The organism is Pseudomonas sp. SBB6 (genome assembly GCF_024213215.1).
Classification (GTDB): domain Bacteria; phylum Pseudomonadota; class Gammaproteobacteria; order Pseudomonadales; family Pseudomonadaceae; genus Aquipseudomonas; species Aquipseudomonas donghuensis.
Genome location: NZ_JANAVH010000013.1, coordinates 57,672 through 115,342, shown reverse-complemented (window position 1 = coordinate 115,342; position 57,671 = coordinate 57,672). Strand labels below are relative to the sequence as shown.

General features: G+C 62.0%; 36 protein-coding genes and 1 pseudogene (2 of these 37 cut by a window edge). 27 read left to right on the top strand and 10 right to left on the bottom strand.

Translation table 11 applies throughout. The features are described 5' to 3' along the window. Both NLX68_RS22415 and NLX68_RS22410 read right to left on the bottom strand, forming a co-directional pair. On the bottom strand, positions 1–293 hold the start of the coding sequence (locus NLX68_RS22415; RefSeq protein WP_254285848.1) for a DUF6543 domain-containing protein. It extends 4,894 nt beyond the left edge of the window; the window shows 293 of its 5,187 coding nt (coding positions 1–293); it begins with the start codon at positions 291–293; its stop codon lies off the left edge, out of view. A gap of 879 nt (positions 294–1,172) precedes the next feature. Continuing rightward, positions 1,173–2,882 (bottom strand): sulfatase-like hydrolase/transferase, encoded by a 1,710-nt coding sequence (locus tag NLX68_RS22410; protein WP_254285847.1) that lies wholly within the window; start codon positions 2,880–2,882, stop codon positions 1,173–1,175. A 403-nt stretch (positions 2,883–3,285) separates the two neighbouring features. Between NLX68_RS22410 and NLX68_RS22405 the strand changes: the two genes are divergently transcribed. Genes NLX68_RS22405 through NLX68_RS22330 form a run of 16 tightly spaced genes read left to right on the top strand, consistent with a single transcriptional unit; the run spans position 3,286 to position 21,195 of the window. Then, complete coding sequence (locus NLX68_RS22405; protein ID WP_254285846.1) at positions 3,286–4,638, top strand: UDP-glucose/GDP-mannose dehydrogenase family protein; 1,353 nt, start codon at positions 3,286–3,288, stop codon at positions 4,636–4,638. Then, on the top strand, positions 4,635–5,705 hold the full coding sequence (locus NLX68_RS22400; protein WP_254285845.1) for an NAD-dependent epimerase: 1,071 nt from the start codon (positions 4,635–4,637) through the stop codon (positions 5,703–5,705). Before NLX68_RS22405 ends, NLX68_RS22400 begins: the two co-directional genes overlap by 4 nt. After that, the gene (locus tag NLX68_RS22395) at positions 5,702–6,448 is read left to right on the top strand and encodes a sugar transferase (RefSeq protein WP_254285844.1); all 747 of its coding nucleotides are present in this window, start codon (positions 5,702–5,704) and stop codon (positions 6,446–6,448) included. The genes NLX68_RS22400 and NLX68_RS22395 overlap by 4 nt, the downstream gene beginning before the upstream one ends. Beyond that, a complete protein-coding gene (locus tag NLX68_RS22390; RefSeq protein ID WP_254285843.1) occupies positions 6,449–7,096 on the top strand; it encodes a CpsD/CapB family tyrosine-protein kinase in 648 nt (215 codons plus the stop codon). Between the two features lie 22 nt (positions 7,097–7,118). Next, on the top strand, positions 7,119–8,141 hold the full coding sequence (locus NLX68_RS22385; RefSeq protein WP_254285842.1) for a polysaccharide biosynthesis/export family protein: 1,023 nt from the start codon (positions 7,119–7,121) through the stop codon (positions 8,139–8,141). A gap of 20 nt (positions 8,142–8,161) precedes the next feature. Continuing rightward, complete coding sequence (locus tag NLX68_RS22380) at positions 8,162–9,751, top strand: Wzz/FepE/Etk N-terminal domain-containing protein (protein WP_254285841.1); 1,590 nt, start codon at positions 8,162–8,164, stop codon at positions 9,749–9,751. After that, positions 9,748–10,833, top strand: a complete 1,086-nt coding sequence (locus NLX68_RS22375; RefSeq protein ID WP_254285840.1) for a glycosyltransferase family 4 protein — start codon at positions 9,748–9,750, stop codon at positions 10,831–10,833. Before NLX68_RS22380 ends, NLX68_RS22375 begins: the two co-directional genes overlap by 4 nt. Then, on the top strand, positions 10,830–12,200 hold the full coding sequence (locus NLX68_RS22370; protein WP_254285839.1) for an O-antigen ligase: 1,371 nt from the start codon (positions 10,830–10,832) through the stop codon (positions 12,198–12,200). Before NLX68_RS22375 ends, NLX68_RS22370 begins: the two co-directional genes overlap by 4 nt. Further along, on the top strand, positions 12,197–13,162 hold the full coding sequence (locus NLX68_RS22365; RefSeq protein ID WP_254285838.1) for a glycosyltransferase family 2 protein: 966 nt from the start codon (positions 12,197–12,199) through the stop codon (positions 13,160–13,162). The genes NLX68_RS22370 and NLX68_RS22365 overlap by 4 nt, the downstream gene beginning before the upstream one ends. After that, complete coding sequence (locus tag NLX68_RS22360) at positions 13,155–14,291, top strand: glycosyltransferase family 2 protein (protein ID WP_254285837.1); 1,137 nt, start codon at positions 13,155–13,157, stop codon at positions 14,289–14,291. The genes NLX68_RS22365 and NLX68_RS22360 overlap by 8 nt, the downstream gene beginning before the upstream one ends. Positions 14,292–14,300: 9 nt before the next feature. Then, positions 14,301–15,311, top strand: a complete 1,011-nt coding sequence (locus NLX68_RS22355; RefSeq protein WP_010220530.1) for a polysaccharide deacetylase family protein — start codon at positions 14,301–14,303, stop codon at positions 15,309–15,311. Then, the gene (locus NLX68_RS22350; protein WP_254285836.1) at positions 15,308–16,612 is read left to right on the top strand and encodes an oligosaccharide flippase family protein; all 1,305 of its coding nucleotides are present in this window, start codon (positions 15,308–15,310) and stop codon (positions 16,610–16,612) included. Before NLX68_RS22355 ends, NLX68_RS22350 begins: the two co-directional genes overlap by 4 nt. Continuing rightward, on the top strand, positions 16,609–18,528 hold the full coding sequence (locus NLX68_RS22345; RefSeq protein ID WP_254285835.1) for a hypothetical protein: 1,920 nt from the start codon (positions 16,609–16,611) through the stop codon (positions 18,526–18,528). The genes NLX68_RS22350 and NLX68_RS22345 overlap by 4 nt, the downstream gene beginning before the upstream one ends. 34 nt (positions 18,529–18,562) lie before the next feature. Then, complete coding sequence (locus tag NLX68_RS22340; RefSeq protein WP_254285834.1) at positions 18,563–19,252, top strand: GNAT family N-acetyltransferase; 690 nt, start codon at positions 18,563–18,565, stop codon at positions 19,250–19,252. A 4-nt stretch (positions 19,253–19,256) separates the two neighbouring features. After that, positions 19,257–20,429 (top strand): GNAT family N-acetyltransferase, encoded by a 1,173-nt coding sequence (locus NLX68_RS22335; RefSeq protein ID WP_254285833.1) that lies wholly within the window; start codon positions 19,257–19,259, stop codon positions 20,427–20,429. Further along, positions 20,401–21,195 carry a carbohydrate deacetylase gene (locus NLX68_RS22330; RefSeq protein WP_254285832.1) on the top strand — a complete coding sequence of 265 codons (795 nt, stop codon included), beginning with the start codon at positions 20,401–20,403 and terminating at the stop codon, positions 21,193–21,195. The genes NLX68_RS22335 and NLX68_RS22330 overlap by 29 nt, the downstream gene beginning before the upstream one ends. A gap of 252 nt (positions 21,196–21,447) precedes the next feature. On the opposite strand, the gene NLX68_RS22325 is transcribed toward NLX68_RS22330, so the two are convergent. The 4 genes from NLX68_RS22325 to NLX68_RS22310 all read right to left on the bottom strand — a co-directional run bounded on the left by NLX68_RS22325 (position 21,448) and on the right by NLX68_RS22310 (position 31,991). Further along, on the bottom strand, positions 21,448–29,406 hold the full coding sequence (locus NLX68_RS22325) for an RHS repeat domain-containing protein (RefSeq protein WP_254285831.1): 7,959 nt from the start codon (positions 29,404–29,406) through the stop codon (positions 21,448–21,450). 261 nt (positions 29,407–29,667) lie between these two features. After that, positions 29,668–30,372: a hypothetical protein gene (locus NLX68_RS22320; RefSeq protein WP_254285830.1), complete on the bottom strand. Its 705-nt coding sequence runs from the start codon at positions 30,370–30,372 to the stop codon at positions 29,668–29,670. 434 nt (positions 30,373–30,806) lie between these two features. Next, a complete protein-coding gene (locus tag NLX68_RS22315) occupies positions 30,807–31,595 on the bottom strand; it encodes a hypothetical protein (protein ID WP_254285829.1) in 789 nt (262 codons plus the stop codon). 93 nt (positions 31,596–31,688) lie between these two features. Further along, positions 31,689–31,991 (bottom strand): DUF3077 domain-containing protein, encoded by a 303-nt coding sequence (locus NLX68_RS22310; protein WP_254285828.1) that lies wholly within the window; start codon positions 31,989–31,991, stop codon positions 31,689–31,691. Between the two features lie 403 nt (positions 31,992–32,394). Between NLX68_RS22310 and NLX68_RS22305 the strand changes: the two genes are divergently transcribed. After that, complete coding sequence (locus NLX68_RS22305; protein WP_254285827.1) at positions 32,395–36,645, top strand: DUF6543 domain-containing protein; 4,251 nt, start codon at positions 32,395–32,397, stop codon at positions 36,643–36,645. A gap of 66 nt (positions 36,646–36,711) precedes the next feature. Then, a complete protein-coding gene (locus NLX68_RS22300) occupies positions 36,712–41,052 on the top strand; it encodes a DUF6543 domain-containing protein (protein ID WP_254285826.1) in 4,341 nt (1,446 codons plus the stop codon). Here NLX68_RS22300 and NLX68_RS22295 read toward each other — a convergent pair. Beyond that, entirely contained in the window at positions 41,025–43,283 is a 2,259-nt protein-coding gene (locus NLX68_RS22295) for an EAL domain-containing protein (RefSeq protein WP_254285825.1), read from the bottom strand. The two genes, NLX68_RS22300 and NLX68_RS22295, sit on opposite strands and share 28 nt — an antisense overlap. Before the next feature lie 139 nt (positions 43,284–43,422). Between NLX68_RS22295 and NLX68_RS22290 the strand changes: the two genes are divergently transcribed. From NLX68_RS22290 to NLX68_RS22280, 3 genes are all read left to right on the top strand, one after another. After that, positions 43,423–45,042: an NADP-dependent glyceraldehyde-3-phosphate dehydrogenase gene (locus NLX68_RS22290; protein ID WP_254285824.1), complete on the top strand. Its 1,620-nt coding sequence runs from the start codon at positions 43,423–43,425 to the stop codon at positions 45,040–45,042. A gap of 107 nt (positions 45,043–45,149) precedes the next feature. After that, the gene (locus tag NLX68_RS22285) at positions 45,150–45,617 is read left to right on the top strand and encodes a VOC family protein (RefSeq protein WP_254285823.1); all 468 of its coding nucleotides are present in this window, start codon (positions 45,150–45,152) and stop codon (positions 45,615–45,617) included. An 86-nt stretch (positions 45,618–45,703) separates the two neighbouring features. Beyond that, a complete protein-coding gene (locus NLX68_RS22280) occupies positions 45,704–46,897 on the top strand; it encodes a hypothetical protein (protein ID WP_254285822.1) in 1,194 nt (397 codons plus the stop codon). A gap of 949 nt (positions 46,898–47,846) precedes the next feature. On the opposite strand, the gene NLX68_RS22275 is transcribed toward NLX68_RS22280, so the two are convergent. Further along, a complete protein-coding gene (locus tag NLX68_RS22275) occupies positions 47,847–48,302 on the bottom strand; it encodes a transposase (RefSeq protein WP_010227025.1) in 456 nt (151 codons plus the stop codon). A 425-nt stretch (positions 48,303–48,727) separates the two neighbouring features. On the opposite strand from NLX68_RS22275, the gene NLX68_RS22270 reads away from it, so the two are divergent. From NLX68_RS22270 to NLX68_RS22255, 4 genes are all read left to right on the top strand, one after another. Beyond that, positions 48,728–50,974: a FepA family TonB-dependent siderophore receptor gene (locus NLX68_RS22270; protein ID WP_254285821.1), complete on the top strand. Its 2,247-nt coding sequence runs from the start codon at positions 48,728–48,730 to the stop codon at positions 50,972–50,974. A 343-nt stretch (positions 50,975–51,317) separates the two neighbouring features. Continuing rightward, on the top strand, positions 51,318–51,932 hold the full coding sequence (locus tag NLX68_RS22265; protein ID WP_254285820.1) for a response regulator transcription factor: 615 nt from the start codon (positions 51,318–51,320) through the stop codon (positions 51,930–51,932). Between the two features lie 7 nt (positions 51,933–51,939). Then, on the top strand, positions 51,940–54,642 hold the full coding sequence (locus NLX68_RS22260) for a transporter substrate-binding domain-containing protein (protein ID WP_254285819.1): 2,703 nt from the start codon (positions 51,940–51,942) through the stop codon (positions 54,640–54,642). Positions 54,643–54,645: 3 nt separating this feature from the next. Beyond that, a complete protein-coding gene (locus NLX68_RS22255; RefSeq protein ID WP_254285818.1) occupies positions 54,646–55,251 on the top strand; it encodes an Hpt domain-containing protein in 606 nt (201 codons plus the stop codon). Here NLX68_RS22255 and NLX68_RS22250 read toward each other — a convergent pair. Both NLX68_RS22250 and NLX68_RS22245 read right to left on the bottom strand, forming a co-directional pair. Further along, positions 55,226–55,414 (bottom strand): annotated as a pseudogene (locus NLX68_RS22250) (pili assembly chaperone); the annotation flags it as partial. The gene NLX68_RS22255 and the pseudogene NLX68_RS22250 sit on opposite strands and share 26 nt — an antisense overlap. A gap of 133 nt (positions 55,415–55,547) precedes the next feature. Beyond that, positions 55,548–56,567, bottom strand: a complete 1,020-nt coding sequence (locus NLX68_RS22245; protein ID WP_254285817.1) for a LacI family DNA-binding transcriptional regulator — start codon at positions 56,565–56,567, stop codon at positions 55,548–55,550. 206 nt (positions 56,568–56,773) lie between these two features. Here NLX68_RS22245 and NLX68_RS22240 point away from each other — a divergent pair, with 206 nt between their 5' ends. Beyond that, positions 56,774–57,313, top strand: coding sequence for a gluconokinase (locus tag NLX68_RS22240; RefSeq protein ID WP_254285816.1), 540 nt, complete (start codon positions 56,774–56,776; stop codon positions 57,311–57,313). 99 nt (positions 57,314–57,412) lie between these two features. Then, positions 57,413–57,671, top strand: the 5' end (the start) of a protein-coding gene (locus tag NLX68_RS22235) for a GntP family permease (RefSeq protein ID WP_254285815.1). It continues 1,094 nt past the right edge of the window; 259 of the gene's 1,353 nt are visible here — the first part of the coding sequence; its start codon is at positions 57,413–57,415; the stop codon falls past the right edge of the window.

Genomic DNA, 57,671 nt, shown 5'->3' with positions numbered 1-57,671 from the left:
AGCAAGGGGGTGGCGAACTGGGTGATGCTCTGCAGCCCGGACAATGTCCCGGCCAGGCGCCAGCGCGCGTCTTGTTGCGCCTTCGCTGCATCGAGCAGGGCCTTGCGCTGCTGTGGCTCGCTGTCATCGAACCAGGCATGGGGCTGGCCCTGGCGGTCAGCATGAATCGCCTGCTGACTGTGCAGCAGCGCCTGAAGGTTGTTGCGATTGAAATGCTCGAGCCTGGGGCGCAAGACGTCGGTGAGGCGCTTGTGGTGAAAGATGACGGCGGATGGTTCAGGGGTATCGGACATGGCCAGGTTACCTGCGGATGGAGTGGATCCGCAGGTAACCCGACTTGATGGGTTCCCAGGCGTTACATAACTACTGCCCGCGTTTTAATCGGTTCTTCACGCAATCCCGGGGGTTATGAACCTTGGGTTGGGATGTTGAGGCTGCTAGCTTATCCATTCGATGTGGCGCCGCTGCTGGCCCCTTCCGCCCTTACGGCGGGTCCCTTTTGTCTTGGCAAAAGGAACCAAAACCGCTCGCTCCCGCATACGGCCCTACGCTACGCTCCGGGTTCCTTCGCTACGGTGCCTTCCAGGGGCATCGCGGCCTACGACTTGCTTCGCCAAGTCTACGTCTCGCGACTTCGGCCTAGGCCGAAGGGTGCTGCGCACCAGCCCCCTCCAGACACCTACGCTCAGCCTCCTGAAGTCGCGAAGTTACGGGCGGCGCCTGCACTAGCGTATCTGCGAAAGCAGATTATGGCGGCGCCAAGCTGACGCTGAAGCGAGGAGCGACTTGCTTCATCTTGATGTTGATCTTGATCTTCATGCGCGTAATTCCAGGCGCCGCCAAAAGCGACTTCAGGAGGCCGAGCGGAGGTGCCTGTAGGGGCGGTGCGCAGCACCTTCGGCGTCAGCCGAAGACGCGAGACGTAGACTTGGCGAAGCAAGTCGTAGGCCGCGATGCCCCGGAAGGTGCCGTAGCGAGGGGACCCGAAGCGCAGCGTAGGGCCGTATGCAGGAGCAAGCGGTTTTGGTTCCTTTTGCCAAGACAAAAGGGACCCGCCGTAAAGGCGGAAGGGGCCAGCAGCAGCGCCACATCGAATGGATAAGCCCGCAGCCTCAACATCCCAACCCAACCCAACCCAAGGATCATAGCCCCCGGGTTCCGTGAAGAGCCTTTTAATCAGCCTTGCCCACCGGCATCTGGGGCGACGGCAAGCCCTGGCCCGGCGTCACCACCTCGCTCAGGTCGATATGCTTGAACACCGGCTTGGCCCCCAGGCGGGCATTGAAGCGGGTGTTGAAGCTGAACGGGTCATCGGTCGGCACCGCCAGCGAGCGCCCGTACACCGCGGCGATGCCGGCCGGGTCGTAGCCGAGCAGCTGCAGCAGGGTCGGGAAAATGTTGTAGTGGCTGGAACGATCCTTGTTGCTCGCCAGGTGCGCCTGCCAATCGAGGGTCTGCAAACCCTGGCCCTGGATCACCACCAGCGGCACCAGGCCCTCCTCGTCCACCGGGTTGCTGTCGCAGTGCGTATTCAGCCCGGGGTTGCCGCGTTCGTGCAGGTCCTGACCGTGATCGGAGGTGTAGATGAGCACCGCCTGGCTGAGGTCAGCGTTGGCGAACAAGCGGTTGAAGAACTCGCCAACGTTCCACAACAGGCTGTTCATGTACGAATTGCGGTACAGCACCCAGTCTTGCGGCTGGCCGTTAAAGCCATCGCGCCGGCCGGTATCGGTGATGTCGGTGTACTGCCCGCGCGGCAAGGCCGGACGGTAGGTCATGAAGTCGTCCGGGTACTTGTCGTGCACGGGGAAATGCACGCCAACCTTGTTGATCACGATCAGCTGCGGTTTGCCATCGCCCAGCAGTTCGCTGAGCTTGGCCGCTGCGGCCATGTCGCGGTCGCGCACCGGGGTGCTGTCAAACTGGATGAACTGGTCGATGTCGCGTTTTTCCGCCGCGTTCATCAGGTTCTGCAGGTTGCCGCCGGTGCGCTGGGCATCGATGTACACGGTGCCAAGCCCCGCGGCCTTGGCATATTGCCAGATCGACGGCAGGGTCGAGTTGATGCGCAGGTAGTCGTCGCGGGTGCCGCCATAGCGCAGGGTGACGTTGGTGTCCGAGCTGCAATTGGCAATCGAGGCGGCGTAGCCGTAATTGAAGATGCTCACCCCGGCGTGTGCCTGGTTGAGCTGGCTGCGTACGCCATGGGCGGTGTTCAGGTCCAGGTAATTGCCCGAGACGCTTTCATCGATGATCAGCACGATGTCCCGGGCCAGGGCCGCGCCGCTGCGGGCCAGGGTCACCGGCGCGCGCGGGCCGACGCTGTCGTGCAGCGACTCGTAGAGCATCAGGTTGGCGTAGGCCAGCGGCGTGTACATGATCGGCAGGCCGCGGGCGCCCTCACCCGCGCGCACGAACAGGATCGCGGTAAGCAAGCCAATGCCCAACAGCGGCGCCGCCCAAGGCAATACGTTGTGCCCTGGCACGCGGTGCCGTGGCTTGAGCCCCAGGCCCAGCAGCAACAGCAGCGACCAGCCCAGCACCTGCAGGATCACGCTGTGGTACTGCTCGATGGCTTCCCCGATAAAGCCACCGGAGTAAACCATCGAGATAAAACCGCTGTAGGTCAGGTAGTCGGCGGTAATGCGCGTGTAGGCATCGAAAAACACCGCACTGGCGCTAAACACCACTGCAAAGCCCCAGCGCAACCAGGCCTGGCGAATGTTCGCGGTTAGCAGCAAGGCCAGCACCAGTAGCACGAGTACGCCGACATACAACAACAGTACCGGGCTCAGGCCGATGGCCTCAAAGCGCTCCAGGTAATACGGGTAGTTGCTCAACAGATAGAGCGCGAGCAGCAGTTCCTTGAAATATCTGTGCATCTCGTCCTCACCCGAAAACCGTGCAATCACCCCGGACATTGACACGTTAGCAGTGCTCCACCAAAGCGCAAACCGGAACAACGTCAATTTTCTGACCCATCTTGGCGACGCCAATTCTGACAATTCAAAAACGCGAAAACGTTGCATTCGCGTAACCGTCGCATCGGTAAACGCCTTGTTTATCACGGCCTCCGACCGTTCATCGTTTTGCGATGCGGCAATTGGCCAGTGCTTAGCAATGCTAACCCTCGGATTTAGAACGGCTTGATAGCAAAAAGCCTAAATCGTAGAGACTGTAAATTCGACGAAACATGCCATTTGATTGACACAATTTCCCACGGGTGGGCTATACCGAAATCACACCACTGTTTCATCCTCCTTACTCCATACGAGGCACGCCGACATGGACGTGAGTGTATTTGGCACCGGCTATGTCGGTCTTGTACAAGCTGCAGCCCTTGCAGACGTAGGACACCGGGTTTTATGCGTCGATGTCGATGCCCATAAGATCAGCCAACTGCGCCAAGGCGTACCGCCAATCAGCGAACCCGGCCTCTCGAGCATGCTCGAGGAGAACATCAAGGAAGGCCGCCTGCTGTTCAGCACTCAGGCCAGTGATGCCATCAGCCACGCCGAACTGATCTTCATCGCCGTCGGCACGCCGCCGGATGAAGACGGCTCGGCCGATCTCTCCCATGTGTTGGGGGTGACCCGGCAAATCGCCGGGCTGATGGCGGCCGACCGCACCCTGATCATCAAGTCCACCGTACCGGTCGGCACCGCCGACAAGGTCGCCGCCCTGGCCCGCGAAGAACTGGAGCGCCTGGGCAAGGGCGCGCTCAAGGTGCGTGTGGTGTCCAACCCCGAGTTCCTTAAAGAAGGCAGCGCGCTGGCAGACTGCATGCGCCCGGACCGGATCATCGTCGGCACCTTGGATGCCCAGGCCCACGACCAGCTCGCCGAGCTCTACGCACCCTTCTGCCGCAACCATGAAAAGCTCATGTTCATGGACAACCGCAGCGCCGAGCTGACCAAGTACGCGGCCAACGCCATGCTCGCCACGCGCATCAGCTTCATGAACGAACTGGCCAACCTCACCGAACACCTGGGCGCCGATATCGAAGCCGTGCGCAAGGGCATCGGCTCCGACCCGCGCATCGGCTACCACTTCATCTACCCCGGTTGCGGCTTTGGCGGCTCGTGCTTCCCCAAAGACCTGCGCGCCCTGCTGCACACTGCCGAACGCAGCGGGATGCCCCTGCGCTTGCTGCAGAGTGTCAGCGACGTCAACGACGCCCAACGGCAGATCCTCTTCGCCAAGCTCAAGCAGCGTTTCCCCGGCAGCCTGGCCGGCAAGTCGATCGCCGTCTGGGGCCTGGCCTTCAAGCCCAACACCGACGACATGCGCGAAGCGCCCAGCCGCTACCTGATGGAAGCACTGTGGGCCGAAGGCGCTACCGTGTGCGCCTTCGACCCGGAAGCCATGTCCGAATGCCGGCGCCTCTATGGCTACCGCAAAGACCTGCAACTGTGCGCCACCCGCGACGACACCCTGGAAGACGCCGACGCCCTGGTGATCTGCACCGAATGGAAGAATTTTCGCGTGGTCGACTTCGCCCTGCTGGCCAAGAAGCTGCGCAGCCGCCTGATCATCGACGGACGCAACCTGTACAACCCCGATCAGGTCGCCACCTTCGGCCTGAGCTACAGCGGCATCGGCCTGCGCCAGGTCCAGCCCGAGGTACCCGCGCCATGAAGATCCTGGTCACCGGCGCCGCCGGTTTCATTGGTGCTCATTGCTGCCTGCGGCTGTTGCGCGACGGCCATCAGGTGATCGGCCTGGACAACTTCAACGACTACTACGACCCGGCGCTCAAAGAAGCGCGGGTGCGCTGGGTCGAAGCCGAAGCCGGCGCGTTTACCCTGTACCGCCTTGACCTGAACGATGCCGTCGACACGGCCGAACTGTTCGCCAGCGAGCAACCCGAGGTGGTGATTCACCTGGCGGCCCAGGCCGGTGTGCGCTACTCGCTGGAAAACCCAAGGGCCTACATCGACAGCAACCTCAGCGGTTTCCTGAACATTCTCGAAGGCTGCCGCCACCATCCGGTGCAGCACCTGCTGTATGCCTCGTCGAGCTCGGTGTACGGCGCCAACCAACATATCCCGTACCGGGTCGAAGATGCCGTCGACCATCCGCTGTCGCTGTATGCCGCGACCAAGAAGGCCAACGAGGCCATGGCCCACAGCTACAGCCACCTGTACGGCATCCCCGCCAGCGGCTTGCGCTTCTTTACCGTGTACGGCCCCTGGGGCCGCCCGGACATGTCGCCGATCCAGTTCGCCCGGGCGATTGCCGAGGGCCGGCCGCTCCAGCTGTTCAACTACGGCCAGCACCAGCGCGACTTCACCTACATCGACGACATCGTTGAAAGCCTGGTGCGCCTGATCCCGCTGGCGCCACAAGCCAACCCGGCCTGGGACCGCGAGCATCCGGACCCGGCCAGCAGCCCGGCGCCGTGGCGCTTGTTCAATATCGGCGGCCAGCGCCCGGTGGAGCTCACCGACTACGTGGCCTTGCTGGAAAAACACCTGCAGCGCAAGGCCGAGGTCGAGCTGCTGCCCTTGCAACCGGGCGATGTGCTGGCCACCTGTGCCGATGTCAGCACGCTGGAGCAGGTCACCGGTTTCACTCCCCAGGTTTCTCTGGATGAAGGGCTCGGGCGTTTCATTGCCTGGTTTCATCAGTACTACCCGCGACCTGATCAGGACGTAGTGCGGGCAAACGGGCAGGCGCCCGTGCATCAGCGGAGGGCGGTATGACAGGACAACCCAAAAGTGCGCAACTGCAGGCACTGTATCAAGACAAGCGCATGGACCCCGCGCATCGCCAGCGCCTCGACGCGGCGATTCACATGCAAGGCCGTGGCTGGATGACCGGCCGCGCTGGCGGGCGTCCCTGGACCCTGTCGCGCACCAACCGGGTGGTCGCCTGTTTTGGCGCCCTGTGTATCCTCCTGCTGATTTCGCCGTTGCTGCTGACGCTGGCCGTGCTGGTCAAGTTCAGCAGCCCCGGCCCGGTGTTCTTCGTGCAGAAGCGTACCGGCTACCGCGGCCGTACGTTTGGCATGTACAAGTTCCGCACCATGGTCGCCAATGCCGAAGCCCTGAAGGATTCGGTGCGCCACCTGAACAAGCACGGCGCCGATGCCATCGATTTCAAGATCGACAAAGACCCGCGCGTCACCCCGATCGGCCAGTGGCTGCGGCGCAGCAGCCTGGACGAGTTGCCCAACCTGTTCAACGTGGTGCGCGGTGACATGCGCCTGGTCGGCCCGCGCCCCACCTCGTTCAACGCCTATCGCTACAAAGACAACCACCTCGCTCGCCTGAGCATCTACCCCGGCATGACCGGCCTGTGGCAGATCTCCGGACGCAGCGACATAGACTTCGACCAGCGAGTCGAACTGGACCTGAGCTACATCAACGAACAGAGCTTGATGCTGGATCTGAAGATCCTCCTCAAGACTCCCTTCAAAGTCTTCAGCGGCCACGGAGCAAGTTGAATGGACGGTTCTACTTCAAGAAGTCTGACGATCGCCACCCCGAGCGAAACCAACCTGACCTCCACGGTGCTCGACGAAGACCAGCGCATCCTGCTGCTCACCGCTGCCAACGCCGGCAGCGGTACCAGCACCAGCGCCCTGGCCTTCGCCAGCCAGTTGGCATTGATGAGCGGTGGCCCGGTGTTGCTGGTCGACAGCAGCCCCAGCAACAACAACCTCAGCCAGCAACTGAACCTGCATAAACTGCGCGGTTTCAACGACCTGATGTTTGACCTGGACACCCCGCCGCTGATGCAGGACTGCATCGTGCGCCTGTCCGACCAGCCGTTCGACGTCCTGCCGGCCGGCACCTTCAAGCGCGGCAAGGAGCGGCTCAACCCCGATCTGCTACGTGTGCTGCTCAAGCACATGAGCGAGCACTACCGCTTCGTGGTGATCGACGGCGAGGCCGTTTACGCCAGTGCCGACAGCCTGATCATCGGCACCCTGGTCGACGGCGTGATCCTCGTGGTGTGCGCCGAAGACACCCGCTGGGAAGTGGCCCAGGCCGCCGCCCAGCGCCTGACCCAGGCCGGCGCCAGGCTGATCGGCAGCGTGTTCAACCGGCGCAAGTACTACATGCCCAAGTGGCTGTACAACAACCTTTAGGCCAGCAGACCAGGAGCCTCACATGAAATACACGACGTTCGCGCTGTGCCTGCTGACCCTGGCCGGCTGCGCCAATCAAGACACCCGGCAGATGCCGGTCCAGATCATGACCGCCAACCCGGCCAACGCCCAGGATGCGGAACTTCCGCGCAGCGAACAGGTGCTACGCCCGCAGGACGTGCTCGATGTGATCTTCCACATCAGCACCAGCGGTTCGGCGGCGTACCGCATCCAGTCCGGTGACACCGTGGGCCTGCAGTTCCCGGCGGCCAGCTCGCTCAACGGCAACCAGCTGGTGCTGCCGGACGGCACCATCGAGCTGCCACGGGCCAACACTTCGGTCAACATCGCCGGGCAAACCCCGGATGAAGCGCGGCGGACCATCCAGCAGGCCTACCGCAACAAGCGCCTGTTCCAGCCGGGGCGTGACAACGTCACCGTGCAGGTGATCAGCCCGCTGACCAACGAGCAGAACCTGAAAAGCGCCCTCAGCCACCCCGCCACCGGCATGAGCCGCGAGATCACCGTGGGCAGCGACGGCCAGGCGAGCTTTCCGGAAATCGGCTCGGTACCGCTGCAGGGCATGACCGTCAGCCAACTGCAGACCTACCTGAACAAACGCTATGCCGACCTGCCCGGGCGCATGACCGTGGACGTGATGCTCAAGTCCACCGCCGTCAACGAGATCTACGTATTGGGTGAAGTCGGCCAGCCCGGCGCCTACCCGATCCGCCGTCCGGTGTCGGTGCTCGAAGCCCTGACCCTGGCCCGTGGCCCGAACGTCAAGGCGCGGCTCGATTCGGTGGTGATCATGCGCCGCAACGGCAACCAGGTGCAGGCCGTGCCCTACAACGTCGACAAGGCCCTGGACGCCAGCGCGGCGCAAGTCGCCTACCTGCAGCCGGACGACATGCTCTACGTGCCCAAGACCAAGCTCGCCAGCGCCGGCGACCTGGCCCGGCAACTGGCTGACGTGGTGTTGTTCCAGGGAGTGGGCTTCAGCTTCGGTTATCGCGTTGACAACAAAGACAACGACAACAACTAATCCCAGGCGGGTATCCGAGCATGAATACAAAAGAAAACTACCTGCATGAATTCTTCAGGATCTTCTTTGCCAACCGCCAGTTGGTCAAACGCGTGTTCCTGATCTTCGCAGTGATCGCCTTGCTGTTGCCCCTGGTGCTCAAACAGAGCTTCGACATCACCGCGGAAGTGATCGTGCAGTCGAAAAAACTGTCCCAGAGCGATACCAACACCGCCCTGGCCCAGGAAACCGACAAGTTCATCCCGCCGTCGCTGGCCGACATGGAAACCGAGAGCAACATCCTGCGCTCGCCAACCCTGATCCGCGAAACCATCAGCCAGTTGCGCGACGAAGGCAAGTACGACATCCCGCCAAGCCTGATGCAACGGGTAGTGTTCGGGCCGATCCGCAACGTGATCAGCAACCCGCTGCGCGAGCATGTGGTCAACCCGCTGCGCTCGCTGTTCGGCCTGGAAGTCGACCCAGTGCGCGACACCCAGCTCGACACCCTGACCGATGACGCCATCAAGGACCTGAAAATCGAAACCCTGCCGGGTTCCAACGTGGTCTCGGTGACCTACAGCTTCCCCGACCCGAAACTGGGCACGCTGTTCGTCAGCCGCCTGCTCGACAACTACCTGCGCAACCGCCAGAACCTGCAGTCCAACGAGTTGCCCGAGCAGTTCTACGAGCAGAAGAAACTGCAGTACCAGGTGCGCATGGACGACCTGGAAAGCAAGCGCTTGGGCATGCTCTCGAGCATCGGTTCCTCGGACCCCAAAGAAGAAATTACCTTCCGCCTCAATGCCATCAACACCGAAGAACAGGCGCTGAACCTGTACCGCGACCGCCTGCTGCAAAGCCAGCAGTGGCTGGAGTACCTGAAAACCAACCTGGCTGCGGCCGGCAACGCCAACATGCGCGATTTCGCCTTCCCCTACACCTTCACCACCACGGTCGACAACGTGGCGTTCGAAGACCGCGAGATCAAGCAGCTCGGTGAACAGCTGACCACCCTGGTGCTGACCTACGTCAGCGACCTGGCGGTGTTCCAGCCCGGCAGCGAGCAGATGCTGCTGCAGCGCGAACAGATCGCCAAGACCCGCCAGCAGTTCCTCAAGATCGTCGCCAACCGCATCAAGGAGCGTGAAAAGGACCTGGCCGTGGTGCAGAACGTGATCGCCCAGAAGACCCAGCGCATTGCTGAGTTCAAAGGCCGCGTGCACCAGTTGCAAGAGACCCAGAGCAAGGCGCGTCAGCTCGACACCGAGATCGACGCCCTGCACAAGGCCTACTTTACCTACACCCAACGCTACGAAGAATCGCGTGGAGCCGACCTGCTGAACGGTCTGTCCAACGCGCGGATCCTCAGCGCGCCGTACGAGCCTGCGGAGCCTGCGTTTCCCAAGCCGCTGCTGATCGTGCCGTTCGGCATGCTCACCGGCCTGCTGCTGGCCATTGCCCTGGTATACGTCAAAGAGTTCTTTGATCGGCGCTTCAAGCACCCGGCGCAAATCAGCCATCAACTGGACCTGCCGGTACTGCTGGTGATCAACGACCAGACCCCGGAAACTCCCAACCCGTACAAGGGCTGGTCGCTGCCGCGGCTGGTGCACTGGGTGCGCAATTGAACGCAGCGCTGACGCCGCGGCCGATCCTGCACCTGCTCAGCAGTGGCGGCTTCTACGGCGCCGAGCGCATGCTGCTGGACCACTGCCGGGCCACCCCGGGACAGCACCAGGTGCTGTTCCTCGGCGCCCCGGACGAACTGGTGGCGCGTTTTCGCGCCGCCGGCGTGGCCTGCCAGACCTGCGACGGGGTGGGCGAGCTGCTCGGCCAATTGCACCAGCGCCACGACCAGCAGCCGCTGATCAACAGCCACAACTTCAAGGGCCTGCTGTTCGGCTGGCTGGGGGCCAGGTTGTGGCGCCTGCCCATGGTCGCCACCCAGCACGGCTTTACCCCCACCAGCCGCAAGCAACACCTGTATACCTGGATCAGCCTGCAGCTGTGCCGCACCGCCACCATCGGCCAGGTGATCTGCGTGGCCGAGAGCATCAAGCGCATCCACCGCCAGGCCGGGGTTGCCGAAGCCAAATTGCAGGTGATCCCCAACGGCCTGCCCGACGCCCAAGCGCTGCCCGAACGCCGCCAGGGCGATGGCCGCTGGCTGGCCGGTTATGTCGGGCGCTTGAGCAGCGAAAAAGGCCCGGACCTGTTTCTCGATACCCTGATCCCCCTGTGCCAGCGTCATCCGCAGCTCGACGCGGTGATGCTCGGCGACGGCCCGGAGCGCATAGCCCTGCAGGCACGCATCGATGCCGCCGGCTTGAGCGAGCGTATTCGCCTGCCGGGTTATCAGGCCGACATGCGCGCCTGGATGGCGCGCCTGGATGCCCTGGTCATCAGCTCGCGCACCGAAGGTACGCCGATGATCCTGCTCGAAGCCATGCAGGATGGCGTGCCGGTGGTGGCCTTTGGCGTTGGTGATATCCCTGATGTGATCGAACACGGGCGCAGCGGTCTGCTGGCCCGGCCCCTGGCGGTGGATGAGCTGGCAATGCAGCTTGAGGCGTTGTTGCTCGACCCGGCCCAGGCCGGTGAGCTGGTCGCCCAGGCACGGCGCACCCAACGCGAACGTTATCACCTGCCGACGCTGGCGCAACGCTGGGCCCGGATTTACCTGGGCGCGGCCACGGAGACCTGCGCATGATCATTCCCCTGTCCCTGATCGGCTTGCTGGCCATTGCCTGCCTGGCGCTGCTGGCCAGCCCCTACCCGTTCCTCGCGCCCGGCGCGGTCATCGGCCTGGCCGGCTTGATGGCGCTGTACAGGCGCCCGGCCTGGGGGTTGATGGCAATCATCACCCTGGTGCCGCTCGAAGGCCTGTTCAAGGACAGCGAGCTGACCGCCACCAAACTGATCGGCGCTGCGCTGGCGCTGGTGCTGGTGCTGCAACTGGCGGTCAGGCAACTGCCTGCCGAGCGCCTGCGCAGCAGCATGTGGCGCCTGTTGCTGGGCTTCCTGGCCTTGTACCTGCTGAGTTTTCTGACCAGCGACAGCAGCGAGATGTCCCTGGGGCATTTGCGCGAGTTGACGGTGGGCCTGCTGCTGTTCGGCATCACCCTGCTGATCGGCCGCGACCTCGACCTGCCAATGACGTACCGGCTGGTGACCCTGAGCGTCGGCCTGACCTGCGTCATGGCCATGGTCTCGGCCAAGTACCAGGACGAAGGCCGCGCCGCGGGTCTTTTGCAAGACCCCAACGTGTTCGCCATGCTCATCGCCATCGCCGTGCCCATGGCCCTGTGGCTGGTGTTCAACAGCCCCAAGCGGATACAGAAGCTGTTCTGGATCGCCTGCTGCATCCTCCTGCTGGCCGGCATGACCAAGACCAACTCGCGCTCGGGCCTGGTGGTGCTGTTGATCAGCCTGGGGATCGTCCTGGTGCACTACCGCACCCAGGTCGCGCGCCTGCGCCCGCGGCACCTGGGCTTTGCCATGCTCGGTCTGGCGATCCTGCTGCCCACCCTGGTGGCGCTGATGCCGGAAACCTACGTGGCGCGCATCCAGTCGCTGGCGCTGCTCAAGTCCGGGGTCAATGCCTTCAAGGATGATTCCCTGGGCCGGCGCTCCTCGTACATCGTGGTCGGCAGCAAGATGATCCGCGAACACCCGGTGCTCGGCACCGGCCCCGGCACCTTCCCCCTGCACTACGCCACCACCGGTTACGCCAAGGCCTTCTCGGCCAACCGCAAGGTCGGCGACCTGTACCGCCGGGCGCACAACACCTACCTGGAGATCTTCAGCGAGGTCGGCATCCCGGCGGGCATCCTGTTCGCCAGCATGGTGCTGCTGGCCCTCTATAACGTCTGGCATGCCCGGCGCCTGTGGCTGCAACAGGGCGACCACTACCAGGCCGACCTGCTCACCCACCTGTGCATGAGCATGCTTGCCATCAGCCTGTTCCTGATGTTCCTCAGCGCGCCCAACCACAAGTACCTGTGGGTCATGCTGGCGCTGTCCGGCGTGCTGCGCCTTAACGCTGAGCAGGCACGCCTGGCGCAGGGGAAGGCATGAAGATCAGTGTCGTGGTGCCGATGTTCAACGAGGCCCGGCATATTGCCCGGACGCTGCAGTCGGCCTTGAAAGCCGCCGCGGATGCCGGGCTTGAGTGCGAGCTGATCGTGGTCGACAACGGCTCCAGCGACGACGGCCCGCAGATCGCCCGCAGCCTCGGCGCCCAGGTGCTGAGCCTGCCCGGGCTGACCATTGGCGCCCTGCGCAACCGTGGCGTGCAGGCCAGCAGCGGCGAATGGCTGGCATTTCTCGATGCCGATATCGAAGTGCCCGAGCACTGGCTGAGCCTGCTGCTGGACCTGCATGCCGAAGGCCATGGCGAGGTGTTTGCCCTGGACTGCGACACCCCGCGCCAGGCGCCGTGGTTCGCCCGCGCCTGGCAACGGCGCACCCTGCGCGCAGGCTTGCCGGCGCTGCACCGCATGCAATGGCTGCCGACCCCCAACCTGCTGTTGCGGCGCCACTGGTTCGACAAGGTGGGCGGCTTCAGCGAAACCCTGCGCACCGGCGAAGACAAGGATTTCACCTGGCACCTGAACAAGGCCGGCGCGCGCCTGTTGGCCCTGCGCAATCCGGTGGTGTTGCACTGGGGTTTCGAAGGCAGTTGGAGCGAGTGGCTGGGCAAGGAGCTGTGGCGCCAGGGCAGCAACCTGCAACTGCTGCGCAGCAACGGCCTGAGCTTGCGCCTGCTGCGCTTTCCGCTGTTGTCGCTGGGCGCTTGGGGGCTCGATGCCCTGGCCTTGGCGGCACTGCTCGACGGCTTCCCGAACCTGGGCTTGGTTCTGCTCGTTGTGACGGGCCTGCCGGCCTTGGTGCTGAGCCTGCGCCAGAGCCTGCAACACCGTGACCTGGTGTTTGCCCTGCAGCTCTGGGGCCTGCACTGGATCCGCCTGCACCTGGCCGGCGCGGCCTTCGTGCTCAGCCTGTTCAACTGGAACGCAAGGAGGCCCGCCCGTGGCTGAGTTCATTTTTTGGTTGTGCCTGTTGCTGCCGTGTTATGCCTGGCTGGGCTACCCCGTGCTGCTGACCCTGGTCGGGCCGCTGTTCCCGCGGCACAGCCCGGCGCCGCTGGCGCCGCAACGGGTCAGCGTGGTGGTGGCCGCACACAACGAAGAAGGCAATATCGACAACAAGCTGCGCAACCTGCTGGCCCAGGACTACCAGGCCGAGCACCTGCAGATCGTCGTTGCCAGCGATGGCTCGACTGATCGCACCGTGGCCCTGGCGCGCGGCTTCGACGACCCGCGCATCCAGGTCCTGGACCTGCCGCGCCTGGGCAAGAACAGCGTGCTCAACGTCGCCGTCACCCAGTGCACGGGCGACATCGTGGTGTTCACCGATGCCGATGTGCACTGGATCGACGGCACCCTGGCGGCCTTGTTGGCGCCCTTTGCCGACCCGCAGGTCGGCGGTACCGTCGGCAAGATGATCATCCCGGTGCCCGGCAAGGGCCTGAGCCTGGGCGAAAGCCTGTACCGCCACTACGAAGCCTGGCTCCGGCGGGTGGAAAGCCGCACCGGTTGCACGGTGTCCGCCGACGGCGCCCTGCAGGCCGTGCGCCGCGAGCTGTACCAGCCGATCCCGGCGCGGGTCAACGACGACTTCTATATCAACACCTGCGCGCCAGTCGCCGGCAAGCGCGTGGTCTACGTCGACGAGGCCCAGGTGCTCGACCAGGGCGTGGACGAGGCCGAGCGCCAGTTCAGCCGTCGCCAGCGCGTCACCGTCGGCGGCCTGATCAGCCTGGCCGCCCGTCGTGAGCTGCTCAACCCGCTGCGCCATGGCCTGTACGCCATTGCCCTGATCAGCCACAAGCTGATCCGCCGCCTGGCGCCGGTGCTGTTGTTGCCACTGTTGCTGGCCAACCTGTGGTTGCTCGACGGCCACGGTTTTTACCAATTGACCCTGGCCGCGCAATTGCTCGGCTATGGCGCTGCCATCGCCGGCCTGCTGGATGTGCGCCAACGCCTGCCCAAGCCGTTTCGCCTGGCGGCTTTCGTGCTGGTGACCCTGGCCGGGATGAGCGTCGGCCTGTGGCAGTTCCTGCGTGGGCACAGCTACAACCAATGGACCCCCGACCAGACTCGATGAGCACCTGACATGCCGATAAAAACCAGTATCAAGCGTGCCAGCGGTTGGCTGTACCTCAATTCGCCCAAGGGTCGCAGCCAATTGCGCGGCGCCGGGGTGATCCTCATGCTGCACCGGGTGCTGGCCGAGGACAGCAGCGCCGCCCTGCCCCATCGCAACGAGCTGTGCGTCGGCCCCCAGGCCTTTGAGCGCTTGCTGCGCTGGCTGCAACGTCACTTTGACTGCGTGCACCTGATGGACCTGCTCAAAACCCACGAGCAGCCGCGCAACGGCGGCCGCCCCAAGGTGGCCCTGACCTTCGACGACGGCTGGCGCGACAACGCCTTGAATGCCTTCCCGCTGCTGCAGCAATACCAGGTGCCGGCGAGCATCTTTTTGTCCACCGACTACATCGGCAGCCGCCAGCGCTTCTGGTGGGAAAGCCTGGGCGAAACCCTCTGGGGCACCCATGGCGAGATCTCCCGCCGGGCGCTGATCGAGCAGTTGCGCAAGATCGGCAGGCCGCTGCCGGCGGCCTACTTCATGAACGAACAGGCCCATGCCCGCAGCAGGGCCCTGGGCAAATACCTGCAAAGCCTGAAAACCCTGAGCCCGATAGCCCTGCATCACCTCACCGATGCCTGCCCGGCCGAATCCCTGCCCCAGGCCCTGGACTGGAACCAGGTGCGCCACCTGGAAAACTCCGGGCTGATCAGCTTCGGCCCCCACGGTGCCAGCCACGCGCTGCTGCCGGGCCTGGACGACCAGCGCCTGGAAGAGGAACTGAGCCGCAGCCACTACGCCCTGCAACAAGGCTGCAAGCAGCCGCTGCCGGTGTACTGCTACCCCAACGGCGACCACGATGCACGGGTGCGCGAGCGCCTGGCGGCGCACTGCTACCCGTTTGCCCTGAGCACCCGCCCGGGGATCTGCCAGGGCCATGACGACCCCCTGGCCCTGCCACGCATCAGCGTCAGCCAGCGCACCGCCAGCCGGCCCACCTTGCTGGCCTGGCGGATCAGCCGCGGGGGCCGCCCATGAGCCGCAGCCACTATGTTCGCCACCTGCTGCTGAGCATGGGCACGCGCCTGGCGATGATCGCCCTGCGGCTGATGCGCAACGTGCTGCTGGCGCGCATTCTCGGCCCTAGCGAGCGCGGCCTGTTCGCCCTGCTCAGTACCCTGCCCGACCTGATCAGCGCCGCCACCAGCGGCGGCCTCAACACCGCCGTCGGTTACCAGGCGGCCAAGCAGCGCAGCATGGGCCTGCTGCTCAGCCAAGTGCTGATCTACGGCTGCCTGGTGGCCGGCGCCCTGACCCTGATCTGCGTGGCCCTGGCCCGGGCGTTCGGCAGCGAACTTGAAGTGACCACCCAGCTCGGCCTGCTGGCCTGGCTGTTGCTGCTGGCGGTACCGCTGACGGTGCTCAAAAGCGGCCTGCTGACCCTGCACAACGCCACCGGCGGCGTTGGCGCCTTCAATGCCCTGCGCCTGACCGAATCGCTGGTGCCGCTGGTGCTGTTTGTCGGGCTGTTCTGGATGTGGCAGCACGCGGCGCTGGAAGCGGCGCTGATCAGCTGGCTGCTGGGCCTGAGCATGGTGGTAGTGCTGGGCCTGTACTGGCTCGGCAAGCAGCACTCGATCCGCCTGTGCTGGGACCGCAGCGGCCAACGTGAACTGCTCTCGTACAGCGCTAAAAGCCACCCGGACGTGCTGTTCCAGCAAGTGATCCTGCGCTCGGACTACCTGTTCATCAGCGCCATGCTCGGCAGCGCCGCCCTCGGCCACTACGCCATGGCCAGCGCGGCGGCCGAACTGTTGCTGATCGTCCCTGAAGCGGTGACCACGCCGTTGATGAAACGCCTGCTGCAGCAGGACGCCGGCATGGACAAACTGACCCCGCTGGCCCTGCGCCTGACCGCCACGGTGATGCTCGGCGCCTGCCTGAGCATGGCGCTGATCGGCGAGTGGCTGATCGTCACCCTGTTCGGCGCCGACTACCAACCGGCGTATCCGGCCTTGCTGGCCCTGCTGCCGGGGCTGTTCGGCCTGTGCTACGCGAGCATCCTGCGCCTGGACCTGCTGGGCAAGAACCGCCCCGGCACGGTGTCGCTGATGATGGGCCTGGGCGCGGCGTTGAACCTGGTGCTCAATGTGCTGCTGATTCCCGCCTACGGCATCGTCGGCGCCGCCATGGCCTCGTCCATCGCCTACCTGGCGGTGACCCTGGCAATGCTGCTGTTGTACTGCAAACTCAGCCGCGTGGCGTTCTGGCACACCTTGCTGGTGCTGCCCAGCGACCTGGCGCCCCTGCGGCAGATGCTGCAACGGCGGCCGGCATGAAGCGCATGGCCCTGGTGGTGAGCAGCGTGCTGTTGAGCGCCAGCGTGCAGGCTGCGCCCTTGCAATGGGGCGACATTCGCGACGGCAGCCTGTACCTGCAGGCGGCCAAGGCCGACACCGTGACGGTCAGCTGGCAACCGGCCTGGCAGGCCGACGCCAACCCCGAACACATCTTCCTGCTCAATGGCCAGGGCCACTTGCAGGCCGATCGCCCGATCAAGGCCGATGAACCCCGTGGCCGGGTGCAATGGCCGCTGGCGGCGAGCAACAGCGACTACCAACTGGAAATCCCCGGCTACAGCTTCAGGCGTTACCGCATCGAGCACGCCGACAGCACCCGCGCCCTGTTCGCCCCGGCCAAGGTGCATTTCAGCGCCGAAGTCGGGCCCAATGTGGAGCTGTACTTTCGTGTGCCCGCTGGCGAGAAAGCCACCCTGGCCGGCAAGTACCACGGCGGCGTGCACGGTTTGCAGGTGCAGCGCCTGGGCGATGGCCAACCATTGAGCCTGGCGCTCAAGCCCTACCCCGCCTATTGGCAGTTCGATCGCCTGGCGCTGCCGCTGTCGAGCAAAGCGCAAACCTTCCGCTTGCAGCTGCAAGGGCGCGGCAAGGCAGCGTTCTGGCTCGACGGCAGCGCCAACCTGTTCGCCCAGCAGCCCGGGCAATTGCGGCCGGTGCAAAACGCCGCGGGCAAGGTGGCACTCTCCCTGGGCCGCACGGTACTGGGCCGCACCCCGGACCTGGGCGTCAACCTGCCCTATGTGCTGCCGCCGCCGTCCAGCTACGCCGTGCTCGATGCGCTGCAGCCGCAAGCGGCGGGCTACTACAGCTTCGCCGACCTGCTGGCGCGCAAGCCGGGGTACGAAACGGCATTTCGCAGTTTTTACCAGCAACGCTACACCATCAAACAGGACATCACCCTGCTGGCCGGCACCGGCCGCGAATCGGTACTGGCCACCGACCGCACCAGCCACGACGGCCTCGACGACTGGCTCGACACCACCCGCAAGCTGGGCGGCAGCACCCTGCACTACCTGGCCTTCGCCGACGAGCCCAACCTCAACTACAGCGACTACCCAAGCTTCAGCCGCTACTTCCAGGCCATGGCCGAGCGCGTGCAACGCAGCCCCGGCGCCCGCGAGGCCGGGGTGCGCATCGCCATGCCGGCAAGCTCGCGGCTGGTCAACGGCCCGTTGCACGGCAGCAGCGAAAAACGCATCGGCCTGGACTGGGCGCGGCGCCTGCTCAAGGAGCATGGCAGCCAGATCGACGCGCTGGCCTGGCACGAATGGATGGTCCGCGACCTGCTGGCCACCCGCAGCTATCGCGACGCGGTGCGCCAGGCGGCCGCGCTGGTCGGCCTCGATGCCCGGGGCCGGCCGAACAAGGCCCTGCTGCTGGACCAGACCAACCTCTCCAGCGGCTCGAGCCTGAGCCCCTACGACCAGGAAACCCACTTCGCCGCCCTGTGGTGGGCCTCGGTGGTGATCAACGCCTCCCAGGACGGCCTGCTCGACATGCTCAACTGGTTCCACGTCGCCGACGAACCCGAGTGGCCCAAAGGCATGGTCCGGGTGCTCGGCGAAAACCGCTTTGAGCTCAAGCCGGTGGGCCTGGCCCAGCAGTTCATCCAGCAGCACTGGCTCGACCAGGTGCTGGCCCTGGACAACGACGCCTTCGAAGTCGACGCCCTGGCCATGGCCCGCGGCAAGCAGCGCAGCCTGCTGGGGGTGAACAAGGGCGAGCGCCTGCAGCAGGTGAGCCTGGCCACCGAGCAAGCCTGCCCGCAAGGCACCCTGAGCTTCTTCGGCCCGGACAACACCACTCGCCGCGCGCAGTTTGTCTGCGAGCAAGGCCGCATCCATTTTCAATTGCCAGGGCAGACCCTGTTCGCCCTGACCTGGAGCGCGTCATGAGCGCGCGCCTCACCTGCCAGAAACAGGAGGCACCATGAGTGCTTTGAGCAAAATCCAGGACCGTATCAAGCGCAAAGGACTGCGCAATACCCTTAACGCCGGGGTCAAACGCTACCTGTTCTACCACTGGGAACTGCTGTGGATGGAACGCGACCTGGTCAGCCCGGTGCCGCCGCACAAACTCAGACCCTACCCGCCGCTGCGCATCGAAAGCATCACCGTGCATAACGTGCGGGCCTTCGCCAAGCACTTTGGCGACCGCATCGAAACCATGCGCGAACTGGCCGCCGAAGGCCACACCGGGCTGATGTTCCTCGATGACGCCGGCGACACCGTGGCGTTTATCTGGGGCAGCCTGCGCCACTACCACGACCGCCACTACTACGGCTGCTGGTTCCCGGTGGAGCCCAGGCAGTTCTTCGAATTCGGCGGCGAGCTTGCGCGCAAGTACTGGGGCACGCAGCTTTCGGTCGACCTGCAGCTGGAGCTGTGGAAGGCCATGGCCGCCCAGGGCTGCGACACCGTGGTGGATGTGTGCGAGGACCACAACATCCCGGCGCTGAAGCTGCACCTGCGCATGGGCTATCAGGAACAGGGGCGGATCATGCACGTGTACTGCCTGTTCGGGCGCTGGAAGTTCTTCCGCGAAACGCGCTACAGCAAATCGCGCCTGGAGCCCCTGCGCAAACCTGAAGCCAGCCCGGCTGCGGCCACGGTGACCTGAGCCCATGAGCCTTGAACTGCAGTGGTACCCGTCGTTGGCGGCGACGGACTTTCCCGCCGCCGAATACGAGCACCTGCGCCAGCAATTGGCCGACAGCACGCCGTTCAACCACCTGGGCTGGCTGCGTGCGGCCGAAGCGGCGCTGGCGGCCGGGCAACAGTTGCAGGTACTGGTGGGCCGCGATCAGGGCCGGCTGTGCTTGTGCCTGCCGCTGATTCGCAGCACTGAGCGCTTCGGGCCACTGACGGTACCGGTGGTGCGCCACCTGGGGTATCCGCTCAGTGACCGCATTGCCCTGCTCTGCGACCTGCCCGCCAAGGCTGCCGCGCCGGTACTGCGGGCGATCCGCAAGCACCTGCCCCACGCCCTGCTGCAACTGGACGAAGTGCCCGACGGCGCGGCGGCCCAGGCGTTGCTGAGCCGTTGGGCACGGCGCAGCTCCACCCATCAACAGCGCCTGAACTGCCGGGTACCGCTGCACCGCATCGGCCCTGAAGACCGCCAGGAAATCAGCGGCGACCCGCGCTACAAACTGCGCCGCGCACGCAAGCGCATTGCCGCCTGCGGCGCCCAGGTACGCCGGGTGACGCCCGACGCCGAGACCATCAGCGCACTGCTCGATGCCGTCAGCGCCGTGGAACACCTCAGCTGGAAAGGCGACGACGACGTCGGCATCTTTTCCGGGCGCCTGCGCCGTCAATGGATGTACCAGGCCTTCACCGCCCTGGCGGCCCAGGGCCTGGTGCGCCTGGTGCTGCTGGAGCTCGATGGCCGCTGCATCAGCTACCGCCTGGGCGTGTTCGAGCGCGGCCGGGTGTACGACTACAACCTGGCCTTCGTCCCCGCCCATGCCGAGCTTGGCAGTGGCCGCGTGCTGCTGGAGGAATGGATTCACTGGGGCCTGGACGACGGTTGGGAATGGGTCGACGCCTCGCGGGTGAGCCTGAACAACTCCAGCCACCAACTGCACGAACGCATGACCGGCACCCTCGAACACCACCGCCAAAGCTTCTACAGCTGGCGCCCCAGCGGCCTGGCCCTGGGCCTGGCCGTACGCCTGTGGCAACGCTTCAAGCCGCAGCTGCAGCGCCTGCGCCGCCCACCCTCGGTAGCGACTGCCGAGCCCGACTCGCCACAGGAGAACCCGGATGCCCTCACAGGTCATAGTCAACGCTGACGACTTCGGCCTCAGCGCCCACACCAACGCGGTCATCCTGCATGCCTTCCAGGCCGGGCTGATCAGCTCGGCCACGGCCATGGCCAACATGCCGGCGTTCAGCGCGGCGTGCAGCCTGGCGCAACTGCCGGCCTTGCGCGGGCGCATCGGCCTGCACTTCAACCTCACCTATGGCCGGCCCTTGAGCGAAGCCATCGGCAAGCAACCGCGCTTCTGCGCCGCCAATGGCGAATTCGACCTGCGCCTGAAGCAGCGCACCCTGCGCCTGAGCCGGGCCGAGCGCGAAGCCGTCGAGCAGGAATTGCAGGCGCAGTGGCAGCACTGCCTGAACCAGGGCCTGACGCCCAGCCACCTGGACTCGCACCAGCACGTGCACAACATCTGGCCGATCGGGGTGATTGTGGCCCGGTTTGCGGCACGTGAGGGCGTGGCGGTGAGGTTGGCGCGCAACCTTGGGCACAACATCGGGCCGCTGAAGCGGGTGTTCAAGACGTTGCTTAATCGAAGGTTGAAACAGTTGGCGGGGGCGACGGCGGATTATGTGTGTACGCCGGCTGATTTACGCGCGGGGTTGGCGCCGGCGCAGGGGTTGCTGGAAGTGGTGGCGCACCCAAGTGCGTTGGGGGGGCATGATTTTGGTGATGCGTATTTGGGGAGTGGGGAGTCGTTGAAGGCGTTGGTGGAGCAGAGGCTGGGGGGGGTGCCTAAGGTGGGGTATGGGGTGATTATGGGTGAACGCAATTCACCGGTTACAACGATTTCCTGAATGGTCGTCGGCTCATGGTTTAAAAGCCTAACTTCAATCTACAGACGTTGGAGGACAGCAATTCCTAAAGAGCCAGAGCCTGACTTTTGGCAGGCCACCGATTTTTTGAACTCCAAATGGCTGGAGTATCAAAAAATCGGTGGGTACTTCAGACCTTCCCTGGGGACTGTCACTCATTTAGTGATTGGACGTTACATGACGAAGAAGTGCATGTATGCCAAACAAAAAACAGACCCGGGAGAAGGGGCCCACCTAAAGCATGTGCGCCCCAACCGCGACCAGCCCCTTACGAATTAAATTAGGCGTAGCCGGTGAAAGGCTCCCTCGGCAAAAGTGCCCTTCGATGCTGTTATAAAGAAGGTTATTTTTTGTAATCACATGTTCGACGACTTCACTTAATCTAAGCCAGGAACCAGGCGCAGTATTTAGCGGATCAATCATCAGGACATCCACTCCTGTGCGACTCGCAACGCTTTCTATCTGACGCATAAATCCACTTGGGTTATTGACTACTGAAGAGTGGAGTATCTTGTCATACCACGTCTTTTCAAAAGCACTCAGATGATAGTCAGGAACGACTGCTTTAGGATGCAATTGAGCAGTATTATTAGCAATGTCTAGCTCAAGCTGATCAATGGAGGTCATGTTATATACGCCATTTTTAGTAACAAATCGCATTTCCATCTGATTAGGCATGGTAAATGACTTTTTGCTTGGGCCGCCATGCGAAAAAATTGCCAGTCGTTTACTACGATAGCCCCCACTGAATATTACATAATCTGCAGATGCTTTGGCGCCTTGATAAGTTCCCGCCAATTGTGTTTTTCCTGGCGGGATTCCGCCAGCACGCCTCAACACTCTCGGCGGCAGAGTCAGTTTTGATCCGACAGCCCCCGCCGACCGCGCTGCCATTACTCCCGCCCCGGCGCTCGCCAAACCAAACCCCAGGCCAACGTACCCTAGGATTCGCGACAACTCGGGATCACTCTCCTCCAGCAATGTTGACGCAATCTCAAACCCGAATGCGATAATAGCAAGCCCTGTGGCTCCCACTGCGAGCGCAAGCGAAGTCCCCCCGGTAAACGGCGCCGCCAGCACACCCAATACCGAAGTGGCAATACGAAATTCGCTCGTGTACATAAAAGGCATGCCTTCCCATCGGCTGTACTGAGCTACCGCCGCATGCCCGCTCGGGTCGTGGAAGTTGACCGGGTCACCGCCACAGTACACATAGGCCGCCACACCCCCGGCACCAAAGGGGCTCCAGTTATCGGGGGTCAGGAAGTGTTGCAGAAGTGGATCGTATAGACGATAGCCATTGCCCAGGTGATACAACCCCATCGGGTTGAGCGGCTCGCCCTTGAAACCGAGCCAGGTCACGTCCTTCTGATCCAGCTGGCGATAACCATACGGCAGGTAGCTATAGTATTTAACTGCCTTGGTAGCCAGGTTGAGACTGGCAAACACACTGCCCGCCGCATCGCGTAATTCAAAACTACCATTCAACTCGGTCTTGGCCCCTGCATGGGTGTAGATCTGCTGCAACAGACACCCCGGGCTGTCGTTAAGCAGCACAATCCTGCGCTCATCACGGCTATCGTCACCGCCGCTGGTGTCGATTTGGTGCAAGGCATAGATCCTGTTACCACGGTAATGATAAGTCTCCGTGCGTGAGCCCAGGGTGGTGCCTCGAATACGACCAAGGTCATCGTAACTAAAGTTATAATGCTCAGTGTACTTCGGGTAGCCGCACGTCTTTACCTGACCATTGGCGTGATAGGTGTAAGCTCGGCCTGCACATTTGATTTGGCGGCCTGCAGCGTCGACTTCCTCTGACTCGTTATCCCATTTGACCAACGCCCCGGGCTTGGTTGTGTGGTACCCGTAAGTCGAAGCCGGTATCTCTGGTGAACACGTATTTTCCCGCTTCACCACATTGCCCAAACTGTCATAGCTGAATACCTGTTTGGTGAAGCCCCTACCCATCCAGTCGGCAGGAGCGTCTTCACCGGTACATGACCACTCCTGCAGGCGATTGGCGTGGTCGTAGCTGTAATTATCACTGCGGCGCTCTGTGCCCTTGACCTTTAGTGTGCTTTTATTCAGGCGTCCATCCCCCAACAGCGTGCGCTCCACGCTCAGGGTATCGAACCCTGCACATTCGAACGTGCGAAGGGTTTCGTTCCCGCAGGGGTCATAGTCATAGGTCACCGTCATGGTACAACCGGTTTTCACGTCCCTGATGCTTTCCTTCACCAGTAGCCCACTGTCGGCATACTCGAACTGCGTGTCACAAACGCTGCTGGTCGAACCGATCTGACGGCCATAGGCATCGTACCGATACGCCGTGGTGTTGCCCGCCACGTCGGTGAAACTCAAGGTCTTGCCGCCTATGCTCAACGCTAGGGTAGAGGTGTAGTCTTTCTTTTCCGTCTTAGGCTGCGGGCAGCATTCGCTATAGTTCAAGGTTGCACTATCGAAACCGGCCGTATAACCCTCGAGCGTCGTAGGACCGGTCGCACCACTTGCACTGGTCCAATCGCTGGCGCCGCTATAGGCGAAAGTATTCTTGACACCATTGACTGACCGTTCACTAAGCCGGCCCAGACCATCCACCGTCTGGCTTCCCAGCGATACCGGCGTAGCGCTGCCATCCTTGATACTACCTGCGATCGCCACAGCTGCCAGGCTTGCACTGGAAAAGGTGTTACTGATGACAGTGCTGCCCAACGTTTCGGTGAGCCGCCGGCCAAAGCGGTCGTAGGTGTAAGACGTGGGTTTGCGATGCTTGGGTGTAACCGTGCTGACCAATCCAGCGTTGGTGTAACTGAACGCCGCGCTGTCCAACTCGACTTCCGTGCCAGACTCGACGGCAAACTGTTTCGTCGATTGCAATAGCCCGTCGGCTGAAAAGCTACTCACCAACTTCAGGGAAGGCGCACTGCCCCCCGCATCAAAGGTCTCTGTCAGCGAACGTCCGCTGATATCGTAGCGGCGCTCCTGGGTGAAGGTTCCGCTGGTGACCTTTTGCGAGTTTACCGTCGCTTCGATGACCTGGCTCTTGCTATCGACTACTGTGTCGGCGGCATTCTTGAGCTCATACTTGACGGTACATTTTTTGCTGTCGGTGCTGTCGTAAATCCAGCTGATCGTACGGGTGCTGTGTTTTTTACTCGCGCCATCGTAGTCATATACAATGGCCGTGGCCAGCCGACCGCGTGCATCGTAAGTGACGCTGGTCAGTTGTAGCCATGACTTGCCATCCCGACTTACCCAGGTTTCGCACTCCCGACCCAGCACATCGTTGACCACACGCGATATTCTTCCTGACTGGGTGTTGTGGCTTTCATACTGGTAACGCCCCCCCTCTAGAACTTTCACGCTATGCGCAGTCTCCTCGAGGACCTTGTCACCCTGCTTGACGCTTTCCGTGCTCAGCAGCCCCGCCGTGCCGTAAGTCAGTGTCGTCTTATTCCCTTCAGTATCAACGCTCTCATGCAAACGCCCGTTGAACCCGGCGCGTGTCTGGCTCGAGGTGGCCGTCACCTTTGCACCTACCTTTACGCTTACCGTGGTCGTGACTTTGCGCTTATCTTTAGCATCGACCGAGTAGTCAAACGTGGTAGTGGTCTTGGAGTCTGCTATCTCCTTACCGTCCTTGTCCAGCAGGCACACGGCGTTCGACTTGACCCGGCCGAATGCGGTTTTTTTAGTACTATCTGTGTGGTAAGCGATTTCCTCGACCTGCATCGAGCCTGCCACCTTGGTTTTCAACTTGAAGCCCTGTGCATAGACTTTGCTTTGCTCGTTGAGACTTTTCTCCAGGCTGGTAATGGTCTCGCCAATCTTTTTGGCTTCTTCTGCCTTGGCGGCTTCTTTCTGTTTTTTCAGGCTTTCCAGCAACGGCTTCGCCGCCAGCGTGGCAACCGCAAGTTGCTCTTTGGTGATATCAACTTTTTCATAGTCCGGCTCAAGCACCGTCAACTTCAGGGTCGGCACCACCGCATGCGCCCTGCCAACCGCCTTCTGGTTGGCTGACTCCAACTTGCCATAACCATAATAGGTCAGGCGTTGCGGGTGAACCTGGTCACCTTTTTTAAGGTACACAAACTCTGACTCAATATGAGCACTGAGTTTGCCGACATCGCCGGGATACTTGACGTCCACGGGCAAGTTGAACGCTGCCTTGGCGTAATTGTTTTCACTAACACTCATGCTGATTGTCGATTCGACACGTGTCCCCCAGGTCAAGCCCGAACTGCCAAACGCCTGGAAGCCCCATCCAATCGGATTGGCATAATCCAGCGGCTTGAGCAACCAGCCGAAAACGCTGTTATCGTGCACCGTTTTCTTGTCTTCCTTGACCTTGTATTTTTTATAATTGTTGAAGTAAGTCATTTCGGTCACCTGATTGCCTTTGATCGTTTTGATCAGGTTACCGCGGGCGTCGAGTTCGTAGGCCGTTTGCTCGACAATAGTGCTGTCTACCTTCTGGGTTGAAGTGACCGTCAGTACCTGCCGTGTTTTGTCGACTGCCATGGTTTGTTCGGTGGTGTACGTGACGCCGGCAACAATATGGGATTCCTTGGTTTGGCGGCCATCCTGGAAGGTGTGTACTCGTTTGCCGACGTTGAACCAGCCTTGGGAGCAATTGACAATCGTCTGGTTTTGAGCGCTATAATCATAGGTTTCGGTCAGCGCGTCGACGCCACCGCCCGGGGCAATTGTATAACGTGAGACTTTGTTATCACCCTGATAAATAAGGGTCTCTGATTGCGTATGGGTGGGCGCCGTTGCGCCTGCTGCAGCGGTGGTTACCGTCAGTTCTTTTATCCGGAACGATTGTGCCTCACCATCGGTCTTGATATTAAATTTCCGTTCACCCAGTAGCCCTTTACCTTCTACAGTTATTGCGTGAGCTATTCCGTGCTCACCTAAATTGCTCCTGACATGGCTATATTTGACCTCTTCATCCGAACCGGGAAACAAAGTCAAACTATTTAATAAAGCACTTTGGGGTCTATATGAAAAAGCAACCAACACCCCCGTATCATCAGAAATGGACTCCATAGTTATACTGGAAACATTCCGGGAAAACGTCAATCTCCGTCCACTTGGTGACAATAGGGTCTGAAGAAATACAGTAGCCCGCTTATCACTCACCGAGTGCTCATGGAGGCCAACATAAAATACTTCTACTGCCCCATTTTTCCGCACCACATCAAGCTTGCCAGCAAGGTCATGAAAATTGGCATGCAAAGTGTAATCTTCACCTTCATAAACCTGACCAGAAACAATATCAACGGTAATTAGCCGGCCATCAGATAGGCGTAATTTATCGTCAAGCTTCAAGTGACTTTTAATTAAGTTGTATTTACCTAGATTCACCTCCAGCGACGGAAAGTAACTCTCCCCCTTCACTGCAATTCCAAGATCAAACACCGGCCCAACCCCATCGTCCCCCACCAACCGTGCAACAGGGATATGCCAGCTACTCTTGCCGGTACCAGGTTCAATGGAGACATACCGTTCCCCGGTGTACCCTACATCCGCCAGTGCCTCGGCAGCGGGGGGGATTACTGTCCCCGTATTTTCCAGTGCTGCACCATGCAGGTAAATCTGGGTGACCTCTTTATCTTTCCCAGTGATCAGCTGATGAATTTGTGCCGCAGTGGTTTTTTCGGTATCGACAATGATCATGTACTGCGTGGGGTAGCTGGCAGCATCCTGTGCTGTCATACCTACATGGGCCGTTGTTTTGTCCGCCGAGAGGGAAACGGTCCAGACCTCAATTCCTTTGCTATCGGGTCGTTTTTTCTTCTCGTCATACAAGCCAGGCAGGATATAAATATTGTTTGCTGTAGCATCGCCACTACGCGTCGCAGCGCCACCTGTCATAGATTTGACCGATGATGTCGCCTGAGGATTTTTCAGCTGAAAAATCACATCTCCCGCACAAGAGTAACCGAAGGTCGAGTCGGCCGCGTCGAGCGAAGCCAGGTCTCTACCCACGCGCATGTTTGCAAAGCGGTCATCGTAGGCGTTGAACACCATGTCTGGGTTAGTTTGCAGCAAGTGTAACAGCCGATTATATTCTTCGGGTGAGAGCATCGACTGCAGGCGATCCAGGGTACTGGGTTGTTCCCAGAAGTATTCTCCCCACTTACTGTCCCCTTGCACTTCCTTGCGAAGCAGTTGTTCTTCCACCGGGTAGCCATAGTGATCCTGGATGAACTGCGCTACGGCTAGATCGTCGCGCATAAACGGTTCGCCATACAGGTCGCCATCCATCCCGGGAAAATCAGGAAAGTTACCGTTAGCCAACATCTCGAAGAGGTAGTCTGACCTGTCCAGAAAATCCGGATGCGCGAGCCGGTAGTCCTGACGATCGTTACCGGTTACTACTTTGTAGTTGTCAATGGTCCCGCGAATCCATACAGCGGGTTCTTGCCACTCGGGCTCGACATATTCCTGTTCGCCATTCGGGCGACTCACCGGCCAGTCAGTGTCCGGCATCAGTCCACCATTGAGGTAGATCTCAATTTCACTGTTACCGGCCAGCCCCTGGATCAATTGCTGCACTTGCTTGCCGCTGCTGCGCTCGGTGTCTACCACAATCTTGTGGTAGCTCCATCCCGCGTCCACCGGCGACGGCTGCACACCAACCTCGGCAAGTTTTTTGTCGGGGCTGAGCAATACCCACCAGGTTTCGATACCGTCGAGTACTGGCAGCTCGGTGTATTCATCAGCCAACCCCGGTACCAGCCAGACGCAATCCGCCCGCAACTGACCGCCTTGATCAGACAACTTGAATACTGCATTCCCCGCACTGCCAAAACCCAGGCTCGAATCGGCCGCGTTAAACGCGGCATAGTGCTGGCCAACCACCAGGTTGGCGAAGCGCTTATCAAACGCCTCGAGCACTTTGCGCGGTTTGCGCCGGAAGCTCTGCAGGCGGTTGTTGAACAGTGTATCGCTCAGTGGCGAACGAGCCCGCAGCTCACTGTCTTTTTGTGCGTCAAAACGCGGAATCAAGGCCTGGGGGCCAAACTGGGTGTCTTTGTAAGTTTCAATCGAGTAATCGGTCGCGAAGGTCTCGTTGAAGTACGCGATCATTGCCTCATCATTACCCAACGGCGGCTCCACCTGATCCTCCGGAGCGGGCTCATTGAAGGTTGCGGGTATTTCACCGCGCAGGTAATCGCGGAAAAACAGATCGAAGCGTCGGGTAAACTCCGGATAGACCAATGGATGCGGTTGGCCTTGCATATCCGTGACCTGCCGATGGTCATGAACGGTCCCGCGAACCCAACTGAAGTTGCTGGTCTGGGTACCGGGGATACTGGGGATCAGGTTATCGTCATCGACAATGGCGTTGCCCCCGGCAGTCACGCTCAGTGCCCCACCGGTACCACCGAAGTTAGTCGCAAACGCACGCAGGAAGCTGTGCAGCGCTTTGCCGGTGTTCTTCTGGGTGTCGACGATAAAGTGATAACGCACCTTGAATTCGCTGCCGGCCGCAAAGGTGCTACCGATCTCCACCCGTGACATATCACTGGTGAAGGAGGCCAACCACACTTCAACTCCCTCAAGCACCGGCATGTAGGCACCGCGATAGAACACACCGGGCAGCAACCAGACATCATCGGCCTGGATATCCTGGTTGGACTCCACAGGCCGGAAGATGGCCGATGAGCCGGAGCACGAGTAACCAAAGCTGGATTCGCCGGCATCGAATGCGCAATTGAAGGTACTGTTACGCATGTTTTCGAAGCGGTCGTCGTAGGCCCTAAGCACGGCCTGCGGGTTTTTCTGCAATACTGCCAGGCGCCGGGTCATCTCGGCGGTATTGACCATCGGCTGTGGGTATTTTTGCTGAATTTGGCTGATATCGTTTTTCAAGTAGAAATCGAGTAGCCCGGCGCCGAACAACGGTTCTACCGTCTGGGCGGCGTCGAAATCCTTGAGGTCACTGGCAAAGGTGTCATTGAAAAAACTGACAATCGCTTCCGGTGAACTTAATGGTGCCTGTGGCTCGGGGGTTTGGTGTTTACGGTACTGCAGGGCATATTCATGACTCAGCAGGCGCTGTAAGTAGTCACCGCTGTGAAGAAAATAAGGGTAGACCAGATCGTAGTGAAACCCGTCATCGCCGTTGACTTGTTTGTGATCAAACACTGTACCGCGGAGCCATTGGTCTGAGTTGCTCATCACGCTTTCCTCGCACTTAATATAAGTATCATAACCATAATGAACAAGCTCAACGCATTGAGACGCTCCCCAAAGCGCCTGACTCGCAGAAACACCAGCTTGTATCATGCCGCCGCCCCAATTACTTAAGGCATGCCCATTACGATTGCCCGCATCAAAACGATAGATGTAACACTGCCGAAGAGGTTACCTCTCCTGCGTGCATTCGAGAAAATCAGGACAGATGCTTAGTCAGCGCTCACGCGCCGATCAATTCTGCGTTCAAGTCAGCTTTACCCATTGACTCGTTGGAGTACCGGCGACAATTACCGTACCGTCATTAAGGTTCGTTTGAACAACAGCACCTATTAATACATTAAACTCCCGGTCCCGGCAGGTCATGGCACCTACGATATAACCATAATCGCCATTGACACCAATCCAGGCGATCGCCGACTCAAGGCCAACGCTGTCTTTGTAGTGAAAATGCCCAGTCACATCGTAAAGTCGACTGGTTGTTTTAACTGTACCAAAGAACGTCCCGGTGTATTCATCCACCCTGTTTTCAGGAATTGTCAGCGTGGTATTAAGGTCCTTGGCATAGTAGCTGCCTACAAATTTGCAAGTAGACTGGGTCTGCTCGGAGCCTTTGCGCGGACCTGTTTCGATCGGGACACCAGTATCTGGGTCGATTTCTGGGTCAATGCCTGGATCGATACCAGTACCAGTGCCAGTGCCAGTGCCAGTGCAGCCGCTGCAACTGCTGCAAGTACAAGTACAGGTGCCTGTGCCTGTGCCTGTGCCTGTGCCTGTGCCTGTGCCTGTGCCTGTGCCTGTGCCTGTGCCTGTGCCCGTGCCCGTGCCCGTGCCCCTGTAAGGAGGCAGGTTAAAATTTTGAATCCACATGCCGAACCAGAGTTGATTGTAGATTGTACCATTAGCATCTTTATACCATTGCTCCGGTGTATTAGGCGTTTTAAATAACATGACACGAACTCCTTTGATATTTTAAGAGCAACAATAAAAATTTGAAGCAGTCACGAAACTAGCCTCATTTGACTTGGACGTATAGCCAGCAAAAATGTCAGGTGGTTATCCATACAGCAAATGGAAGCCGATACACCCAGACCACTTGAGCTGAACTTATTCCTGCCGCCATTCCACAGCCTGAAATATCAGGTCATTTGACAGGCACGAGCACGGCGTTTATCGCCGTTGACTTGTTTGTGATCAAAGACTGTACCGCAGAGCCAAAGTGCAGAATCACTCATGACCGCCTCCTCGTATTCGATACAACTTTTACTGATAAAAACAAACTATCATGTAGCAGCGTGCCTGATTCTGGAAAATCAGAACCAGAACAGCCGGCAGTTAAATTTTCAAAAGATTGCCTGGTTACACTAGAAACACCGAAGGGGGTGTCAACTCACCTTTACCCAAGGACTTTCAGTTGTCCCGCCAACGCTAATCAACCCACCCACGATATCAGACAGTGCGACGATCCCCGACAGTGATAAAAATTCCCGATCGCTTCCGGCCATTGCCCCAACAATATAACCATGCGCAAGATCCAGCCCCATGAAGGCGATCGCGCACTCGCTCCCCAGCGGATCTTTATAATGGAAGTTCCCCGTTATCTGGTATTCACGATCGGTCGTTTCTACGGCGCCAAAGAATGTTCCGGCCTCATCATCGATAGACTCAGCCGGAATGACTAACGTTGCCCCGGCAAGGTCATCACGATAACGACCCGCCAGCAGACGGGTAGACACCAACTTAACAACTGGAATCTCCGCCGTGCGAGGCCCTGTATCAATCGGTGCCCCTGTATCAGGATCGATCCCTGGGTCGGTTCCAGTACCCGATCCAATATCGATCCCAGGGTAGGTTCCAGTACCCGGATGGGTGTGTGCCGTGCAGGCCCCTTGGTAAGGTGGCTTCTCACAATTAATAAACCATTTACCAAACCAGAACTCATTGTAGATGAGCCCCGATGAGGGGTCCTTAAACCAACCTTCAGGAGTAAAAGGCTCAATTGTCTCAGCTGGACACGTTGGCTTAGTAGGGTCAATTGGCTTAATAGGATCAACTGGCTTGATCACTTCAGATTGAAGGGGTTTATCCGGGATGACGATCCATTGAAAAAAGGGCATTCGACTTACTCCTAAAACTGTTTGGGAAAAACAGCAGTTTTCATCGATGTCGCCCAAACAGGGTGCCCTTCCTTCCGCTGCTCCGCTACTGGCAAAAATGATAGTTTTATCATGCAACCAGCCAGGTAAAGTAGCCTCTGCCGTACAACCTCAAGTAGATTGCTGGCGCTCTTCAACCCCATCCAACACCGCATCAATCAACGCCACCGCCATCTCCACCGAGTGCTGCGTCGACCACACAAAGCCCTTCCCCGCGTCACTGCTGTACTGCACCGCTTCAGCAATGGTCGAACTGGCACAGCGCAAATACAGCAACGCATGCACCAGCGCATCTTCGGCACTCACGCCGGCGCGTACGCAAAATAGAGGGGGGTGTTCAGGGCAGCTTTTGACGGGTGTCTCGACGGTTTCAACGAGGTGCAGCGATGGCGGATCGGGAACAGGCTTTTTCATGGTCAACTCCGAGTGTTAATGGAGCCACTACGCATTCGTCGCCAAACAAATGGGTGGCAGCTGTACGCGGGTTGGCGAACCGGAACACTCGGAAACCCGGCAGGGCCGAAGCCCTCCCACGCACAGCTGCCATAAAACAGACGGCCACGTCTGTCGACGGCGCCAGCCAGCATTGGAAGCCTCACGAGTGAATTACCAGGTCGCCAAACCCGATCACTGAATGTGTCAGTGACCGACGGAGCCTAGTGTGCCGGTTTGACTCGGGCAAGCTTGTGAGGTCGACAGAATGCGTAGGATAGGTCCTAGGACGCTGCACTGACCAGCGCAGGTCAGCAATAACTACCACCCGCCCCCGCTCCCCCCATCGTCTCCTGTCGGCCTTCACCCCCACAGGAGCACCCCCATGACCCCGCCCAACCACCCCATCCCCCACCACACCTTCATCCAGCAAAACCTCCCCACCTGGACCCAGCACACCACCCCCGAGCACTGGCAACGCCTGCGCCAAGCCCAGCAACCAGCCCAGGGCCATGCCGGCCTTGAGGCCGACTGGTTCGCCAATGCCGCCCCCGACCTGCGCGAGGCGGTGCTCGAGGCACAGGCCCGTAGTCGCGCTGCGGATCAGGCATTGGCCAGGCAACTGCGGGGGCTGCAAGGCCTCACGGCATTCGCCGGCCCCTTGCTGGCCGAGCGCCTGCACCACGACGTTGCCCTGCAACTGGACGTGAGCAAGGCGCAACTGCTCACCTACTCGCCCAAGCCGTTATCCGTACTCGAGCTGTTTGAGTTCGCCCATGACGCTCCCCTGTGGCAAGCGCCGCCTTTACAAGCCGACGCGCCGGTCAGCCTGCTGCAGGCGGCGCTGCACAACTTTTATCCCGACACCTCCTTCACCCCCAACAGCTACCTGCTGGCCAGCCTCGAACCCGGCGCGGTGGCCGAGCCGACGGCAGCGCTGGCGCTCAGGCCAGAAAATTTCGCCACACTGTGCCGCCAACTGGACCTGGGCCAGCGCTATCAGGATCACTTGCAGGCGCAGCTTGGCGCGCCAGGTGTCCCGCCGCTGTGGATCACTGCCACGCAAGCACGCTTGCGCGCCGCCGTGCAGTTGGCGCGTTTGCGCCTGCTTATCCGCGGCAGCACCCAGGATCGACTGCTGAGCCTGCTGGACGGTCACGCCCAGTTGATGCCGGTGCAGCAGTTGAGCCTGTTCGCCATCGCCTTGCGTGATGTGCTGCTGTTCTATCCGCAAGGCCTGGGTGAGGATCAGCCAGTGGTGCTGTGGTTGCCTGGCGCGGTGGACAGTGAGTTGATCGAGTATGCGACGCTGGCGGCGTGTACGGCAGACCTGCAGATGCGCCTATGCAAGGTTGAGTTCCGGCAGTTCTTTGCCCGCCTTGTCGGCAGCGCACAACAGGCGCATTTTTTCAGCGTGCTCAAGCGCAACCTCGATGGCGGTGACGCCAAGGCGAACGAAGACTGGACCCTGCGAACCGGCGCTGACCTGCACCTGACCACCCGCACGCTCCCCCACCCGCACTTTCGCCCGCTGTTCGACCAGCACCTGCAACAGGCGCTGGACGATGCCCGCCTGCTGGCTGTTCCCACGGCCGATGCCGACGCGGCGCGGCATGCGCAAATCAAGGCGTTCTGGGAGAACAGCGCGCTGAACTTCCTGAATGTCGCGGCCTTTTTTGTCCCCGGCCTGGGCGAAGTGATGATGGCGGTGGTGGCCTATCAACTGGTCGAGGAAGTGGTCGAAGGAGTGCAAGCCTGGCAGGTCGGCGATATCGACGCGGCCATGGGGCATATGGCCTCGGTGGCGCTGAACGTGGCGTTTATCGGCGGCCTGGCCCTGGCCGGCAAGGCGGCGGCGCAGTTGTCGTCGCTGGCCGAGGTGCGCCTGCCCGATGGCCGGCTGCGCTTGTGGAAGCCGGACTTGGCCCGCTACCAGGTCGCCGTCGAGCTGCCCCCTACGCTTGAAGCCAATGCGCTGGGCCAATACCTTGTCGAGGGTAAAACCTATGTGCGCATCGATGGCCGCCTGCACCAGCAACGCTTTGATCCGGCACTCGGCCAGTGGCGCCTGGTGCATCCGCTGGACCCAGGCGCCTATGAACCGGCGCTGGAGCACAACGGCCACGGTGCCTGGCGCTCGGTCCACGAACGGCCGCTGAACTGGTCGGCGGAGCAATTGCTGCGGCGCCTCGGGCCGTTGAGCGAGGGCTTTACCGATGCCGAGCTGCTCGAAGCGCTGCACATCAGCGGCACGTCAGCGGCCCATGTGCGCCAGGCGCTGGTGCGCAATGCCGCGCCACCCGCGCTGCTCGCCGACACCCTGGCACGCCTGCAAGCGGCGCGTCGGGCCGGCAGCCGTGAGCGCTTCGAGCAGACCTACAGCGTGCAGCAGCCCGCACCAGCGCACGCCGAACTGCCGCTGGTTCGTGCCCTGCAGGGCCTGTACGCACCCGAGCTTGCCGGCACCGACAGTGATCGTTTGCTGCTGACCTGTATGCAACGCCTGCCCGGCTGGCCTGAAGGCTTGAACCTGGAGCTGCGTGGCGGCAACGTCGATGGCCCGCTGCTGGAACGGACTGGAGCGCGCTGGGCAGCCCAGCGCCAGGTCGTGGTAAAGACCCTGCGCGGTTATCAGGCGTTCGATGGCGCGCAACCGGGGCCAAGAGTCGATGATCTGTTCGAGGCCGCGTTCAACGCACTGCCCGGCGATACCCGTGAGGCAATGTCGTTAGCCGACAGAAACGCGTTGCAAGCCAAGGTGCGCAAACTGGCCTTGCAACACCGCGACCAGCTCAGCCAATGGCTGTGGTCGTACCCGCGCTTGACCTGGGCTGAAGGGGGCGGCCTGCGCGGCGGCAGTGGTCGCGGCTATGCGCAGGGCCATCAGGCCCTGGCCTCGCTGGTGGCGCGCTATCGGCGGTTGTACCCGGGGCTGACCGACGCCCAGGCACAAGCGGCGCTGAACAGTTGGGCCGCGGTCAACCTCAATGCCGCCGAACAGCTGGTGCGCCTGGAGGCGCAATTCACCCGCCTGCGCCACGACCTGGTGCAATGGTCCATGGGCAACGAAGCGCGTGAAACCCTGCGCCGGGAGCTGATCAGCGTCTGGCAGCAGGAGCGCTTTCGGCATTTGCCCGACGGTACTCGGGTGTTCCAGCTGAACATGGACGACAGCGGCTTGACCCGCGCAGACCTGAGCAGTTTCCCGGCCATCGAGGCGTCATTTGCCCACGTGCGCGAGCTGTCGCTGGACGATAACCCGCTGGATGAACTGCCAAGGGCCTTCAGCCGGCATTTTCCCAACCTGCAGCGCCTGTCGTTGAGCAGCACCGAGCTCAGCCGCGTACCCGCTGGCCTGGGCGCGCAGTTGCGGGTGATGGACCTGTCGGACAGCGCGCTGACCTGGTCACCTGCCGACCAGTTGGCGTTGCAGCAATACCCCAACCTTGAGGAGTTGCAGCTGTCGGCCAACCCGCTGGCGACCCCACCGGACCTGACCGCCCTGAGGCAACTGCGCAGGGTTGATTTGTCGCACGCGCAACTGCGCGCGCTGCCACCCGGCCTGCCCGGTTTGCACCAGGCGCAATTGATCGACCTGAGCGCCAATCGACTGCAACGCCTGCCGGTCGGCTTCATGGTGCCGGAGCCTGTGGCACGGGCGCTGCGCCTGGAGAACAACCCCTTCGATGACCTCTCCCTGACCCGCATCGAGCACTACTTCGCGACCAGCGGCGTCGACCTGATGGTCTCCGACTTCAATTACCAGGCCCTGTTGTTCACGGCGACACCCGAGCAATTGGTGCTGTGGCGGCGCCTGCAACTGAACGCACCACGGCCCTTCGTTCGCCACCTGCGCGAGCTGTACGGACGGCTGGATTACCAGACCGCACCCCATGCCACACTGCGCCGTTGGTGGCGGGTGCTGGCGTGGCTCGAGCAGGCGCCCGCCAATCAGACGCTGATGGTGCCGGAGATTGCCCGCAACCTGCTGGCCCTGGAGCCGCAGGCGCAAAGCGCTTTTGCCATGGCGGCGCCCACCTTTACGCTGCGTGCCGAACGGTTGTTGCAGGGGGTGGTCGAGCGGGTTCGCTTGCAGGCGGTGCGCAACGCCGCCGACCAGGCCAGTGCGGCGTTGATTCTCGGCGATGCCGCCGCTGTGGATAACCGCGAGCCGATTCGGCAAGCGTTTTTCTCCTGGATGCTGCAACAGCTGGGCGACGACCCGACGCTGGTCATGGCACCTACGCCGCTGGAGGGCGAGCCGGTGTCCATCGAGCTGATCGAGCACTTCTTGCAGCAGCAACCAGGCGCCTGGCTGGAGCCGCTGCGCGAGCACGTTGAACAGCTCAACCCGGGCACCGAGGCGGGCTTGAACGCCATCTTGCAGCGTTACGCCGGCACACGGATTTTTGTCCATGGCGAGTGGGCTGCCTTGCTGCGCCAGCGCTTTGCCCCGGCCTTCATCGAGCTGGAAACCCAGTACGCACGCGAACTGGAAACAGCCGAGGGAAGGATTGACGACCCCATGCGCTTGCAGGCGTATACCCAGGACCTGGAGCACCAGTATCTGCAGCGACTCGATGCGCTGGTGCGACGGCTGACGCGTAATATCGAGTTCGAACCCCACGAAGAGTAATAACTACCACCCGATGCCAGGCGTGCGGGGGCTTGCTGATGGCTTACTCGCCAAAGGAGCACCCGCATGCCTGACATCAACCCGCACCACACCTTCCTCCGCCAGCGCCTACCCGGCTGGGCCCACCACGCCAACCAGGAAAACTGGCAGCACCTGCGCCAGAGCCTGCACGCGGCGGGTACCGAGGCTATCCCCGGCGCCCCGATTGCACAGTACCGGGCCGTACGCGTCAGCCAGGCGCAGTTGCGCCGTTCGCGCGACGCCTTGCATCACCTGCTCAAGCCTTTGCAAGGCGTCATGGCCTTCGCCGAGCCTCTGCTCAGCGCACGCCTGAAAGACGCCTTCGGCCTGGAGGTGGATGTCATCCGCAGCACGCTGACACCGGTAACCACGAACATCGGTGGCCTGCTGACTGGCCACGATGTCACCGGGCCCACCGCCAGCCTGTTGCAATACGCGCTGCACAACTTCAGTGGCATTTACCTGGACCCACCCAGCGCCATCCGCGACGCGCGCGGCCGGGCCCTGGCGATCAGTGGGTTGGCCTTCGCTGCCGAGTGCCGACGGCTCGACCTGGGCCGGCGCTACCAGGATCACCTCGACGCGCTGTTGGTGTATGGCGAGCAGGCCAGGCAGGTACGCAATGCGTTCGAGCAGGTGAGCAAGGACCAACTGCGCCTGGACCTGCTGCTGGCCCATGGGCAAAAGCGCCTCACTGACGCCGGCAAGAGCGCCCTTAACGACCTGCTCGCCGGCAGCACGCCACTGAAGCTCGGCACACGGCCCATGCACTGCTGGTCGCTGAGCCTGTTCGGCATCGCCTTGCACGATGTCTGGGTGCTTGCCCCTGCCGAGTCCGAGGCTGAACGTATTGCCCGGGTGTCAGGGCAACTCTCCGAGCCGCTGACGCTGCTCCTCAACCCGTTGTCGATCTTTTCCCCACGTCAGAACGTGCTGGACCGCCACAGGCTCAGGAATATCGGCCCGGTATTGCTGTGCTTGCCGGGTACTTCGCACGCCGTGCAGCAGTACCCTTCGCTGCAAGCGGTGCACCACGCGCTCAAGGACAAGCTGTGCAACGCGCAGTTTCGCGCTTTGTTCATGCGCTTTTTGCCCCTTGAGCAACGGGCACATTTTGCCAGCCTGCTCAGGCACAACCTTGCCTCCAAGGTCACGACCGATGCCAACTGGCCGGTACCGACCTGGGCGAACCTGCACCTCACGCACCAACGGATCGAGGGCGAGCTGTTCAACCACTGGCAGACGGCCCAGCTTCGGCGCCTGCGCAACGAAGCCCGGACCCTGGCCGTGCCCACCGCCGATGTCGACGAAAAGGCCCGCGAAGCGCTGCTGCAGGGCCTGGAAGACCTGGGCATGAACTTTCTCAACCTGGCGGCATTCTTTGTCCCGAGCCTGGGCCAGGTGATGATGGGCGTATTTGCCGCGCAACTGCTCTATAGCGCCTTCGAAGGCGTCGAGGCCTGGCAGCAGGGAGACGTCGACACGGCGCTGGCGCACCTGCAGTCCATCGCGCTGAATGTGGCGGTGGCCGGCGGCCTGGCGGTGGGTGCAGGCGCGGTCGGCAAGCTGTTCAACAGCCCGCTGATGGAGTCACTGGTCAGCGTGCGGCGCGCCGATGGCAGCGAGCGTCTGTGGCTGCCGACACTGGCCCGTTACCGCAGCGCGATTCGCCTGGCGGATGGGCTGCAGCCCAACGCCCTGGGCCAGTATGCAGTCGACGGCACGCACTACATCCGCCTCGACGGCGGGCTGTTCGAACAACGCCTGGACCCGGCGTCGCAGCAATGGCGTATCGTTCATCCGCAAGCCCCCGAGGCCTACCAGCCACCCCTGCTGCACAATAAGCAGGGCGCCTGGCGGCAGGTGCACGAACGGCCGCTGCAATGGTCGCGGGCCACCCTGCTGCGCCGCCTTGGGCATCGGGTCGAAGCCTACAGCGACCGGCACCTGAGCCAGGCGGCCTGGATCAGCGGCGTCAGCGAAGACGCCCTGCGCCGGCTGCACGTGGGTCATGAGCAGCCCCCTGAAGTGTTCTTCGATTGCCTGAAGCGCCTGCAAGCGGCCAGCAGCAGCGACGAATGGGTTGGGCGGCTGCAGGACACTACATTCGAAGCAGTGTTTGCCCAGGAATACCAAGGCCCACCTGCCAGTTTGAACCCGCAACAACTGGCGCTGCCACGCGCCATCGAGGGCCTGTACCAACCCTGGCTGGCCAATGATGACTGCGAGCGCCTGGTGTTCGCTTGCCTCAAACGTCTGCCTGACTGGCCTGAGTCGCTACGCCTGGAACTGCGCCGGGGCAACCCGAACGGGCCGCTGATTGCCCAGCTGGGCCCCAGGCATGCCGCCGAGCGACGGGTGATCGTGAAAACAGGGCATTCCTGGCGGGCCTATCGGGCCGGTGAACCGCTGGCGGCGTCTAGCGCCAACCGCTACAAGGCTGTCCTTGACGCCCTGCCCGGCACTGATCGGCAAGCCCTGGCACTGCAGGACGACAACGGCTACCTGCTCGGCACCCGTATCCGCCGCCTGAGCCAAGCCAACCGCGACAGCCTTGGCCAGTGGCTGTGGGCGTACGAACCGGGCTGGTCGGAGCCTATCGGTTTGCGCGGTGGCACGCCGACAGGCTATCAGCAGACGCCGGCGACTTCATCGTTGCTGGCGCGCTATCGCGAGCTCTACCCGCTAAGCAGCGAAGCGCAGGCACGGGTAGCAGTGGATAGCTGGCGTGCGCAGAACATCGAGCCGAGCGCCGCATTGCAACAACTTGAAGCGCAGCTCCAGCGCTTGCGCAGTGATCTGCAGACCTGGGCGGGTGAACATGAGCAGCGTCAGGATGCGATCCCCGGCCTGCTCGATGCCTGGCGGCGCATTCATCCGCGGAGTTCGTCCGATGGGCAAGCCATCTTTGCCCTGCACCTTGACGGTCTGGAATTGCTCGATACCGACCTGGACAGCTTTCCGGCGCTGGAGCCCGGCGTTTTCGAGCATGTACAGGAACTGTCGCTCGACAGTAATGCACTGGGCGAACTGCCCGCCCATTTCACCCGTCATTTCCCCCGGCTTCGTAACCTGTCGGCCCGCGAGAGCGGGTTGACACGCGTGCCTGACGGGCTTGGCGAGCAACTGGTGTCGCTCGATCTGTCCTGGAACCTGATTGCCTGGACGGCCACTGATCAGGCCCGCCTGGCGACCTATCCCGGCCTGCAGAACATGTTTCTGGACAGTAATGCGATGACCACTGCCCCCGACCTGAGCGTTACTCGCCATTTGCGCCATGTGTCCATGACCGGGTGCAACCTGGAGGCTTTGCCACAAGGGCTGGAAGGCCTGCAAGCGCCGATGTTGATCGACCTCTCGGACAACCAGTTGACAACCCTGCCGGCACACTTCGACCCGCCACGGGGGGTGGGCCATGCGCTGCAGTTGGAGCTCAACCCCTTCAACGAGGCAACCCAGGCGCGCATTGCGCAGTATTTCAGCGACTACCGCGTCGACCTGCTGGTGTCGCAAAGCGCGTACGCAGAACTGCTGGCTGAAGCCAACGACGATCAACTGCAACTGTGGGAGCGCCTGCAGGTGCCACAGCGGCTGGATTTCGTTCAGCGTATGCGCGAGCTGTATGACAGCCACAGTTATCTGGTGGCGGCCCAGACCACCCGGCGCAGGTTCTGGCGGATTGTTCGGGAGGTCGACGCGCAACCTGCCAGCAATGGGTTGCTCGCCCAGTACGCAGGGGGTTCGCGTATTCTCGAACTCGAAGACGCCGTTGATAATCTGCTTGCTCAAGCAACAGGCAATGTGCGCCAACGTGGCGAGCAGTTGCTGCACCTGGCCACCCTGCGTGCGTCCCGGCAAGCGATCAGCGCACGCATCGAGCGCCAGATCCCGCTGATGCCGGAGCAAGGCGCCTTGCGCAGCCTGCGTTGCAAAGCACTCTACTACTGGACACTGCGCCAGCTTGCCGATGACCCGGCGCTGGTGATGTCATCCACCCCGCGTGCCGCGGAGCGCCTGTCCACCAATGCCATCGAAGATACACTGCAGCAATTGCCGGCCGACTGGGTCGAGCAAGTGCACCAGCAGTTACTGTTGCTCAACCCCGATACAGACGCGGGCCTGAACGCCTTGTTCCAGCGCACTGCGCAGCACCAGTACCTGAACCCGGACTGGCTTGCTTACCTGCAGTCCAACTTTGCCGAGGGCTTCTCCGAGCTGCAAAACGAACTTGATCAACGCCTTGCCGCTGCCGAGGACGAAGTGGACAATCCTGATGATCGCACCCTGACCCAGCAACTGATCGTCCAGCGTCATGAGGCTGAAGTGGCACAACTGATGCGCGAACTGACCCAGGCGTTCTATCGCAACGGCAACAACGAAGAGTAGCCGCCGGGCGGGCTGGCCGTGCGTGCGGCCAGCCAGCTATCGAATTCCGCCACCGGCATCGGCCGGCCCATCCAGAAACCCTGGCCCTGGTCACAACCGGCGTTGCGCAAGAAGGCATATTGCTCGGCGGTCTCGATGCCCTCGGCGGTGATCTTGAAACCCAGGGCATGGCCCAGGTCGATGATCGCCTGGGTAATCGCCACGCCATCGTCGTCTTCGGGCAAATCCTTGATGAAGGCGCGGTCGATCTTCAGGTGGTCGATCGGCAGCATCTTCAAGTAGGCCAGTGACGAGTAACCGGTGCCGAAGTCGTCCACCGCCGTGGTCACGCCCAATTCCTGCAACTGTGCAAGGACCGCGCAAGCATGTTGCTGGCTTTCCATCAGCAGGCTTTCGGTGATTTCCACCTCCAGCAAGGTCGGCGGCAGGTCGTAGCGCTTGAGCGAGCGTTTGAGGCTGGCGACGTAGTCGCTGCGCTCGATCTGCAAGGCTGCGACGTTGATCGCCACCGGCCCGGGCAGACGATCGGCGGTGCGCCAGGCGGCGATCTGCGCGCAGGCCAGATCCAGCACCTTCTCACCCAAGGGGATGATCAGGCCGGTGCGTTCGGCCAGGGGGATGAACTGCGCTGGCGATACCAGCCCGTGCTCTGGATCACGCCAGCGCAGCAGCGCTTCGGCGCCTTCGACGCGGCCGCTGAACAGGTCGATCTTGGGTTGGTACCAGAGCTCGAATTCGTTGTGCTTCAGGGCCCGGCGCAGGTTGTGTTCCAGGTCCAGGCGCTGCTGCAGGCGCTGGGTCATCTCCGGCTGGTACAGGCGGTAGGCGTTGCGCCCGCTCTCCTTGGCCGCGTACATCGCGGTGTCGGCATGGCGCAGCAGGCGATCGACACTCTGGCCGTGTTCCGGGCACCAGGCCAGGCCGATGCTGCCGGTGACCAGGGCGGCGTTGCCCTTGAGGTCGAAGGGCAACTGCAGGGTTTGCAGCAACGCCTGGATGCGCTCGATGCACTGGCCATCCGGCCCTTTGAGGACAAAGGCAAATTCATCGCCGCCCAGCCGGCACTGGCAATCCTGGGGGTCGATGATCTGCATGAAACGCGCCGTGGCCTGCTGCAGCAGCAGGTCGCCCATGGCATGGCCAAGGCTGTCATTGACCTGTTTGAAGCCGTCGATATCCAGCACCAGCACCGCCAGACGCTGGCCCTGGTTGATCTCATCGAGCAGTTGCTGATGAAAGTGCAGGCGATTGGGCAGACCGGTAATCCCATCGTAATGGGCCAGGCGTTCGAGCTGGGCCTGGGACTGCTTGAGTTCGAGGTTGCGCAGGTTGATCAGGCGGTTGCTGCGATTGAGCTGGGCGACGAACACGCTGAACAGCCCCGTGCAGGTCAAGGCGAACAAAAACAGCGGCGAGGCGAACAGACTCATGGACGGCCAGCCGCCCAGGGGGCTGGCCGCCAGTTGCCAGAGCCCGCCCGGCACATCGACATTGACCGTCACCGGGTGCTGGGTAAACAGCTTCGGATCGCCCCAGATCATCCCCCCGGCCGAACCCTGGCCATCGGCGCCGCGCAGGGCCAGTTCAAAGCCCGGGTCAAGGTCGAGCCCGGCGGTGCTGAGCAAACGGTCGATATCGGCGACGATCGAGACATTGCCCCAGTACAGCTTCACGCCCTTGTGGCCCTTGAGGAATACCGGACGCCGGTAAATCAACCCACGCCCGCCCTGGTACAGCTGCACCGGGCCAGCCAGCACCGGGCTGTAGTTATCGCGGGCGCGCTGCAGCAGCGGGTACTGATCCGGCAACTGACGGTAATCTATGCCCAGTACGCTCTGGTTACCGTGCAGCGGGTAGACATCGACAATCACATCGCCCGGGGCCAGGGCAATATGGCGGATGTGCGGCACCGAGGCGATGGCCTGACGGGCCATGTCGTGAAAGTGCTCGGGGCTGATTTTGCCATCAGCGCTGAGCAGTTGGGCGATGCCTTCGGTCTCGCCGAAGGCCGAACGCAGCTGCGCCTCCAGGGCAGCGCGCACCCCGGACAGGCGCGCGCCGGCATTGGCGACCAGTTCGCTTTCCTGGCGCTGAACATCCAGGCGCCCGAGCACCACCGACAAGCCGATGCCAATCAAGGCAAAGCCGATCGGCAACAGGCGATTGAGGGTGGTGCGCAGGTTCGTCGGCAGGACCAGATTGTCATCAAGGGCGAGGATTCTTGTGCTCATAGGTCCGAAATTCGCATCGAATTAACGCTTTATCGGCGCCTTGGGCACAATGTTGAGCGAGGCTGGCTTTTTTTAGCGCCCTGGCGTTATGCTCGGACTGAAACGTTTCACCCATTACAGAAAAAGAGGTGCTGCGCCCATGGACCGTCTGCTCGATACGCTGTTCCCCACCGCCAACGAGATCCCCGAGGCATACCGCCTGGGTGAACCCCTGGTGCAACGTGAGTACCTGGTGAACGGCCAGTTGCAGCAATGGCACGGGCCCCTGGCCACGGTGCGCAGCCCGGTGTGGCTCAAGGAAGGTAACGAAGAGCGCCAGGTGATCCTCGGCAATACCCCGCTGCTGGACGCCGATACCGCCCTCACCGCCCTGGACGCCGCCGTACATGCCTACGACAAAGGCCGTGGCGCCTGGCCGACGATGCGGGTGGCCGAACGCATCCAGCATGTCGAGACTTTTTTGACCAAGATGCGTGAACAACGTGAAGCCGTGGTCAAACTGCTGATGTGGGAAATCGGCAAGAACCTCAAGGACTCGGAGAAAGAGTTCGACCGCACCTGCGACTACATCGTCGACACCATCGGCGCGCTCAAGGAACTGGACCGCCGCTCCAGCCGCTTCGAACTGGAGCAGGACACCCTTGGCCAGATCCGCCGCGCACCCTTGGGCGTGGCGCTGTGCATGGGCCCCTACAACTACCCGCTGAACGAAACCTTCACCACCCTGATCCCGGCGCTGATCATGGGCAACACCGTGGTGTTCAAGCCGGCCAAGTTCGGCGTGCTGCTGATCCGTCCGCTGCTTGAGGCCTTTCGCGACAGTTTCCCGGCCGGGGTGATCAACGTCATCTATGGCCGTGGCCGCGAGACCGTCAGCGCCTTGATGGCCAGCGGCAAGATCGACGTGTTCGCCTTCATCGGCACCAACAAGGCCGCCAGCGACCTGAAAAAACTTCACCCGCGCCCGCACCGCCTGCGCGCCGCCCTGGGCCTGGATGCCAAGAACCCGGGGATCGTGCTGCCCGAGGTCGACCTCGACAACGCGGTGAACGAGGCGGTCACCGGCGCCCTGTCGTTCAACGGCCAGCGCTGCACGGCGCTGAAGATTCTCTTCGTCCATGAAGACGTGGTCGCAGGCTTTCTCGACAAGTTCCAGCGCAAGCTGGCCGCGCTCAAGCCGGGCATGCCCTGGGAGCCGGGCGTGGCCCTGACGCCGCTGCCGGAAGCGGGCAAGATCGACTACCTCAACGGCCTGGTGGCCGATGCCGTCGACAAGGGTGCAAAAGTCATCAATGAAGGCGGTGGCGCCAGCCGTGGCTCGTTCTTCTACCCCGCCCTGCTGTACCCGGTGAATGCGCAGATGCGTGTGTACCATGAAGAGCAGTTCGGCCCGCTGGTGCCGGTGGTGCCTTATCGCGACCTGCAGACGGTGATCGACTATGTGCTCGATTCCGACTTCGGCCAGCAACTGAGCATCTTTGGCAGCAACTCGGCTGAAGTCGGCATGCTGGTCGATACCTTCGCCAACCAGGTCGGCCGGATCAACCTCAATGCCCAGTGCCAGCGCGGCCCGGACACCTACCCGTTCAACGGGCGCAAGAACTCGGCCGAGGGCACCCTGTCGGTGCACGACGCCCTGCGGGTGTTCTCCATTCGCACGCTGGTGGCGACCAAGTTCCAGGAGAGCAACAAGCAGCTGATCAGCGACATCATCCGCAACCGCGAGTCGAGCTTCCTGACCACTGATTACATTTTCTGACTGCCGCTCGTCCAGCGCCGCCGATTTTGATTTGCCGAATCGCCGAAACTGTATAAACATACAGTTTCGCGCCATTCCCTGCGGCGCCTTAAAGGAGGATCAATAAAATGGCAGTCAAACCTATCCCCGAAGGACAACACAGCATTACCCCCTACCTGGGCATCAAGGATGCCGCCAAGGCTATCGAGTTCTACAAGAAGGCCTTCGGTGCGGTCGAGATGTTCCGCCTCGACGGCCCCGAAGGGAGCGTCGGCCATGCCGAGCTTAAAATCGGCGATTCCTCGCTGATGCTCGCCGACCCGTGCGAGCAGTCCGGCGGGCTGACCAGCAGCCAGTCGCTCAATGGCGCCGCCATCGGCCTGCACCTGTATGTCGAGGATGTCGATGCCACCTATGCCCAGGCCCTCGCCGCCGGTGCCACCCAGGTCACTGAAGTCAAAGACCAGTTCTACGGCGACCGTAGCGGCACCCTGAAAGACCCGTTCGGCAACCTGTGGTTCGTCTCCACCCACAAGGAAGACCTCTCCGTGGAAGAGATCCGCGCCCGCGCCGCCAAGCTGTTTGGCGACCAGTAAGCAGCACTGGCTCGGCTGGCGGGCATGTTCGCCAGCCGGGCTTTGCATTAAGGTGGCAGGCACAGGAAGGCTGGCCAGGATTGTCCATGCGAATCATCGAAAAAAACGCCGCGCTGGTGCGCACCCTCACCCCAGCTGAAGACGCGCTGTTGCGTGGTTTTGTCCAGGGCGGGCTGGAAGGCCCGCGCCTGTTGCAAGCCAACCAGTTACTGATGAAGGTGCGCGCCGCCGGCCACTGGCTGGCCTGCGACTGCCAGCCCAAAGCAATGCCGGTGCTCAACGTCAACCTCAATGGCAACACCGGCACGCTGTTCCTCAAGAACAACCCGGGCACGGCCGAGCACGCGCCAGACTGCGCGTTCATCAAGGATGAGCGTGAGAGTGGCAGCCGCGACAGCGACAACGACTCGCCACCGGCTGCCTGGCTCGCACCGGACGCGCCCTTGCGCCTGATCGGTGATTTCAAACCGGCCAGCGCCACTGCCGGCGAGTCCGCAGGCAGTGGCGACAAACGCGAGCAGCATCGGCTGCTGTCGCTGCTGCTGACCCTGATCGAAGCCAGTGGCTTGAACGTCTATGCCACCCGGCTGAAAAAGGACCTCACCGGGCAGTTCGCCGAATTGCGCGGGGTCGCCAGCCGTTATCCGTTGATCGAGCGGGTGCCGGCCAGCAACTACCTGGAAACCCGCCTGGACATGAAGCACATGATGATGCTCAAGGCGCGTTTGCGTGAGTCCACGGCCTTTGGCAACCATCGCCGGCATGGCTTGCTGCTCGACTGCGTCAGCCAGATCAAAGCGCGCAAGGTATTCAACGACCGCAGTGAAGACGGCTTCGACTTCCAGGGCCATCACCTGCTCTGGGGCGGCAGCAAGACCCCGGGGCCGTTGCTGGCCCTGGCGATCTACTCGCCGGCCAGTGCCGGTAGTCATTTCTATGAGCTGATTCATGTTGCCAGCGTGCCGGTGCTGTCGCGCGGGCAGCTGTTTCCGGTGTATCGCGATGAAGAGCGAGAGCCGTTGAAGATGCTCATCTCGCTGATTGACTGGATGGCCAGCAAGGGCGTCAAGGTGATCATGCGCCGGCCGGTGCTGGGTGGTCAGGGCATGGACGCGCTGGTGCTCAGTTCCGACCAGGACCGGGTGCTGTCGGTGTCGCTGACCGAGCAGCCGCTGGGGCCGGAGCCGGAGGGCGAGACGTTCAAGCGTTATGCCGACTTCAAGAGCCTGGACACCTTTCGCAAGTATGTAGCCGGCTTCTTCATGCGCGGGCGCGAGTAACGGGTAACGACCAGGCCGCTGCGCGGCCATCGCCCCGTGGGAGCCGGCCTTGCCGGCGATGGGCTGCGGCAGCGGCCCCAGGCCTCCAAAGCCAGATTGCATCCCTAGCCCGGTGCATGCATCCATAACCCCGTGGGAGCCGGCCTTGCCGGCGATGGGCTGCGGCAGCGGCCCCAGGCCTCCAAAGCCAGATTGCATCCCTAGACCGGTGCATCCATCCATAACCCCGTGGGAGCCGGCCTTGCCGGCGATGGGCTGCGGCAGCGGCCCCAGGCCTCCAAAGCCAGATTGCATCCCTAGACCGGGGCATGCATCCATACCCCTGTGGGAGCCGGCCTTGCCGGCGATGGGCTGCGGCAGCGGCCCCAGGCCTCTAAAGCCAGATCACATCCCTAGACCGGTGCATCCATCCATAGCCCTGTGGGAGCCGGCGTTGCCGGCGATGGGCTGCGGCAGCAGCCCCAGGCCTCCAAAGCCAGATTGCATCCCTAGCCCGGTGCATGCATCCATAACCCCGTGGGAGCCGGCCTTGCCGGCGATGGGCTGCGGCAGCAGCCCCAGGCCTCCAAAGCCAGATTGCATCCCTAGACCGGTGCATCCATCCATAACCCCGTGGGAGCCGGCCTTGCCGGCGATGGGCTGCGGCAGCGGCCCCAGGCCTCTAAAGCCAGATTGCATCCCTAGACCGGTGCATCCATCCATAACCCTGTGGGAGCCGGCGTTGCCGGCGATGGGCTGCGGCAGCAGCCCCAGGCCTCCAAAGCCAGATTGCATCCCTAGACCGGTGCATCCATCCATAACCCTGTGCGAGCCGGCGTTGCCGGCGATGGGCTGCGGCAGCAGCCCCAGGCCTCCAAAGCCAGATTGCATCCCTAGACCGGTGCATCCATCCATAACCCTGTGGGAGCCGGCGTTGCCGGCGATGGGCTGCGGCAGCAGCCCCAGGCCTCTAAAGCCAGATTGCATCCCAATGCGGATAGTCACCAATGCTGGACACCAAACCAGCCCGCAACGGGTTTGCAACGATGTAGCGAGCCACCGCCTGAACATCCTCTTCCCGGCGTAACGCCCGATCATGAAAACCGTGCTGCCATAAACGACCCTTGCGCCGGCTGGCCTTGTTGATCAGGCAGGTACTGCGAGATTTGACCCGGCGTACCAGTGACGCAAGGGTTCCCTGGCGCAGCTCGATCAACCAGTGCAGGTGATCGGGCATGATCACCCAGGCCAAGGATTTAGCCAGCGCTTGACGCTGTGCATATTGCAGTTGCTCAACCATCAGCCGAGCCAGGTGAAAATCGGTAAAAACCGGTTGGCGGTTTTCGGTGATGCTGGTCAGCAGGTACAAGCCGCCAAGTGTCGATACTCGCCCACGTCTCAAGCGATGGGAGGCTGGACTGTCCATGTTGGGTCTCCTGAAAATCGAGCCTTCAGGCTAGCCCGATTGAAACACTCAGGTGGCAGGTCAATTAATCTTGATGTGTCTGAACCATCGCTTCGCCGGCAACGCCGGCTCCCACAATAGATTGGTGCCCCCACAACCCCGTGGGAGCCGGCCTTGCCGGCGATGGGCTGCGGCAGCAGCCCCAGGCCTCCAAAGCCAGATTGCATCCCTAGACCGGTGCATCCATCCATAACCCTGTGGGAGCCGGCGTTGCCGGCGATGGGCTGAACCCCGTATAGCAGAGCCTGTGCGTCCTGCTTCGTTAATATTTTATTTTTCTCCTTAAGGGTTTACACGCGAATGGTAATTCTTATCATTCTCGACTTCCCGAGCGGCCGGGCCCTTCCGTCCCGGTCGTTCACCCTTTGCTCCAGGAGAAATCTGACATGGTGTCGCGCTTCAACCTCAGCCGCTTGAGCATTGCCTTGCTGGCGACCCTGGGTTCCACGGCAGTCGCCGCGGCCCCGCTGGAACTGCAGCCGGACGAAGTCCAGGTGCAGCCGACCGACCTGCCAGTGGACGGCAGCCGGCAGGCGATCGAGCTGGAGAACACCCGGGTACTGGGCACCGCCGAAGAGGAGCTGAAGCAGGCTCCGGGGGTGTCGATCATCACCGCTGAAGACATCAAGAAGCGCCCACCAGTCAATGACCTCTCCGACATCATCCGCCGCGAACCCGGGGTCAACCTCACCGGCAACAGCAGCAGCGGCGCCCGCGGCAACAACCGTCAGATCGACCTGCGCGGCATGGGCCCGGAAAACACCCTGATCCTCATCGACGGCAAGCCCTCCACCTCACGCAACGCCGTGCGCTATGGCTGGAGCGGCGACCGCGACACCCGGGGCGAAACCAACTGGGTACCGGCCGAAGAAGTCGAACGCATCGAGATCCTGCGCGGCCCGGCCGCCGCGCGCTACGGCTCCGGCGCCATGGGCGGTGTGGTCAACATCATCACCAAGCGCCCGACCCAGGACCTGCGCGGTTCCATGACCCTGTACACCATGCTCCCCGAGGACGATGCCGAAGGCACGGGCAAGCGGGTCAACTTCAGCTTGAGCGGGCCGCTTACCGACAGCCTGATCTTCCGCGTCTATGGCAACCTGAACAAGACCGACGCCGATGACATGAAGATCAACTCGGCGCACCAGGCCTTCGATTCATCCTTGATGGCCGGCCGCGAAGGCGTGCGCAACAAGGACATCAACGGCCTGCTGAGCTGGAAGATCGACCCGGCCAACACCCTTGACTTTGAGTCCAGCTACAGCCGCCAGGGCAACATCTTTGCCGGCGACACCATGCTCAACGCCGGCGGCGAGTTCGTCGAAAGCCAGGTGGGCAAGGAAACCAACGTCATGCAACGCTCAAGCTTTGCCGTGACCCATCGCGGCGACTATGACTGGGGCACCTCCACCGCGTCACTGTCCTATGACCTGACCCGTAACGACCGCCTCAATGAAGGCCTGGCCGGCTGGGGCGAAGGTGCGCCATCGGGCGGTGCCGGGCGCTTCGAGTCGCGCCTGCGCAATACCCGCGCCACCGGCGAGGTCAACCTGCCACTGAGCATGGGCCTGGAGCAGGTGCTGACCCTGGGCGGCGAATACCTCTATGAATCGCTCAACGACCCGGGCTCGCTGCGCCCGCAAAGCTATGACCCGGGCGCCGAGCTGCCGAACTTCGACCGTACCCAGACCAAATCCACCGCGCGCAGTTTTGCCCTGTACGCCGAGGACAACATCGAAGTCGGCGAAAACACCATCGTCACCCCTGGCCTGCGTCTTGATCACCACGAGGACTACGGCGACAACTGGAGCCCGAGCCTGAACGCCTCGCACCAGATCACCGAGGCCCTGAGCATCAAGGGCGGTATCGCCCGCGCCTACAAGACCCCGAACCTGTACCAGGCCAACCCCAATTACCTGCTGTACAGCCGTGGCGCAGGTTGCAACTCCAGTGAAGTCAACAATGGCGGCTGCTACCTGCTGGGCAACGCCAACCTCGAACCGGAAACCAGCGTTAACAAGGAACTGGGCCTGGCCTACGACAAGGGCACCTGGCGCACCAGCGCAACCTACTTCCGTAACGACTACAAAAACAAGATCGAAGCCGGTAACCAGACCTTGTTCCGCCTGCCCAACGGGCGCCGCATCCTGCGCTGGGAAAACACCGGCAAGGCCGTGGTGCAAGGCGTCGAGGGCAACCTGTTCGTCGAGCTGACCCCAGCGCTGGACTGGAACACCAACTTCACCTACATGATCGAGTCCGAGGACAAGAAAACCGGCGAGCCGCTGAGCATCATTCCCGAGTACACGGTCAACTCGACCCTGGACTGGAACGTCACCGACAAGCTGTCGTTCCAGCTCAACGGCACCTACTACGGCAAACAGGAAGCACCGACCTACAACGCCCGGGCCAATGAAGCCCTGGACAAGAAGGTCCAGAAGGACGTCGACCCCTATGGGATTGTCGGCATCAGCGGGGGCTATGAATTCACCAAGAACCTGAGCATGCGCGTGGGCGTGAACAACCTGTTCGACAAGCGCCTGTACCGCGAAGGCAACTCCGATGAAGCCGGGGCCTTGACCTACAACGAGGCGGGCCGGGCGTACTTCGCCTCGTTTACTACTTCGTTCTGAACCCGGCGTTGACCGCAGGGCAGCCTTGCTGCCCCATCGCCGGCAAGCCGGCTCCCACAGTGGACTTGCATGCACCCGACCTGTGGGAGCTGGCTTGCCAGCGATCGAGCGCGAAGCGATCGCAATCCCGGCAACATCGGTTAGCGACAGTCCGTGTAGCGGTCTCTCTAGTCGATATGTAGGAATATTCGACAATTCCTACCACAATTTTCAACGCCTCTATACTTCCCATACTCTTGCACCCTGATTCGACGTATCGTTGGCGACTCGCCGGCTCCGGCCTGTTTCGTCTTCCTGAATGATTCAGGAAACGGCTTACCCTCTTCGTCAAGGAGTTGCGCCAATGCCCACGGTACTGATCGTCGATGATCACCCCACGATTCGTCTTGCGGTGCGTATGCTGCTGGAACGCGAACGCTATGAAGTGGTGGGTGAAACCGGGGACGGCGTGGCCGCCGTGCAGATGGCCCGCGAACTGCGCCCCAATGTGGTCATCCTCGATATCGGCCTGCCCGGCCTGGATGGCCTGAGCGTGATCAAACGCCTGCATCTGCTGGAAAAACCACCGAAAATCATGGTCCTGACCGGTCAGCCCGCGGCCTTGTTCGCCCGTCGCTGCCTGGATGCCGGCAGCTCGGCCTTCGTGCACAAGGACGAAGACCTGGACGCACTGGTGTTTGCCTTGAAAGCCATGCTCAAGGGCTATTCGACCTTCCCTGACATGTCCGCCAGCCGCGGCCCGCTGGGCAGCGAAGAAGAGCGGCTGGCCAGCCTTTCCCACCGAGAGATGGAAGTGCTGCGCATGCTCGCCGCCGGCCTTTCGAACAACGACATCGGCATTCGCATGCTGCTGAGCCCCAAGACCATCAGCACCTACAAGAGCCGGATCATGGAGAAGCTTCAGGTAGGATCTTTCGTCGACCTTATGGGTCTGGCAAATCGCAATCTTGTGATCTGAGCCGGCCATGACCCTGCGCCCCGCTCTTCTGCTCTTGCTGCTGGTCTGCCTGCCGGCGTTGTTGCTCAACAGCAGCCTGGCCGATGAGCCCGGTGAACCGCGCACGCTGCTGGCCCGTTCAGTGGTGGGCGGCGAAGGCGTAGTGCTGTCAGCGGATGACCGGCGTTGGCTGAAGGAAAAAGCCGTGCTGCGCCTCGGAACCTCGAGCCCGGACTACCCGCCTTTCGATATCAATGTCAGCCAGAGCGAATACGAAGGCCTGACCGCCGACTATGCCGGGCTGATCAGCGAACTGCTGGGCATCCCCTTCGACGTGCGCCGCTACGCCAGCCGCAAAGCGGCGATCGCCGCCCTGCATGCCGGGGACATCGACCTGCTCGGCAGCTCCAATGGCTTTGAAGCCGCCGACGCCCAGCTGGTGCTGAGCCAACCCTATGCCGATGATCTGCCGGTGATCGTCACGCCCCAAGGCAAGACCCGCGCCATCGATGACGAGCTGGATGGGCTGCGCCTGGCGATGGTCGATCACTACCTGCCGGACGAAGAAGTCCAGCACCTGTTCCCCAAGGCCCGCCTGCAGTTGTACACCTCGACCATGGCCGGTTTGTCGGCCGTCTCGCTGGGCCAGGCCGACGCCTTTCTCGGTGATGCGATCAGCAGTGATTACCTGATCGGCAAGAGCTTTCAGGACAGCGTGCAGATTTCCCACTTCGTCAAGCACGAGCGGGAAACCTTCGCCTTTGCCCTGGCCCGTGGCAACGACAAGCTGTTGCACCTGCTCAACCGTTCACTGGCGGTCACCAGTGAAACCGAGCGTTTGAACATCCTGCGCCGCTGGAGCAGCGGCAGCACCAGCATGTTGCTTGATCGCGGCGCCTTGACCCTGAGCCACGAGGAGCGGCGCTGGATCGAACAGCACCCGGTTACCCGTGTGCTGGTGAACAAATACTTTGCGCCGTTGAGTTTCTACGATGACCAGCAGCAGGTTCGCGGCATAACCGCCGACGTCCTGGAGCAGATCAGCCTGCGCACGGGGCTGAAGTTCGAGTTCATCGAGACCGATGCCGGTGCGACCATGATCGCGTTGCTGCAACAGGGTAAAGCCGACCTGGCCGGTACGCTGGTCTATAGCCCCGAGCGCGCCAGGCTGGTCAACTTCAGTCGGCCATACCTGACCGACCCTTGGGTGCTGGTGTGCCGTACCGACAGCGCGTTCGGGCAAAACCCCGAACAGCTGGATGGCAAACGCGTGGCGGTCATTCGCGACTCCCCCTTGAAGGCGCAATTGCTGCAGCGTTACCCGACGCTGACGCTGATCGAGGTCGATAGCCCGCTGGCATTGATGGAAGCCCTGGAGGATAAACAGGTCGACCTGGTACTGAGCTCGCGCATCAACGCGGCCTACTTCATCAGCCGCCTGTTCAAGGATCGGTTGCGTATCGCCTCCCAGTATGGCGACCGGCCGATTACCGCCTCGTTTGCAACGCCCAAGGACGCCAGGGTGCTGCACTCGATCATCGATAAGGCCTTGCTCAGCATCCCGCCCGACGAACTGGCGCAACTGACCAACCGATGGCGCACCAACGCACTGATCAGCGACAGCCCCTGGTACAACTACCGCTCACTGATCCTGCGGATTCTCATCGTCGCCAGCCTGATGATCGCCGTGGTGGTGTTCTGGAACCGCTACCTGCGCAACCTGATCCGCCAGCGCAGCGAGGCCCAGCAAGCGCTGCAGCACGAACTGGGGTTCAGCAAGCGCCTGCTCGAAGAACTGCGCCTGGCCAAGGACCAGGCCGACGACGCCAGCCGGGCCAAAAGCACGTTCCTGGCGACCATGAGCCATGAAATCCGCACGCCGATGAACGCGGTGATCGGCCTGCTCGAGCTTGCGCTCAAGGATGCCGAGCAGGGCCGTGCCGATCGCGCCTCGCTACAGGTCGCCTTCGACTCGGCCAACGGCTTGCTGGCACTGATCGGAGACATTCTCGACATCGCCCGGATCGAATCCGGACACATGGAACTGAACGCCACCGCCACCGACCTGACGGCGCTGGTTGCCGCTACCGTACGGGTGTTCGAAGGCAATGCCCGGCTCAAGGGCCTGATGTTGCAGACGGACTTGCACACGGTCACCGAGGGTGTGCTGGTTGACCCGCTGCGTTTCAAGCAGGTGCTGTCGAACCTGCTGGGCAATGCCCTGAAGTTTACCGAGCAGGGCCAGGTCAAGGTCACGCTGCGCTGGGGCGCGGAACAGCCCGGGCAGGTGCGACGGGCCTTGCTCAGCATTGAAGACAGCGGCATCGGCATCAGTGCTCAAGACCAGGCGCGGCTGTTCCACAACTTCACCCGGGTTGGCGAACAACAGGCACGCCAGGGCAGCGGCCTGGGCCTGGTGATCAGCCGTACCCTGTGCGAGCTGATGGGTGGCCACCTGAGCCTGACCAGCACCCCGGGCGTCGGCACGCGGGTCGACATCGAGTTGCAATTGCCGATTGCGCCCCTGGCGCAAGCGCCCCTGGCAGAAATCGAGCAACCGCTGGCCGACAGTGCCTTGAACATATTGGTGGTAGACGACTACCCCGCCAACCTGATGCTGCTGCAGCGCCAGCTCAGTGTTCTCGGCCATCAGGTCAGCCAGGCCAGCGATGGCCAGGCCGCGCTGGAGCTGTGGCTGCAAGGGCAGTTCGATGCGGTGATCACCGATTGACACATGCCCGGCATGGATGGCCATCAGTTGGCACGCCGGCTGCGTAGCGAGGAACACCTGCAACAACGCCGCGCCGGCCTGATCCTCGGCTTGACCGCCAATGCCCAGGTCGAGGAGCGCGAGCGATGCCTGGCCAGCGGCATGAACGATTGCCTGTTCAAGCCGATCGGTCTCAATGAGTTGCGCCGTCATCTGATCGCTGTGACCAGCCCGACATCGGCACCAGCAGTTACCGCGCAGGAGCCGGAGCATGCCAGCGGCTTCGATGTCGACAACCTCAAGCACCTGACGCTGGGCGACCCGCAACTGGTCGAACGCCTGCTGCGGGAACTGGCGCACAGCAACAGCGACGACCTCAAGGCCTTGCGAGCCCTGGGCACGGAACCTGTGCGCGATGACTTGCGCGCCCTGGCCCACCGGATCAAGGGCGGCGCCAAGATGCTCAAGGCCCGTGGCGTGGTAAGGCGCTGCGAAGCGCTCGAGCAAGCCTGTGTTGGCGAGGCCAGCAGCGCCGATCTACAGGTGCTGGCCAAGGCCCTGGAGCACAGCCTGCAGACCCTCGACGGGCAGCTCAACCAGCGGCTCAGTGCAACTGCAAGGTCGAGTTGATCTGGCTGATCGCATCGACCACATGCTGGGACCCCTGCTGGATTTCCACAATCACCTCACCGGCTTCGTTGGCCAGTTCCACGCCAAGGCCGGTACGGCTGAGGCTTGACTGCATGCTGGCCACGGCGGTCAACGACAAGTCATGGTTCTAGCCCACCACCTCGTCCAGGCGGTAACGCATGATGCAAATCAAACATTTTGCAACACTCCATGCTCGGGATGTGCTGAGCATAGATCGCGATTAGCACCGCGAAAGCACTATGACATCACCGTGCAACGCCCGCCGACTGGCGGTTTCAGCTGCTTTCACGGACCATCAGTTCAAAGCCCAGGTCCTGGCTTTGCACCTGCGCGCGTTTGCCGTCGAGCAGGCCCAGCAGCGCCTGGGCGGCGCAACGGCCAATGGCCGCGCGCGGGGTGCGAATCGAGGTCAGGCGCGGGACCATGTGCGCTGAGGCGGGCAGGTCGTTGAAACCGACCATGGCCACTTGCTGCGGCACCTTGATGCCCTGGCGCAGCGCTTCGAGAATGGCGCCCTGGGCCAGGTCGTCGTTGCAGAAGAAGATGCCGTCGACATCCGCATGGCGTTGCAGCAACTGGGCGAACAGCTCGCCGCCCAGGCCGATCGACGACGGCTGCGGGGCGAGCACTTCCCGCGCATGGGCATCCAGGCCCGCCTCGGCCAGGGCCTGGCGAAAGCCTTCGGCGCGCTGCATCACCCGCGGGTCGAGTTGTGCGGCAATAAAGCCCGGGCGTTTGCAGCCGCGCTCAAGCAAATGCCGCGCAGCCGCCCTGCCCGCTTCCTGTTGGGAGAAACCTACCGACATGGCCTGGGCATCGCCGCCCAGCTCCATCATGTGCACGCAAGGTACGCCGCTGGCCGCCAGCAGCTGCTTGGCTGCGTCGCTGCGATCAAAGCCGGTGAGCAGGATGCCGCGCGGCTGGTAGGCCAGGTAATTGCGGATCAGGTTCTCTTCTTCGGCAATATCGTAGTGATAGTTACCAATCAGCACCTCAAGCCCACGCGGTCGCATCACCTCATGGATGGCTTCCAGGGTGTCGATGAACAGGTGGTTGGACAGCGACGGGATCAACACCACGACCGACTGGCTTTGCGCCGACGCCAACGCCCGGGCCGCCGGATTGGCCACGTAGCCAAGGCTGGCAGCGGCCACCTGGACCTTCTCGACCAGCTCCGGGGCAACCGTGCTGACCCCGCGCAGCGCCCGCGAAGCAGTGATCGGGGAAACCCCGGAAAGCCTGGCCACTTCAGCCAAGGTGGGACGACCGGTAGTACGGGAGCCAATGCGGGTCATGACAGGTTTTATTTTCGACTTGCAAAGAATGGGGAACGGGCACTAAGGTAGCGCTGTCTCAGACCACAGGCAATGCAAAACTGCATGAGGCCAGGAATGAGCACCCAGACTGCTTTTACAAGATCAATAACATCTGGGTAGGAAGCGCCCGAGACGTTAACCGTCTCACCTAAAGATAGCGCTATCTTGCCCTGCAGGAGGTACCGATGAATCCCCCCTTGTCCGCAATTGTGGTAATGGGCGTAGCTGGCTGCGGCAAGAGCTGCGTCGGTGCCGCCATCGCCAGCCATAGCGGCGGCCGCCTGATCGAAGGCGATGCCTTTCACCCTGCCGCCAACATCCAGAAAATGAGCGCCGGCATTCCCCTGGACGACGACGACCGTGCGGGTTGGTTAATCCTTCTGGGTGAAGAACTGCAACGCACCCTCAAAAGCGGCGCACGGCCGATCCTCACCTGCTCGGCGCTGAAAAAGCGCTACCGCGATGCATTGCGCCACGCGGTGCCGGACCTGGGCTTCGTGTTTCTCGAACTCAGCCCTGAAGAAGCCGAACGCCGGGTACTGGCCCGCCCCGGCCACTTCATGCCCGCCAGCCTGATTGAAAGCCAGTTCGCCGCCCTCGAACCGCCCCACGGCGAACCGCTGACCCTGCCGCTGGACGCCACCCTGCCGGTGGCCACGCTGGCCATCGAGGTAGACCAGTGGCTAAAGCCCTGCGGTGAACCGTTGCTGGCGCGAACGGCCTGACCCTGGCTGTTTTCTCGGCTCACCAAAGATAGCGCTGTCTCGCCCCGTAAACGCTGCAAACGTTACGCCCACAAAAATGACAAGATGAGGCACTGAACCATGTTCGGTTTGGCAACTGATACCTACCTGCTGCTCGACGCAGTGATCACCATCATCGGCCTGGTGCTGCTGATCACCCACTTCAAGGTCCACCCCTTTGTCGCCCTGACCCTGGCCGCAGGCTTTCTTGGCCTGACCTCCGGCATGCCGGTGGCCAAGGTGATGAAATCATTCCAGGACGGCTTCGGTGGCGTGCTCGGCTTTGTCGGCATCGTCCTGGCCCTGGGCACCATGCTCGGCAAGCTGATGGCCGATTCCG

Bases quoted from the DNA above. Each gene is read 5' to 3' on its own strand.
- NLX68_RS22370 (WP_254285839.1), top strand. From the start codon at position 10,830: ATGATCATTCCCCTGTCCCTGATCGGCTTGCTGGCCATTGCCTGCCTG.
- NLX68_RS22295 (WP_254285825.1), bottom strand. From the start codon at position 43,283: ATGAGCACAAGAATCCTCGCCCTTGATGACAATCTGGTCCTGCCGACG.
- NLX68_RS22390 (WP_254285843.1), top strand. From the start codon at position 6,449: ATGGACGGTTCTACTTCAAGAAGTCTGACGATCGCCACCCCGAGCGAA.
- NLX68_RS22300 (WP_254285826.1), top strand. From the start codon at position 36,712: ATGCCTGACATCAACCCGCACCACACCTTCCTCCGCCAGCGCCTACCC.
- NLX68_RS22400 (WP_254285845.1), top strand. From the start codon at position 4,635: ATGAAGATCCTGGTCACCGGCGCCGCCGGTTTCATTGGTGCTCATTGC.
- NLX68_RS22280 (WP_254285822.1), top strand. From the start codon at position 45,704: ATGCGAATCATCGAAAAAAACGCCGCGCTGGTGCGCACCCTCACCCCA.
- NLX68_RS22275 (WP_010227025.1), bottom strand. From the start codon at position 48,302: ATGGACAGTCCAGCCTCCCATCGCTTGAGACGTGGGCGAGTATCGACA.
- NLX68_RS22335 (WP_254285833.1), top strand. From the start codon at position 19,257: ATGAGCCTTGAACTGCAGTGGTACCCGTCGTTGGCGGCGACGGACTTT.
- NLX68_RS22270 (WP_254285821.1), top strand. From the start codon at position 48,728: ATGGTGTCGCGCTTCAACCTCAGCCGCTTGAGCATTGCCTTGCTGGCG.
- NLX68_RS22330 (WP_254285832.1), top strand. From the start codon at position 20,401: ATGCCCTCACAGGTCATAGTCAACGCTGACGACTTCGGCCTCAGCGCC.
- NLX68_RS22245 (WP_254285817.1), bottom strand. From the start codon at position 56,567: ATGACCCGCATTGGCTCCCGTACTACCGGTCGTCCCACCTTGGCTGAA.
- NLX68_RS22305 (WP_254285827.1), top strand. From the start codon at position 32,395: ATGACCCCGCCCAACCACCCCATCCCCCACCACACCTTCATCCAGCAA.
- NLX68_RS22260 (WP_254285819.1), top strand. From the start codon at position 51,940: ATGACCCTGCGCCCCGCTCTTCTGCTCTTGCTGCTGGTCTGCCTGCCG.
- NLX68_RS22320 (WP_254285830.1), bottom strand. From the start codon at position 30,372: ATGTTATTTAAAACGCCTAATACACCGGAGCAATGGTATAAAGATGCT.
- NLX68_RS22365 (WP_254285838.1), top strand. From the start codon at position 12,197: ATGAAGATCAGTGTCGTGGTGCCGATGTTCAACGAGGCCCGGCATATT.
- NLX68_RS22255 (WP_254285818.1), top strand. From the start codon at position 54,646: ATGCCCGGCATGGATGGCCATCAGTTGGCACGCCGGCTGCGTAGCGAG.
- NLX68_RS22310 (WP_254285828.1), bottom strand. From the start codon at position 31,991: ATGAAAAAGCCTGTTCCCGATCCGCCATCGCTGCACCTCGTTGAAACC.
- NLX68_RS22325 (WP_254285831.1), bottom strand. From the start codon at position 29,406: ATGAGCAACTCAGACCAATGGCTCCGCGGTACAGTGTTTGATCACAAA.
- NLX68_RS22290 (WP_254285824.1), top strand. From the start codon at position 43,423: ATGGACCGTCTGCTCGATACGCTGTTCCCCACCGCCAACGAGATCCCC.
- NLX68_RS22355 (WP_010220530.1), top strand. From the start codon at position 14,301: ATGCCGATAAAAACCAGTATCAAGCGTGCCAGCGGTTGGCTGTACCTC.
- NLX68_RS22285 (WP_254285823.1), top strand. From the start codon at position 45,150: ATGGCAGTCAAACCTATCCCCGAAGGACAACACAGCATTACCCCCTAC.
- NLX68_RS22380 (WP_254285841.1), top strand. From the start codon at position 8,162: ATGAATACAAAAGAAAACTACCTGCATGAATTCTTCAGGATCTTCTTT.
- NLX68_RS22410 (WP_254285847.1), bottom strand. From the start codon at position 2,882: ATGCACAGATATTTCAAGGAACTGCTGCTCGCGCTCTATCTGTTGAGC.
- NLX68_RS22395 (WP_254285844.1), top strand. From the start codon at position 5,702: ATGACAGGACAACCCAAAAGTGCGCAACTGCAGGCACTGTATCAAGAC.
- NLX68_RS22385 (WP_254285842.1), top strand. From the start codon at position 7,119: ATGAAATACACGACGTTCGCGCTGTGCCTGCTGACCCTGGCCGGCTGC.
- NLX68_RS22340 (WP_254285834.1), top strand. From the start codon at position 18,563: ATGAGTGCTTTGAGCAAAATCCAGGACCGTATCAAGCGCAAAGGACTG.
- NLX68_RS22240 (WP_254285816.1), top strand. From the start codon at position 56,774: ATGAATCCCCCCTTGTCCGCAATTGTGGTAATGGGCGTAGCTGGCTGC.
- NLX68_RS22350 (WP_254285836.1), top strand. From the start codon at position 15,308: ATGAGCCGCAGCCACTATGTTCGCCACCTGCTGCTGAGCATGGGCACG.
- NLX68_RS22405 (WP_254285846.1), top strand. From the start codon at position 3,286: ATGGACGTGAGTGTATTTGGCACCGGCTATGTCGGTCTTGTACAAGCT.
- NLX68_RS22265 (WP_254285820.1), top strand. From the start codon at position 51,318: ATGCCCACGGTACTGATCGTCGATGATCACCCCACGATTCGTCTTGCG.
- NLX68_RS22345 (WP_254285835.1), top strand. From the start codon at position 16,609: ATGAAGCGCATGGCCCTGGTGGTGAGCAGCGTGCTGTTGAGCGCCAGC.